Origin of the sequence: Paenibacillus sp. FSL R7-0189 (assembly GCF_037969925.1) — a bacterium.
GTDB classification, from domain to species: domain Bacteria; phylum Bacillota; class Bacilli; order Paenibacillales; family Paenibacillaceae; genus Paenibacillus_AQ; species Paenibacillus_AQ odorifer.
Genome location: NZ_CP150223.1, coordinates 4,844,406 through 4,902,076, shown reverse-complemented (window position 1 = coordinate 4,902,076; position 57,671 = coordinate 4,844,406). Strand labels below are relative to the sequence as shown.

The 57,671-nt window shown below is 43.1% G+C and carries 47 protein-coding genes (2 of these 47 cut by a window edge); 11 read left to right on the top strand and 36 right to left on the bottom strand.

The features are described 5' to 3' along the window. The 5 genes from MKY63_RS21320 to MKY63_RS21300 form a co-directional block, all read right to left on the bottom strand. Window positions 1-818, bottom strand: partial view of a glutathione ABC transporter substrate-binding protein gene (locus MKY63_RS21320; RefSeq protein WP_076141089.1) — the 5' portion only. 787 nt of this gene lie to the left of the window's left edge; 818 of the gene's 1,605 nt are visible here — the first part of the coding sequence; it begins with the start codon at window positions 816-818; its stop codon lies beyond the left edge, outside the window. A gap of 89 nt (window positions 819-907) precedes the next feature. Next, complete coding sequence (locus MKY63_RS21315) at window positions 908-1,912, bottom strand: asparaginase (RefSeq protein ID WP_036689028.1); 1,005 nt, start codon at window positions 1,910-1,912, stop codon at window positions 908-910. Between the two features lie 28 nt (window positions 1,913-1,940). After that, window positions 1,941-3,104, bottom strand: a complete 1,164-nt coding sequence (locus MKY63_RS21310) for an ROK family transcriptional regulator (RefSeq protein ID WP_256717884.1) — start codon at window positions 3,102-3,104, stop codon at window positions 1,941-1,943. A 524-nt stretch (window positions 3,105-3,628) separates the two neighbouring features. Further along, the gene (locus tag MKY63_RS21305) at window positions 3,629-4,291 is read right to left on the bottom strand and encodes an MgtC/SapB family protein (protein ID WP_094903188.1); all 663 of its coding nucleotides are present in this window, start codon (window positions 4,289-4,291) and stop codon (window positions 3,629-3,631) included. A 146-nt stretch (window positions 4,292-4,437) separates the two neighbouring features. After that, entirely contained in the window at window positions 4,438-4,992 is a 555-nt protein-coding gene (locus MKY63_RS21300; protein ID WP_076147493.1) for a GNAT family protein, read from the bottom strand. 185 nt (window positions 4,993-5,177) lie between these two features. Between MKY63_RS21300 and MKY63_RS21295 the strand changes: the two genes are divergently transcribed. Next, window positions 5,178-5,573: a DUF2871 domain-containing protein gene (locus MKY63_RS21295; RefSeq protein ID WP_036689034.1), complete on the top strand. Its 396-nt coding sequence runs from the start codon at window positions 5,178-5,180 to the stop codon at window positions 5,571-5,573. A gap of 58 nt (window positions 5,574-5,631) precedes the next feature. Here the strand turns inward: MKY63_RS21295 and MKY63_RS21290 are convergent, their stop codons facing one another. Continuing rightward, window positions 5,632-8,001: a glycoside hydrolase family 6 protein gene (locus MKY63_RS21290; RefSeq protein WP_339813586.1), complete on the bottom strand. Its 2,370-nt coding sequence runs from the start codon at window positions 7,999-8,001 to the stop codon at window positions 5,632-5,634. Window positions 8,002-8,458: 457 nt separating this feature from the next. Here MKY63_RS21290 and MKY63_RS21285 point away from each other — a divergent pair, with 457 nt between their 5' ends. Then, window positions 8,459-8,887, top strand: coding sequence for a VOC family protein (locus tag MKY63_RS21285; RefSeq protein WP_036685812.1), 429 nt, complete (start codon window positions 8,459-8,461; stop codon window positions 8,885-8,887). Between the two features lie 57 nt (window positions 8,888-8,944). Here the strand turns inward: MKY63_RS21285 and MKY63_RS21280 are convergent, their stop codons facing one another. The 4 genes from MKY63_RS21280 to MKY63_RS21265 all read right to left on the bottom strand — a co-directional run bounded on the left by MKY63_RS21280 (window position 8,945) and on the right by MKY63_RS21265 (window position 14,184). Beyond that, on the bottom strand, window positions 8,945-11,287 hold the full coding sequence (locus MKY63_RS21280) for an ABC transporter permease (RefSeq protein ID WP_339809774.1): 2,343 nt from the start codon (window positions 11,285-11,287) through the stop codon (window positions 8,945-8,947). 2 nt (window positions 11,288-11,289) lie between these two features. Further along, entirely contained in the window at window positions 11,290-12,063 is a 774-nt protein-coding gene (locus tag MKY63_RS21275) for an ABC transporter ATP-binding protein (RefSeq protein ID WP_339809773.1), read from the bottom strand. Between the two features lie 160 nt (window positions 12,064-12,223). Next, window positions 12,224-13,498, bottom strand: coding sequence for a HAMP domain-containing sensor histidine kinase (locus tag MKY63_RS21270; RefSeq protein ID WP_038572352.1), 1,275 nt, complete (start codon window positions 13,496-13,498; stop codon window positions 12,224-12,226). A gap of 2 nt (window positions 13,499-13,500) precedes the next feature. Further along, window positions 13,501-14,184 carry a response regulator transcription factor gene (locus tag MKY63_RS21265; protein WP_038572354.1) on the bottom strand — a complete coding sequence of 228 codons (684 nt, stop codon included), beginning with the start codon at window positions 14,182-14,184 and terminating at the stop codon, window positions 13,501-13,503. Window positions 14,185-14,250: 66 nt separating this feature from the next. On the opposite strand from MKY63_RS21265, the gene MKY63_RS21260 reads away from it, so the two are divergent. After that, window positions 14,251-15,522 (top strand): serine hydrolase domain-containing protein, encoded by a 1,272-nt coding sequence (locus MKY63_RS21260; protein WP_051491413.1) that lies wholly within the window; start codon window positions 14,251-14,253, stop codon window positions 15,520-15,522. Window positions 15,523-15,562: 40 nt separating this feature from the next. Here MKY63_RS21260 and MKY63_RS21255 read toward each other — a convergent pair whose 3' ends face one another. Further along, window positions 15,563-15,922 carry a hypothetical protein gene (locus MKY63_RS21255; RefSeq protein ID WP_036685802.1) on the bottom strand — a complete coding sequence of 120 codons (360 nt, stop codon included), beginning with the start codon at window positions 15,920-15,922 and terminating at the stop codon, window positions 15,563-15,565. A gap of 280 nt (window positions 15,923-16,202) precedes the next feature. Between MKY63_RS21255 and MKY63_RS21250 the strand changes: the two genes are divergently transcribed. Beyond that, window positions 16,203-16,412 carry a hypothetical protein gene (locus MKY63_RS21250; RefSeq protein ID WP_036685800.1) on the top strand — a complete coding sequence of 70 codons (210 nt, stop codon included), beginning with the start codon at window positions 16,203-16,205 and terminating at the stop codon, window positions 16,410-16,412. Here the strand turns inward: MKY63_RS21250 and MKY63_RS21245 are convergent. From MKY63_RS21245 to MKY63_RS21220, 6 genes are all read right to left on the bottom strand, one after another. After that, entirely contained in the window at window positions 16,409-16,891 is a 483-nt protein-coding gene (locus MKY63_RS21245; protein ID WP_052097152.1) for a DinB family protein, read from the bottom strand. The two genes, MKY63_RS21250 and MKY63_RS21245, sit on opposite strands and share 4 nt — an antisense overlap. 37 nt (window positions 16,892-16,928) lie before the next feature. Beyond that, entirely contained in the window at window positions 16,929-18,032 is a 1,104-nt protein-coding gene (locus tag MKY63_RS21240) for an LCP family protein (protein WP_052097155.1), read from the bottom strand. An 8-nt stretch (window positions 18,033-18,040) separates the two neighbouring features. Continuing rightward, the gene (locus MKY63_RS21235; RefSeq protein WP_038572355.1) at window positions 18,041-18,850 is read right to left on the bottom strand and encodes a GNAT family N-acetyltransferase; all 810 of its coding nucleotides are present in this window, start codon (window positions 18,848-18,850) and stop codon (window positions 18,041-18,043) included. A gap of 208 nt (window positions 18,851-19,058) precedes the next feature. Then, window positions 19,059-19,286 (bottom strand): hypothetical protein, encoded by a 228-nt coding sequence (locus MKY63_RS21230; protein ID WP_038572358.1) that lies wholly within the window; start codon window positions 19,284-19,286, stop codon window positions 19,059-19,061. A 64-nt stretch (window positions 19,287-19,350) separates the two neighbouring features. Continuing rightward, a complete protein-coding gene (locus tag MKY63_RS21225; protein ID WP_036685790.1) occupies window positions 19,351-19,551 on the bottom strand; it encodes a cold-shock protein in 201 nt (66 codons plus the stop codon). Between the two features lie 684 nt (window positions 19,552-20,235). After that, window positions 20,236-22,344 carry a methyl-accepting chemotaxis protein gene (locus MKY63_RS21220; protein ID WP_076215665.1) on the bottom strand — a complete coding sequence of 703 codons (2,109 nt, stop codon included), beginning with the start codon at window positions 22,342-22,344 and terminating at the stop codon, window positions 20,236-20,238. Between the two features lie 176 nt (window positions 22,345-22,520). Here MKY63_RS21220 and MKY63_RS21215 point away from each other — a divergent pair, with 176 nt between their 5' ends. Next, window positions 22,521-22,925 carry a CBS domain-containing protein gene (locus MKY63_RS21215; protein WP_038572361.1) on the top strand — a complete coding sequence of 135 codons (405 nt, stop codon included), beginning with the start codon at window positions 22,521-22,523 and terminating at the stop codon, window positions 22,923-22,925. A gap of 54 nt (window positions 22,926-22,979) precedes the next feature. Here MKY63_RS21215 and map read toward each other — a convergent pair whose 3' ends face one another. Next, window positions 22,980-23,726 carry a type I methionyl aminopeptidase gene (gene map / locus MKY63_RS21210; RefSeq protein WP_076215670.1) on the bottom strand — a complete coding sequence of 249 codons (747 nt, stop codon included), beginning with the start codon at window positions 23,724-23,726 and terminating at the stop codon, window positions 22,980-22,982. A gap of 399 nt (window positions 23,727-24,125) precedes the next feature. On the opposite strand from map, the gene MKY63_RS21205 reads away from it, so the two are divergent. After that, a complete protein-coding gene (locus tag MKY63_RS21205) occupies window positions 24,126-25,817 on the top strand; it encodes a cellulase family glycosylhydrolase (RefSeq protein ID WP_076215674.1) in 1,692 nt (563 codons plus the stop codon). Window positions 25,818-26,683: 866 nt separating this feature from the next. On the opposite strand, the gene cysI is transcribed toward MKY63_RS21205, so the two are convergent. The 5 genes from cysI to MKY63_RS21180 all read right to left on the bottom strand — a co-directional run bounded on the left by cysI (window position 26,684) and on the right by MKY63_RS21180 (window position 35,857). Next, on the bottom strand, window positions 26,684-28,408 hold the full coding sequence (gene cysI / locus MKY63_RS21200; RefSeq protein WP_076130761.1) for an assimilatory sulfite reductase (NADPH) hemoprotein subunit: 1,725 nt from the start codon (window positions 28,406-28,408) through the stop codon (window positions 26,684-26,686). A 46-nt stretch (window positions 28,409-28,454) separates the two neighbouring features. Next, on the bottom strand, window positions 28,455-30,311 hold the full coding sequence (locus MKY63_RS21195; RefSeq protein WP_076215710.1) for an assimilatory sulfite reductase (NADPH) flavoprotein subunit: 1,857 nt from the start codon (window positions 30,309-30,311) through the stop codon (window positions 28,455-28,457). A gap of 234 nt (window positions 30,312-30,545) precedes the next feature. Beyond that, the gene (locus MKY63_RS21190) at window positions 30,546-33,806 is read right to left on the bottom strand and encodes an ATP-binding protein (protein ID WP_076190518.1); all 3,261 of its coding nucleotides are present in this window, start codon (window positions 33,804-33,806) and stop codon (window positions 30,546-30,548) included. After that, entirely contained in the window at window positions 33,793-34,164 is a 372-nt protein-coding gene (locus tag MKY63_RS21185) for a response regulator (protein ID WP_076215683.1), read from the bottom strand. Before MKY63_RS21185 ends, MKY63_RS21190 begins: the two co-directional genes overlap by 14 nt. 61 nt (window positions 34,165-34,225) lie before the next feature. Beyond that, entirely contained in the window at window positions 34,226-35,857 is a 1,632-nt protein-coding gene (locus tag MKY63_RS21180) for a diguanylate cyclase (protein WP_076130764.1), read from the bottom strand. A gap of 217 nt (window positions 35,858-36,074) precedes the next feature. Here MKY63_RS21180 and MKY63_RS21175 point away from each other — a divergent pair, with 217 nt between their 5' ends. Together MKY63_RS21175 and MKY63_RS21170 are read left to right on the top strand one after the other, a co-directional pair. Further along, the gene (locus MKY63_RS21175) at window positions 36,075-36,344 is read left to right on the top strand and encodes an ACT domain-containing protein (protein WP_036685776.1); all 270 of its coding nucleotides are present in this window, start codon (window positions 36,075-36,077) and stop codon (window positions 36,342-36,344) included. A gap of 17 nt (window positions 36,345-36,361) precedes the next feature. Further along, window positions 36,362-37,717 (top strand): PFL family protein, encoded by a 1,356-nt coding sequence (locus MKY63_RS21170; RefSeq protein WP_248548616.1) that lies wholly within the window; start codon window positions 36,362-36,364, stop codon window positions 37,715-37,717. A gap of 89 nt (window positions 37,718-37,806) precedes the next feature. On the opposite strand, the gene MKY63_RS21165 is transcribed toward MKY63_RS21170, so the two are convergent. Continuing rightward, a complete protein-coding gene (locus MKY63_RS21165) occupies window positions 37,807-38,217 on the bottom strand; it encodes a hypothetical protein (protein WP_248548519.1) in 411 nt (136 codons plus the stop codon). A gap of 207 nt (window positions 38,218-38,424) precedes the next feature. Here MKY63_RS21165 and MKY63_RS21160 point away from each other — a divergent pair, with 207 nt between their 5' ends. Further along, the gene (locus MKY63_RS21160; protein WP_076215686.1) at window positions 38,425-39,462 is read left to right on the top strand and encodes a glycosyltransferase; all 1,038 of its coding nucleotides are present in this window, start codon (window positions 38,425-38,427) and stop codon (window positions 39,460-39,462) included. Between the two features lie 13 nt (window positions 39,463-39,475). Then, window positions 39,476-40,543: a glycoside hydrolase family 99-like domain-containing protein gene (locus MKY63_RS21155; RefSeq protein WP_076190512.1), complete on the top strand. Its 1,068-nt coding sequence runs from the start codon at window positions 39,476-39,478 to the stop codon at window positions 40,541-40,543. Window positions 40,544-40,576: 33 nt separating this feature from the next. Here MKY63_RS21155 and MKY63_RS21150 read toward each other — a convergent pair whose 3' ends face one another. Then, complete coding sequence (locus tag MKY63_RS21150; RefSeq protein ID WP_076215690.1) at window positions 40,577-42,037, bottom strand: MFS transporter; 1,461 nt, start codon at window positions 42,035-42,037, stop codon at window positions 40,577-40,579. Between the two features lie 164 nt (window positions 42,038-42,201). Here MKY63_RS21150 and MKY63_RS21145 point away from each other — a divergent pair, with 164 nt between their 5' ends. Next, window positions 42,202-42,621, top strand: a complete 420-nt coding sequence (locus MKY63_RS21145; RefSeq protein WP_076130769.1) for a MarR family winged helix-turn-helix transcriptional regulator — start codon at window positions 42,202-42,204, stop codon at window positions 42,619-42,621. Window positions 42,622-42,674: 53 nt separating this feature from the next. Here the strand turns inward: MKY63_RS21145 and MKY63_RS21140 are convergent, their stop codons facing one another. From MKY63_RS21140 to MKY63_RS21090, 11 genes are all read right to left on the bottom strand, one after another. Next, complete coding sequence (locus MKY63_RS21140; protein WP_076130770.1) at window positions 42,675-44,342, bottom strand: extracellular solute-binding protein; 1,668 nt, start codon at window positions 44,340-44,342, stop codon at window positions 42,675-42,677. Continuing rightward, window positions 44,339-45,745, bottom strand: coding sequence for a response regulator (locus MKY63_RS21135; protein WP_076215694.1), 1,407 nt, complete (start codon window positions 45,743-45,745; stop codon window positions 44,339-44,341). Before MKY63_RS21135 ends, MKY63_RS21140 begins: the two co-directional genes overlap by 4 nt. Beyond that, complete coding sequence (locus tag MKY63_RS21130; protein WP_076215698.1) at window positions 45,738-47,483, bottom strand: histidine kinase; 1,746 nt, start codon at window positions 47,481-47,483, stop codon at window positions 45,738-45,740. Before MKY63_RS21130 ends, MKY63_RS21135 begins: the two co-directional genes overlap by 8 nt. A 134-nt stretch (window positions 47,484-47,617) precedes the next feature. Continuing rightward, on the bottom strand, window positions 47,618-49,453 hold the full coding sequence (locus MKY63_RS21125; RefSeq protein WP_076215702.1) for an ABC transporter substrate-binding protein: 1,836 nt from the start codon (window positions 49,451-49,453) through the stop codon (window positions 47,618-47,620). Window positions 49,454-49,544: 91 nt separating this feature from the next. Then, the gene (locus MKY63_RS21120) at window positions 49,545-50,441 is read right to left on the bottom strand and encodes a carbohydrate ABC transporter permease (RefSeq protein ID WP_036685756.1); all 897 of its coding nucleotides are present in this window, start codon (window positions 50,439-50,441) and stop codon (window positions 49,545-49,547) included. Between the two features lie 17 nt (window positions 50,442-50,458). After that, window positions 50,459-51,418, bottom strand: coding sequence for an ABC transporter permease subunit (locus MKY63_RS21115; protein WP_076215705.1), 960 nt, complete (start codon window positions 51,416-51,418; stop codon window positions 50,459-50,461). Window positions 51,419-53,132: 1,714 nt separating this feature from the next. Beyond that, on the bottom strand, window positions 53,133-54,689 hold the full coding sequence (locus MKY63_RS21110; RefSeq protein WP_076275426.1) for an MDR family MFS transporter: 1,557 nt from the start codon (window positions 54,687-54,689) through the stop codon (window positions 53,133-53,135). A 40-nt stretch (window positions 54,690-54,729) separates the two neighbouring features. Next, the gene (locus MKY63_RS21105; RefSeq protein ID WP_038572381.1) at window positions 54,730-55,401 is read right to left on the bottom strand and encodes a hypothetical protein; all 672 of its coding nucleotides are present in this window, start codon (window positions 55,399-55,401) and stop codon (window positions 54,730-54,732) included. Then, the gene (locus tag MKY63_RS21100) at window positions 55,394-56,080 is read right to left on the bottom strand and encodes a hypothetical protein (RefSeq protein WP_036685749.1); all 687 of its coding nucleotides are present in this window, start codon (window positions 56,078-56,080) and stop codon (window positions 55,394-55,396) included. Before MKY63_RS21100 ends, MKY63_RS21105 begins: the two co-directional genes overlap by 8 nt. Before the next feature lie 12 nt (window positions 56,081-56,092). After that, window positions 56,093-56,737 carry a YhbD family protein gene (locus MKY63_RS21095; RefSeq protein ID WP_038572382.1) on the bottom strand — a complete coding sequence of 215 codons (645 nt, stop codon included), beginning with the start codon at window positions 56,735-56,737 and terminating at the stop codon, window positions 56,093-56,095. Window positions 56,738-57,008: 271 nt separating this feature from the next. Continuing rightward, window positions 57,009-57,671: the 3' portion of a fibronectin type III domain-containing protein gene (locus MKY63_RS21090; protein WP_076275427.1), read on the bottom strand. 1,185 nt of this gene lie beyond the right edge of the window; only the last 663 of its 1,848 coding nucleotides appear in the window; its start codon lies beyond the right edge, outside the window; the stop codon is at window positions 57,009-57,011.

Genomic DNA, 57,671 nt, shown 5'->3' with positions numbered 1-57,671 from the left:
TCAGATACTTGCTCCGTTGGCATTGGATAAATGAAATCTGCCTCGCCGGTTTTTAGCATGGCTATCCGTGATCCATTCTCTGGAACAGGTCTAAAGGTCACACTATCCACTTTTGGCAACCCAGCTTGCCAGTAGTCAGGGTTCTTAACGACAACCAAGCGGTCGCCTTGCACCCATTCTTTGAACTTAAATGGTCCCGTTCCTACAGGATTTTTCGAAATATCGGTGCCATTTTCTTCTAAAGCTTTCGGACTAATAATAGGTGCCATAGCTACTTTATTTAAAAATGCATTGTACGGCTCGCTGAGTGTAATAACCACGGTTTTAGCATCAGGAGTCTCCACTTTCGCTACCTTTGCGAAGCTTTTGCGCAGTCTTAGATTGTTCTTCTCATCTTGAATACGGGCGATGTTTACTTTAACCGCTTCAGCATTAAAGTCAGTACCGTCTTGGAATTTAACATTCTCTTGCAGTGTGAACGTGTAGACCAACCCGTCTTCACTTATGGAATGGCTTGCGGCAAGAACAGGAACTACGTTCATATTCTCGTCAAAACCCATCAGACCTTCGTACATCGTTCTGGCAGCGCTGATTGAATGCGTATCGCTTGCGTTATGAGGGTCCAGCGTAATAAAGTTAGAATTGATGGCAATTACAATGTCTTTATCATTCTTTGTAGTTGGGGTGCTAGTTTCAGTTCCACCAGCAGTATTGCCGTTTTGTCCCTCGTTGCTCGCTTTGTTGCCGCACCCTGCAGTCACTACTACTGTAATAAGCAGCAGCATGAACATTGACCATACTTTTCCTTTTGCTTTCATTTTTTACACTCCCCTATTCAAACGATGTATTAGAAAAGCTTCTAGTCCGATTAATCACCAAACTTGAAGATTATTCTTGACCTTATGCTCTAGATCTCCCATTGAAATACAGCACGGCGTTCGCCGACCACAGTACCGCCATCATTAACAATCGTGTTAGGCACGAGTGCATATAAGCGATCAATTGTGTCTTGATTGCTGTAACCAATACGTTCTAGAATCGATGCGATAATACATGGCCAGACTTGTTCTGATCCGTCGGATACCTTCAGCGATATCCCCATTCGTTCTTTACGGAGTCCGATACCGTATACCCCTTTTGCTCCACCTTTAGCTGTCAGATTGTCATCCTTCAGGAGCTCTGAGCATACAAATTTCGTGTCAGCAATCATAACTGGGTTATCGTTCATAAGTTTTGCAATGGCAGCGGCTGCCTTACGTATATCCGTATCCTCTATCAAATCGGGACACGCTAGCTTTAGATAGGAATAAGCGATTTTATGAAGCGGAAGTGCGAAGATAGGAAGTCCACAGCCATCAATACCTTGCGGGATGGACGCTTTGGGAACTTCAGCGATATAAGCCATCATCTCAAGAATCTCCTGTTGTACAGGATGGTTAGGATCGTAATAAGTGTCTATATCCCAACCCATATATTTGCTAAGGCCCATTAATCCTGCATGTTTGCCTGAGCAGTTATGAAAGATTTTACGAGTTGGCTCATTTGCCCGGTGACGTTCTGCTTTGGCTTCCTCATTCAGGGGGTATGTAGAGCAGCAATGAAGTGACTCTTCTTTTAATCCCATTTTCTGAAAAAGAGCTTCAAGCGCTTCAATATGGAAGGCTTCTCCCCGGTGTGAAGCGGTAAACAGCGATGCTTCTTTACTTGTCAAACCATATACTTCATCGATCCGGCGTTTCATTACCGGCAAAGCTTGGAATGGCTTAGCAGCAGAGCGAAGATAAGTCATATGCTCCGGATCACCTGCTTTGTACAAAATGCTGCCCTTCTCATCAACTACACTTACTGCACCATAATGCACATTCTCCAGCAGGCCTCCACGATATTCTTCTACCAATGTTGTAAATCCCATCTGTACACCCTCCCTAGCAGTAGTTAATTTAATCTAAGGCGAAAAATCGGTTCTGCGATAAAAGTCCCGATCCGATAATTACACCCTTCTCATTCAGCAACGAACGATGAATCGTAAAGGAACCACGAAGCGGCTCCCATGTAAAGCGCGAGAGGTACAGCTGCTCAACTTCTTCGTATATATCCGGGAATTTGTCCACGAGTTCTCCACTTAAAATCACGCTGTCGGGGTTATACATGCATACGACATTATTAATGGTGATGGCCATATACATGAGTGCACGGTCGATCAAGTGAATCGCCCATTGTTCTCCTGCATGTTTTGCTGCGAATAACTCCTCAATCGTACGGATCGGGCGAATCCGATTAGCTTCAGATAATAAAGAACTGATATTTATATAGGTCTGTAAACAGCCCGCTTTGCCGCACTCACACATCATTCCGTTAGGATCCACTGTCGTATGCCCAATTTCACCCGCACTGTTCATCACCCCTCGATAAATCTCTCCCTCAAGAATCATCGCAGAACCCACGCCTTGACCGAAACCCAATAATGCTGTACGGCGGGAGCCGACTGCGGCTCCTTTAAGATGTTCAGCAAGAGCCCTTACTTTCAGCTCATTGTCCACAGCGATTTCAAAACCTGTCAGTTCCTTCAAGCGTTTGGCTAACGGCACATTTTTCCATCCTAGCTGAACAGAGAAGACAACAATTCCTTCTTCGTTATTCACAATGCCGGGAAGTCCAACGCCAATACCCACGATACGTGTTCTGTCAATCACATGCTGCTGGAACAATTGATCGATGGCATCCTTAATTCGTTCCAGCGTTCGATCTGGACTTTCGTCTGGTGTACGGGGAAATTGACTACTGCAGATAAGCTGTCCTTGTAAGTCCACAATTCCAATAGACATAAGACTGCGATCCAGTTCAACGCCAACCGATAATACAGAAGTGTCAATCATACCTATTAACGTTGATTTCCGACCTAATCCTGATGATACTTGCTCAGAGTCGAGTAAATATCCTTCCTCCGTCAACTCTCCGACGATTCGACTTACAGTCGTAGGACTCATACCAGTCTGTTTAGCAATAGAAGCGCGAGAAATCGGTTGTTGATTTTTTATAATTTCGAAAACCGTTAAACGATTTTGTCGCTTCATGAAATCCTGATCGTGCTTTTTCACGGGCATTCTCCTAATTATTTTCTCCAGTGCATTAATTGGATTAATAAACCACAAAAACAAGAAAATATTTGCAAATAAAGCGCTGATAATGTATTGTTTGATTTAAATTTTAATTTAGTTTCTCCAGTGATGGGATTAATAATAAAGGGTCATGGTTTATGTGTCAATATAAATGACATATTTTTTATTTAAAAATAAATGTAAGCGGTTAACGAAAGATAACCGACACAAAAACCGTTAAATATATAACACAGACATAACACACATACCCATGAATTAGCATTTAATTTGAATCTTGAACCTATTAATTGGGATAGAAAGACTGAAAGAAGTATTTTGTTTGGATTAATGTGAGGGGGTTGAATGAAAGATTGATAATGGGAGCTGGAGCAATCTGTAGATTGAAAATATACAAAACGATGTGTGAATCGAAAATACAATGGAGGTAACACTCGCATCAAAAGGAAGCTCTCTAAAGGGAGGTAACCTTTGATGCGAAGTGAGTTAGTTACATCGAGGGTGCTAAAAAATCATTGAAACTCAACGGTCTTAACGGCTGCGTCCTCTTGGATCATCGATAACAATTGCACTGGATTAAATGATTCAGGCAATCTTACAACGATTTCTACGTTTAATTCGGATTCTACACTGTTATTTTCAGCATGAAAACTTAGAACAGCAATTTTGTGTTCTTTAAGTAACTCTTGAATTCGGCCCATAGCGCCTTCTGTGTTAGCTAGACTTATAACGAGCTGTTGGGTTTTTGGTGCGGCCAGCCAGCTGTTACGACTGTGTAAGATCTTTTGCCCAAGTAAAATGATTATCGTTGCTCCTACGCCAAGAATATAAAGACCAGACCCTATAGCCATGCCCACTCCGGCTGTTGCCCAAATCCCTGCAGCAGTAGTGAGCCCTTTGACTGTGTGTCTTTGCATAAAAATCATCCCTGCTCCCAAAAAACCTACTCCGCTTACTACCTGAGCAGCTATCCGAGCGGGATCAAGAGAAAGATTAGGCCAATCCGCTTGGTCCTGAAACCCATATTTGGAGATGACCATCATGAGTGCAGCACCTAAGGCTACAACAAAATGTGTTCTAACTCCAGCTTCTTTCATCCGGCTTTTGCGTTCATATCCAACTAATACGCCACAAATTCCCGCGCCAATTACACGAAGCAAATACTCAAACTCCATACCTTCACCTTCTTTCATCATGATATGTATGTTGGATTAGTACCACGTAGGATAAATTCGATAATCTATTTATTGTATCACAAACAAAAAACCATAATACGTCCTCTCGCATTATGGTTAACTTGCTTTTATTAATTTTACACTTCTTAGTTCGTATCGGAAGCTAACAAAGAGCAAATCTCCGCATCTACAAATCTACCTTTTTCAAAAAAAGATTCGCGTAACAACCCCTCATACTTAAAGCCCGCTTTCAAAAGCGACTTCTTGGAGGCAATATTAGCCGGATCATAAAACGCCTCAATTCGATGGAGCTTCATATGCTCAAAGCCATACGCAATAATAGCTGTCAGAACTTCCGTCATCACACCCTGCCGCCAATAAAGTGGAGATAATTCATAGCCAATCTCTGCTTTGAAATTTCTGTGCGCCCAGTTATGATATCCGCATGAACCAATCATTATATTATCCTCACGCCTGGCTATTCCCCAGCGAATGCTTTGTTTGCCTTTGAAACGTTCATCCCATCTTTCGATAAGGTTGATCGCTTGCTGTATATCGGTGAAGCTATCCAGATCATAATACTGGGTCACTTCATCTTTTGAAAAATAATCATATATTTCTTTAGCATCATCCAGTGTAATTCTTCTCAAAATAAAGCGGTCAGTTTCGAGCACCGGAAATACTTCAACGTTATCATTCATATTTTCCTTAAGTCTCCTCTCATTTCTCTAGTAGTACAGTTCGTCGTGGAAAGTGAAACTTCCTTTAGGATATAATGTATTTATAAACTAGTGATTTATTTCACCTTGTAATCATTTGTTCATATTGCGTTCTTAATTGCTTGATACACTTCAATCATAACGATAACTACAAAGGAGATATTCTTATGAAAAAATTGTATTACACGTCTTTTTTCTATGCAATTCTTGGTTTGATAGCCGGAGTGGCCTATCGCGAAATTACTAAAATGAATGATTTCACAGGAGATACTATATTAGTTGCGCTTCACACCCACATTCTAATCTTAGGATTCTTTTTCTTTATTATTGCTATGATCTTAGATAAGTTATTTAATATCCATGAGGCTAAATCTTTTGGTGCATGGTACATTGTCTATAACATTGGTCTTCTAATCACGATTGGTGCAATGGCTACACGTGGAATGCTGCAAATTAACGGCAGTGATATTAGCTTCCTGCCCCATATTGCGGGGCTTGGTCACGCCATTGTTGGGGCTGGAATCATCTGGCTGCTTGTGCTACTCGGTAAACGAATTAAATAATACAGAAAGAGCCGCCAGGATCACTCCAGCGGCTCTTTTAAATATCCCCTGCTTTCCGTTACGGAGCAATCCCCCATACGAGAGCATCACTTTGATAAAGCGTCACTTTATCCCAGTTAGTATAAGCAGTTTTAGTAGCATCAAAGGAGTAGTCATTGGCTTCGTTAAAATTAGTCCAATCGGATTTATATATTCTGAGCTGAATATCTCCGGACTGGCCTCCAGCTGGAATGGAACCAGCTGCAGAAGTAAACGAAAGCTCAACGTAAGTGTCTGCATTCGTGCCTGTGTAGTCTGCAAAGGCGACTTGAATATTATTGTTGCCAACTTGTGCCCAGTCAATTGCGCTGTTTAACGTCTGATTACTATCTTTAGTGAAATAATAACGGATTTTAAGATCGCTTAAGTTCACTGCGGCTGTGCCGTTATTTTTAATATTAAAATAAGGTTTGATCTGATTGTCTGTCGCATTAGTATCTCCCGCCCGATACTGCAACGTCAGACTAGTTGCTGCCGGAACTTGTGGAACAGCACTCGCTTGTGCCGAATTCACACTCTCTCCCGCACTATTGGTTGCGCTTACAACATAGTAATAGGTTGTTCCGTTCGTTAAGCCCGTGTTGATGTAGCTCGTTGCCGTTAGCCCTGTTGCTACAGTGGTGTACGGTCCTCCGCTTGTGGTCGCACTTTTCACAGTGTAACTCGTCGCACCACTGGATGCGCTCCAGCTCAGGCTCACTTTCGCATCTCCTGCTGTCGCTACCAAGTTAGTTGGTGCCACTGGAACAGTTGCCACCGCTGCTGGGGTCGCACTCGCTTGTGCCGAATTCACACTCTCTCCCGCACTATTGGTTGCGCTTATAACATAGTAATAGGTTGTTCCGTTCGTTAGGCCCGTGTTGGTGTAGCTCGTTGCCGTTAGCCCTGTCGCTACAGTAGTGTACGGTCCTCCGCTTGTGGTCGCTCGTTTTACCGTGTAACTAGTCGCACCACTGGATGCGCTCCAGCTCAGGCTTACCTTTGCATCTCCCGCTGTCGCTACCAAGTTAGTGGGTGCCTCTGGAACTACAGTGCCCCCTCCGTTGCTCAGAGGAATTACAGGGTAAGCATTCTGTACCAGCTGAACAAATTGATCATGGAACCAGTGACCTGATACAGGCGCATTAGGTAATGCACCGGTCAGTGTGCCGCTTGAGCTGGTATAAGTCGGATCACACATTCTGTCAAAGCCCTTGCCTTCATTATTTGGAATGGCACTGCTGGAACCATCAGATTCTCCCGGAGGTTTCACCCAGACAAATGCGTCCAAATGTGAGGCTGCATAACCTGCAGGGGCTGCTTGTGGAACTTCTCCAATTCCAGCGCCGCTGGCATTACACCAATTGCCGCGATGGAGACGTTTATCAATCCGACCGGAATCTGCATAAGCGTTAACGGTTGTTCCGCTTGCACTAGTCGGGCGATTAGGTCCACCCCACCCGTTACGGGAGGTATCAATAAGGAAGCCGATCGTGGAAGGCCAACCTTTTGCTACAAAACCTGAATACAAAGCTGCTGTGAAATCGGCTTCATCAAAATACGGATTCCATTCATAATAACTTGCGGAGCGAAGCTGCTGGCTGCCTATCGTAAGATTCGGATCTGGAAGATTAGGTTCTACTAGTGGAGTGGTATTGGCTGTATTCGTAATAAATCCATCGACACTAGCAAGTCCAGCTGTAGTGCCTGACACAACCGAAGTAAAGAGGTCGATAGCGGGGCCACGGTTAGTATCCCATCCGAGCCAGCCGGAGTGGCCAATATCCATGTAAGTATATACATTCGGAATGGCATGGAGAGCATTTAAAGTGTAACGCGTAGCATCACGGTAAATATTCGTGGAGTTAGCTTGAGCACACTGTGGTGTGCTGAGATTGGTGACTAGATTCGGAAGCGAGTCCGGCTCTACGATAGTCACTATACGAATGTCACTATATTTGGGCTTTGCAAAAATACTGGCGATTACGTCAACATAATCTGACTTATAGGTTGTAAGACCCGCAGCTGTCAGTGGCAGCTCGCCATTGGAGGCAAGAGCGTGGCAATCCCGCCCAGGCATGTCATAAATTACGAACGTGGCTGTGATCGGCGTATTGGGTTGCTTTTGCGCGAGTACGGCATCTAAAGTCTGTTCCAGACTTTTTCTACCTCCATTGTCCTCTCCGCCATAAATTGCAGCAATTCGATCCAGCCATACGGCTGTCGGATATTTTTTAATGGTCTCCATCTTGGAAACTAAAGTACTATCGGTAACCTGAGCAATAGAGGTATCAATCAGTGCGGCATAATCAGGATTCACATATGCTGTAGCTCCTACAAACGGATTGTCAACATGTGCCTCACTGGCATACGTGGTAGAAGGAGCATATCCGGTGATAACTAAAGCCATGATCGTAAGCAATAACAACATTTGCTTCCTTAGTGCTTTTGTCATTTATTATTCTCCTTTCGACAATTAAATAAATTCGTAAATAATTTATTAATAGCCACGCGATGCTACAATTGCAGTATTCACTCCTTTAAAGAATTGTCACCTCCTCTATGCCTTACCCGCACTCACCATCACCTCCTCTCAGTGGTAAAGATCAAACACGAGCCCAAATCCACACCCCAACTATTTAACATAAATATAATTTTATTTAATTTATAGAAAATTATCCCTTTTCTTGAATACTACCATATCCTATTTTTAATTAGAAGATAGTAGATGAAATAAAAGTTTAATAATGAGACTAAAAGTATATTTGTTTATAAACTGGTAAATGATACAATGTGGATGTGATAAGGTATTTTGAATTTTAAGAATTTTTGATGTGCCGCTAACAAACCTTTAAGGAGTGAAAAAAATGTCTATCGATGTTTATCTTAATTTCAACGGGAATTGTCGTGACGCAGCAGAGTTTTACGCAGAGGTGTTTGGCACTGAACGTCCACAAATCATGACCTTTGGTGAAACACCACCCGATCCCAATTTCACTCTTCCTGAGGAAGCTAAAGATTTGGTTATGCACACCCGCTTGAATATCGAAGGCAGTAATGTAATGTTTTCTGATGTTTTTCCAGGCATGCCTTTTATCGAAGGAAACAATATTAGTCTTTCCGTAGTTAGTAAGGATTTAGATAACATAAAGAAATATTTCAATAAACTTCAAGAGGGCGGTAAAGTAGTTATGGAACTGCAAGAAACCTTCTGGAGCTCTTGTTATGGTAGTCTAAAAGATAAATTCGGCATTGATTGGCAATTCAATTATGATGACGGACGAATGAATATGTAAAAAAAACAACGAGTATGGAGTAACAAACCTCCTGCTCGTTGTTTTTTTGTCTTTTGCTTAGTCCATAATCAAATCGTAAACACTAACCTTCCGAATTCGCCGGGCAACAAGCATAGACACCGCATAAGCGACTACTAGAATGGCTGCACACAATAGCAATACTTGTGGCAAACTAACCGCCAGTTGGACGTTATAAATCCCTAAACTCGAGAGCAATAGTACAAACGCAGAGTCCGAGAAAAAATAACCGCCTATACTCCCCAAAGCTACTCCCACCACAATCACCGGAAACAGACTAAAGGTAATCTGCGTCATCAGATTAAAAGTGGTATAACCCATTCCTTTAAGAATGCCGAACTCACGCTTCCGCTTCAGAATCAAAGTCTTAATCACTAAATATAAAATCAGGCTTACTACTATAATCGTCACCACAGTGATGACTGCTGTCATAGAAGATACTGCGGCAGTGAATGTACTGAGCGTACTATCAACCGTTTCTCGAATGTTAGTAATATTCCATTTTCCGGGGAAATGTGCTTCCAGATCCTTCACAAAAGCTTGCGCATCTCCCCCCTCTTTCAGATACACATTGATGGACAGAGGGGTGTACTCCGGTTGAAGTCTTCTCATTCCATCACCGGTCATACTCGCCACCATTCCAAGTTGGCTAATCTGCTGGCTTAAGCCAGTGACCAAATAATTCTCCGTCACACCATTAAAAGTGATAGGTACCTCGTCCCCTATTTCTGTATTTTTCAACTTTGCAATAACACCGGAAATCACAATTTCATTATCATAAATAGGCTCTCGCCCTTTGTATATGGTTTGTGTCTCCAGCTTGCTATAATCGTCAGATACCCGGAGCATAAAGCTGGTATTTTTAATCGAAGCGACCATGCTATCCAATACAGTCAACTTTTCAACCCCTGGCATGGCTTCTAATTCTGTAAACTTCCCCTGCTGTAGGTCACCGTTTTTCGGCAACAACAAAAAGTCGCTGCGTTCTATACCTACCAGTTTTATAACTGCTGAGGTGTCTCCCTTAAAGTTGAAATTCAATATAGAGCAAAAAATACTAGAAAAGGTTAATCCGGCAACGATCAATACGATCATCATATTCTGCTTCATTTGCCTTACTAAAGCTTTAAGGCTTAAGCTGAATTGCAGATTCATTCGGGATGTTTCGAGTGGAATTGGGTTCCGCTTAAAATTGTGAGTGAGGATTCCGCTCTGCAGAGCTGTAATCGGAGTAATGTTCCGAATTCGCCGGCTCGACAGATAGGTAACAAGTAGCACTAGTCCAGAGACAATAACCAAACTAAGTACTGCACTGACCCCTTCAAAGGATATTGGCCACAGAAGTCCGATTGAAGACGAAATCATATTCCCTACCAACGGCATAACCAGCCCAGATAACCCACCTCCCGGTATAGCTGCGATGATTGACACTGAGGTGAACTGTAGCAGAAGCGCGTTTTTAATCTGCCATGAAGTATAACCGTTGGCTTTTAAAATACCGATATTCGTCAAATTGTCTTCAATATGTCCCAATATTTGAAACCTGATGACAATAAGCGAGATCAGAACCATAATCAGGGCAAATACGATCAGAATGGCCGCTAAAAGATTAACAAAAACACGGTTCCCTTGGAGACCAACCTCTGCCCGCATGACTTGAAATTGATCCGTACTTCCTGAGGCAAAAATCCGCTCACTTAGCATTTGTTCCAGCTTTACATCCTTTAAAGGATCGGTTAAATCTGCTGATAGAAAGCTGTACTGAGCTTCTATTCCAAGACGTTTCTCCAACTGCTTATAACCTTCATCATTCAAAAATACTTTTAAAGCTCCATTAGTTAACGTCCCTAGCAACGGCTCCTCAATAAAGCCACCTATGGTATAAGAGAATGGCTTATTATCGTATACAAAAGAAAAGGTATCGCCAAGGTTATACCCCGATCCAACATGGAACAAATAAGGCAAATAGATCATATCCGCATCCTTAGATCCTAGCGGAGTCGTTGTCTTGAATAGTCCCTTGGTCCGCGGTGTATCCATGTTAAGAATTATAAAAGCTACCGTAGTGTCCGTTTGTCCGTACTTCATTTTAGCGTCTGCTAACAGAATTGCTGCTTCATTCTCCCAGGTTTCTGTATATGAATAACTATCCACAAGCTCCTCATACTCTTCTAGATGATCATCTTTTGGGAAAAATGCACTTATTTCTGGAGTCCTTAATTCAGTCATTTTTTCTTGCTGAAAAGAATTTAGCTTTAAACTGACCGTAAGGCCAATGTTCAGCAGCAGCACAGCTATCATGATCAAAATGAAGAGTGTAAGCGTGGCGCTTTTTCTTTTACGAATATTTGACCAAGCTAGTTTTCCTATTAGGCTGCTCATCCCTACCACCCCAATTCGGTTAGAAAGGACTGTACTTGCTGCTGCCGTTCAGGTCCGTTATCTTCGCTATAAGGGGTAAGACGCAAATCACCAACGATGACTCCGTCCCGCAGATACAATATCCGATTACCACGCAACGCGGTTTTAAGATCATGTGTAACCATAATTATGCTTTGCCCTTGCCTATTCACCTCAGTGAGGACGCGCAATACACCTATTCCTGCTGAACTGTTTAACGCACCTGTCGGCTCATCAGCGAAAACCGCTTTTGGACTGTTGATCAATGCCCGGATAATACCCGCCCGCTGAGCTTCGCCACCTGAGATTTGCGCCGGAAACTTGCCCCAGACAGAGTCATCCAGACCTACATCTGAGAGTAGCTTTTTGGCTTTTTTCACAGCCCCTGCTCTATCCTTTTGTACAAGAAAAGCACTAGATAATACATTGTCGAGGACACTCATCGTATCCAGCAGATGAATCTGCTGAAACACGAACCCACAATTCTTCCGCCGGAATACCGCAAGCTGATCATTACTCATGGCTGTGATATCCTGACCTTCAAATAGAACCTCTCCAAGCGTTGGCTTATCCATACCCGAAATGGCATACAGCAGTGTTGATTTACCAGAACCAGAGCTGCCCATGATAATCGTGAAATCACCATGATATAAGGTCAGATCCAGATTTTTCAAAACATGCTGCTGAGTTCCTCCATGGGAGAAGGTTTTTCCAAGCTTATTAGTCTGCATCAGCACTTTATTATTCACTTCGCTCATGTTGAACACTCCATTTACATTCATGCTCATTAATTGCGCTAAAAGAAAATCATTGCTCTACGCGAAATATAATGGCTGCAATCACAAGCTCATTCGTAATTGCAACCTTATCGTACGTTAAATGTTCTTAACATGTCTTTGTGCAATCCTTAGCTAATTCTTAATTCTGTCCTGCTAAAGGAATTAGCAGTTTGACTGTAAATCCATCCTCCCGATTGGAGCACACAATGTCGCCTTGCATTTTTTGCATCATATAACGGGAAATGTACAGGCCTAGACCCGCACCATTCTGGCTCACGGCCAGACTGCCCCGAAAAAATTTATTAAATACTAAAGGCAGCTCCTCCTCCGGAACCCCGGGGCCATAATCCAGAATATCTACCTCCAGATAATGATCCGTAATCTCGAACCTAATATCAATAGGTGTGTCTATGTAGGCATATTTGTAGGAATTATTCACAACATTATCAATCACCTGCTGCAGCCGCAAGGAGTCCACCGTAATGATACAGTCAGGCACTGCTGCTGCTGAAATCCGTTCATAGAAATTTACATTATTTATAATTTGGATCAGCAGGTGGCTTTGCTCCTCCGTTAAGCTGACTTTAAGTTCATTTAGTTCCTCTAAGGTCGAATGGAACATATCGGTCACCAGACGATCAATCTGATCCGCCTTGGAATACAAAGTGTTAAGCTGTCTGCTGGTCTTCTCATCCCTTGCGCTTAATAACATCAGTTCCGTAATCGCCTTTAACGAAGCAACTGGTGTTTTAATATCATGACTGAGACTAGCAACCAGTTCCTTTTTACTTTTATTCGCCAAATATTCGCTGTGTCTAGCCGCTGCAAGCTCTTCCCGCATCATATCAAAGCTTTCGGTAAAAGCACCAAACAGATGATTACGATCCATCTCCAGCGGAACTTCCAGATCACCTCTCGCGATATGCTTCGCGAATAGCTGCATTTTGCGAAACGGACGGAGAACCGATCGATTCAGGAACCAAATATAGAGAATGCCTAGAACCGTAAGCAGTAGCAGCATCACAATAGAAACTTGTATAAATTGTTTTTTCATATGTATAAAAATCGCATGGTAATCATTATTAATAATCACCTTACCCACCATCTTATCCTGAACAAAAACGTCCACTAGAGTATCCCGATTGTTGATGGCTTCGTTAACGGTAACGGAAATCGCATTTCCCGTCTGATATTTAAGTACTCCCGCGGTATCGATAATGGCAAATTCATAAGGACCTTCCTTGTACAGGTTCGGATCAAGCTTGTCCCAGTTCTGTTCCGTGAGCTTCACAATGGTATTGATAGCCACTCTATCTGTTCCTGTCTCCTCCTGCAAATTAAGAATTAGGAATGTGAGCGTTAAACTTGCGGCAAATATAGTAAGTAGAAGAGCCAACAGCAGTTTTTTAGTCATAACTATTTGTCCTCAAAAGCATAACCGATGCCCCATACTGTACGGATGTACTGAGGATCATTAGGATTCTGCTCAATCTTCTCGCGTAGATGGCGAATATGTACATTTAAGGTGCCATCCCCCGCAAAAACATCTCCCCATACCTCTGTAAATAACTCCTCTTTGGGGATTACCCTATTTTTATGCTGAATCAAATAGCTGAGCAGTTTATATTCCATCGTTTTCAGCTTGAGAGCTACGCCATTAAGGCTTGCCCTCCTAAGTTCAGGGTCTATCTGGATAGATCCGGCTTGAAGGACCGCTGCCTCAGCTATAACTTCGTTATTGTGGCGTTTAAGCACTGCCTTCACTTTTGCGAGCAGCACTCTCAGGGTATACGGCTTATGAATATAGTCATCTCCTCCGATATCAAGAGCAATCAATACATCATCTTCACTGGAGCGGGCACTAATAAACAAGATAGGAATCCCCATCGTCTGACGCAGCTCTTTGCATAACTGGAAGCCGGATTCACCGCCTAAATTAATATCAAGCAGTAACATTGAGACTTGATGCTCACGCAAAAAGCTCCGGCAGGCAGCAGCGCTTGTAACAAACGCGGTTTGAACATCAAACAAATTAAAATATTCGCAGGTGCTCTCCGCAAGTTCAGTTTCATCATCAATAATTAAACAATCATATCTCATGGATTTCTCTCCGCTTCAACAGAATTTAGTATTATGTTAGAATATGCCTTTAAGGAGGGGTTACCTGTGGATAAACAATCCCAGCGTCTGGAGCAATATTTAGAAAAATACGAACAAAGCTGGCCACTGAGCGGCACAGTCTTAATAGCTCAGCATGGAGAAATCAAGCTACAAAAAGCATACGGATATGCGAATCTTGAACATCAGGTTCCGAACACTATAGATACCAAATTCCGGATCTGGTCATTAACCAAGTCATTCACTGGCATGGCAATTCTGATGCTAAAAGAACAAAAACGTCTGCGACTGGAAGATCCGATCCTTAAGTATCTTCCTGAACAGCATGCATTCGAGGGGATTACCGTCCTTCATCTGCTGGGACATACCTCGGGTATAGCCAACTACACTTCTCTACCCGAATATAATCAAAAATTAAATAAGCTGAAGCTGACTCCACTGGAGATGTTACAGCTATTTGTGAGTCAACCGCCTGCATTTATGCCTGGCACATCGTTTTCCTATAATAATTCAGGTTATTATTTATTAGGAATGATTATTGAGAAGATTACAGGCATGACATTTGAAGATTATATCACTACTTTTATATTACAGCCTCTTGGCATGGTAAATACAGGAGTTTATAACAATCAGCAAATCATTTCAAAATTAGCCTCACCTTATCATTCCTCATGGGGTGAGTATACTCAGGGTGAATACATAAATATGAGCTCTATCCTATCAGCGGGTGCTATGTATTCGACGGCTGCTGATCTTTTCCTGTGGGATCAAGCGTTATACTCCGATCAATTAGTATCCCACGATACTTTGGAGATGGCTTTTCATTCAAGTAATCTCAAATATCGTTTTGGTTGGTTTTTGGACGAACGTTATGATCGCAAAAGAATGTATCACGGCGGCGCTTATCGCGGCTTCCGAAGTGAAATGCACAGATATCCAGAAGAGCAGACGACCGTCATCATGTTGACCAATTATGATTGTGTCCCCATTACCAAGTTAACGGAATCTCTATCTGGATTAGTATTCGGTGAGCCTGCCGAGATGCCGATATTCCCGCAAGCCTTCCCACTTGATGATAGCATGTATGCTGAATATATGGGGACCTATGAGGGATTTGGCTGCAAAGCGAGCGTAGAGCGTAGGGGCCAGGACTATTATTTTGTCTGGAATGATGAAGAGGTTACACCGTTCTATCCTATCTCAGAAACAAGATTCCATCATACCAAGCATGACAGTGAATTTGAATTTAAACGGAATGAACAGGGTGAGCTTTCATTTCTGGGGATGAAAAAAAACAAACGAGTGCCGCATAAGCCATGAAATGGCTGCTGGGGCACCCGCCTTTTTTTTCAGCTAAAGCCTAAGCCTTGGCCAAAATAATAAATTGTGTGAGCATCACGATTACCGCTGAAGACACCCCCAGCGAATTAATGATTGTTAAAGCATTTGGATAACTTTCTTTCCGAAACTGTGAGAACAAAGATACCGTCCATAACACGCTGAAAAATAACGACGACAACCCAGATACAGCTTCACTATCAATTCGTCTGCTCCGGAGAAACAATCCGGCAAGGGTGGCGACAGTATAAACAATATATATTACTAGCTCTATCGATGTGATAACGATCGCCTCGCCGGCAGAGAACAAACGCATTAACAAGTATTGAAAACCTAAACAGATAAACACAAGCTGGTTAAAAGATAGTCTCTTCACTCTCATAGCTTAGCTCCTTTAGGATATATTTTCACAAAAAGATAACGCTTACATTGTACTAGTGATTGAATATATCTTCTGTGACTTTCCATACCCTGCCAAATATTAGTCAGATAATATCCTCACATACAAAAAAGGAAGTACACTTTGCGAAAAAGATCCGCAAGGCATACTTCCTTTTTTTACGATTCGATTGTAGATTTAGACGGAATGGGACATCTTAGTTCCAAAATAGAATGAACAGTGGATTTATAAGATGTTTTCTTAAAATTAGGAGGTCATTGCTGTGAGAAACAAACAATCCATTGTCTTCGTGACCATTCCATTATCCGAGATCAAGAAGTTCATCCTTATTGATATTGTTGCTGGATGGGTCTTTTATTTTGCTATAAAATTCCCCTTCCATTCCTTAATTGCCGCCTCTGCCGGAAGCATGTTTGGTCCTATCCTCATACGCCAATCCATGAAGTTAGTTCAAAATCGCGCCAAGGTTTAAGGTTTTAAGAACTGCTCAATCTGTTTTTTATGATGCTTATCATGTGGGATAAAACTTCTCAAGTACTTGCGAACGCTGAATTTTTTGCGATCTCCATCCTTATATTCCTGATTGAATTCATCTTCCGTTAAGCCTGCAGCTGCATCTAAGATTTTAGTTCTATAACGTACAAATTGTTCAATTAATGTTTGTTCAGATAATAATTTAGCATATTCTACAGCATTAGCATTAAACTCGTTAAAATCCAAATGCTTAGTTGTGATCGGTTCCCGGAGAATTATTTTCTTAATCGCACCTTCATAAAAATATTTATCCCATAACATGAGATGACAGATGATATCCTTTACAGTCCATTTACCAGCTGCAATAGGCTGATTCCAATGTTTGTCTGATACTTCCCCTAAAGATTCTACGAACGGGATGAGGGACTTAAATTCGAGTAACATTTGCTCATTTGTTTTTGCAGCCAGAGAGATCAACCTCCACATGAAAAATAAAATAATTCAGTCACAACATCTATGCTGCGTCATCCGCAGAAGCTGCGGCCAGATCCATATCGGTAGAGTCAGGATTCAGCCAAATCTCAATCAACTCATGGGTACGCTTCACATCATTTTCGTCAAGCATATAATACCATTGATCCTTCCGTCTGCCTTCACCCTGCAACATATGGCTTGTGATCTCAGGAGTACCCCCCTCGAGAATTACTCTTTTCGCCAAATCAAGAATAAAGTCTGACTTCATATTGGTTTGGAAATTACTGCCTGCTATTTCGATGATTTTCTGTATATTAAGGATATTATCTACTCTCTTCATCCGTTCAAGCGCAGATTTCAAAAAGATCCGCTGCCGCTCCGTTCGTTTAAAATCAGAATCCTCACGGTATCTTACATACATTAATGCTTCAGCGCCAGAATAAATCGGTTTGTTCGGTTCAATTCTTAATTTCTCATGATCCGGGCTCTTGTTCTCAATCACCTTGGTAATCGGAAGTTCAACACCCCCTAGAGCATCTGTAACGCCCACAAGACCGTTGAAATTAATAGTAGCGTAATATTCGATAGGCGCGTTTAATAAATTTTTAACGGTGTCTACACTCATCTGAGGACCGCCATAGGAATGTGCTGCATTAATCTTGGTTTCTTTCCTAGCTCCTTTAACATTTTCCGCTCCGATAATTTCTGCATAGGAATCACGAGGGATCGACACGAACAATACTTTATGATCAACTGGCCGAATCACAGTATATATAATCGAATCAGAAAGCCCGTTCTCTTTTCCCCGCTGATCAGTACCCAATAGGAGGATAGAAAATGGACGATCCTTATTATCCGTCGTGGGTTGGAATCCAGGAGCTTCAGCATTTTCATTATTTTTTAAAGGAACGTATGACCCATCAAGCGTGTGTTCAATAGTCGGAGCCACAACATTATTAAATCCGAAAATCAGCAGTTCTTTACGAAAAACATAAGATCCTAGCCCAGCAATAAGTACGATAGCAAGCGTAAATAGCCAGATCTTTTTTTTCTTGCTGGTCTTAGTTTTCTTCTTCACCTTTTTTTTCTCAATTCTACTTAAAGAAAATGAAGAAGCTGAATGGGTAATCTGTTTATTTTTCATTCGGATCCTTAACCCTTCCTGATGACGGATTCTACCAGCCGGTAATAGGGAATCATGTAGGTTGTCTCAAAGCCTAATCTATGCGCTAAGTTGAAAGAACCTTCGTTATCCAGACGACACGCCCACACCGGCTCAAGCTGATGTTCTAGACAGTATTCGATTAAGGCTGAACAGACAGCGTAGGCATAGCCCTTCCCCCGATGTGCTTCTGAGGTTTCTATGCCAATTTCCAGTTGATGCTCATTAACAAAACCCGAAAATGCCGTAGAGGCAATTTCCCCAGCATCAAGAATATTGAAGCCCAGCCCCTCAGCAAGAAATTGCTCTTCATTCCTCCAAAAATCCTTAGGATTGACACCTCCTGTTGCCGCCATAAACCGTTCTTTGTTCATTCGCACCACTTCAAGGTCTTGGTTAAGATAAGAAGCTTTCTGGTTCAGATATCTCTCGCGGTTAAAGCTGAAGTTGACCCTTGTATTTCTATGGAGCATTTCCTGTTCACTCCAATGAGCGATAACTTCCGGCCAACCTCCCGCTGGATCAGCCTGCAGCAACTCTTGATGATGCCGAATCATATTTTTATTGGTTATGTAATCAAAAAGGTCGCGCTTAAACTCTTCATTATCCGACTCTCCAATTAATAAAGACATTCCACAAGGGTGTGCAATGTAAAAAGCACGCGGGTTAACGATATCGTCAACATATACGCTGCCAGCAATGACTTGCTTCACCACTGACTCAGCAAACATCGTATTTATTTTCACATTTTCTAAAGGCTCAATTGCTTTGTAATAATCTTTACACTCTAGTCGTTTCATAATTTTCTCCTTAGATATCACGTAATGTTTTGATAGATAACCACCAGCTTGTGAGAATATTTTTTTACTGGATGACACCGTTACCTAAAATATCCCATTATTATAGACGATCTTCGGGTCGATAAGTTTCTATTTATAAGAAATTTGTGAGACAAAAAAAGACCATATCCTATCAAGGATTGGTCTACCCTATTTATTAATGATGATCTTAGGTTTTTTTCACAATCATATCGATCTCGCTCTTCAGTAAAAGATATCTGACGACACTTCTCATGATCGGAACTTTAGTCAACTTATGCTGATCTACATAACTTTTCATTTGATCTTTAGACAGCCCAAGCAAGCTTCCCGCTTCAGATACCGTCAATACTTCCTTGTTACTTGTAGCGTTAAAGGTTTTCTTAACTTTTAAATTCCAGTCTTCAAACACCTGCATTTACATCCGCCACCTTTCTATAAAAAAATCCCCAAACGATACGTTTGGGGATTCATTTTACTACTTACAGTTTTACAACATTCTCAGCTTGTTGACCACGATTGCCTTGAACTACGTTAAATTCTACACGTTGTCCTTCATCCAGGGACTTGAATCCGTCACCAGTAATTGCGCTGAAATGTACGAATACATCTTCTCCACCTTCAACCTCGATAAAACCAAAACCTTTGTCTGCGTTAAACCATTTCACTGTTCCTGTTTGCATAATATAATTACCACCTTATTTTTATTTACATGTTATTCTTATCCTCAAAAAATCTCTTACAAAATCTCTAAAAAAATAAAAATTCACATATGGTACAAGGTTATTAACGTCTAAAGAATAACCCTCTACGCTATGTGAATTCGCCAGGTAAATACTTTCGATAGATTGATTATAGCACAGCTAACACCAAATAGATACTCTTCTGCATTATGAACAAAATGGGAAGAAAGAAGGAGCTGTGTCATAAGTGATTCTACGAGTGGAGACTGACCTCCTCACTTTCAAAATCTTAAAATCAACAAAACAGCGATTCTTCTGTTCTCGAAGAATCGCTGTTCGGCGTTTTTTGGTCATTCGCGGTCTGCTTCAACTACACTTTCATTATCCTGCGGGGCTTTCGGACTCAGTTGACGTTATTTACATGTTTTTATCCTTTACAGCTAGAATTCGGACACCAGCGACGTTATTCCTTGGAAAGAGGCTCATATTAAGCATTTTTTGGGCCAATAGCTGCACTGGAGTCCGATAACATTCCAAATATCGGATAATCCTACGTTTAAGGACCACTGTGTCCCTTAGCAGGTTACTAAGCGTATTTTCCAGTGACTAAGCATGTGCTTTCGACACAGCAGTCATTTTCATAGCTTAGGGGATAGCCCTTTTTCTAAAATTTGAAAAGGGAATTTAAATTTTAAAATAGGACAATTTATCCAACAGGTCTTGCACCATTGAGCTAAGTGACTCCGACGAAGCTGAGATCTCTTCCATAGAAGCAAGCTGCTCCTCTGAGGCTGCTGCCACACTTTGGGAGTCAGATGAAGCTTCCGAAGCAAGATCGGCTAATTGTTTAACTGTAACTGAAATTTGCTCCGTACCCGCGGTCATCTGCTGTGCAGCTGCTGACACCTCTTGGATTTGATCAGTCACCTGCGTCATCTCTGTCAGAATCGAAGTAAATAAAAGATCACTATCAGATACACTTTGCACACCAAGAATTACTTTTTCATTGCCGACAGCCATTGCTTGTGAAGCTTGATTAGTATCTTGCACCACATCTTCAACCAAAGCAGTAACTTGTTCGGCAGCTTTTTTAGTCTGATCTGCCAGCATACGAATTTCTGAGGCCACTACAGCAAAACCTCGGCCATGTTCACCCACTCTGGACGCCTCAATAGCCGCATTTAGTGCCAACAGATTGGTCTGTTTACTTATGTTCGAAATCAGGCCTATAATCCCGCTGATCTGAGCAGATCGTTCGCCTAAACGTTCGATTGCCAGACTCGTCTCATCCACAGACAGCTTTAACTCTGACATTTGGTTCACTGCCATTTGAAGCTGCGCACTGCCCTTTTTCGTCTGATCGGTAACTTCATCTGCAGACGCAGACACCGATGACGAAGAGTCAGCGATCCGTTGCACTCCAACATTCAGCTCGCTCATCGCCATTGAAGAATCACCCGCATAATCACTCTGCAGCTGCGCTCCTTCGGCTACTCGTCCAATTGCCACAGCAATTTGTTCAGCAGCTTTCCCAGTCTGCTCAGCGTTAGCTGTCAGCTCTTCAGAGGTAGCTCCCACAGACATTGATAAATCAGCAACAAGTCCAAACATTTCTCGAAGCTTATGGGTCATATGATTAAAATGTGTAGCCATCTTGCCGAATTCATCATCATTTCGAACCTGCAGGGTTTGAGTCAAATCACCCTGAGACATCAGCTGCAATTTATCAGATAACAAGCGAAGCGGTTTAACTACCATCAACCATAGCTGAAGACCAACAATAACAGCTAAAATCAAAATACCAATAATCATAATGATAAAAAATTCTGTTTTGGCTTGTTCATAATCAGCCATGATAACATCCTTAGAAATCGCTGTCTGTGTGTACCAGACCTGGTCACTTCCAGGCATTGGTATCGGAACAAAAGTCCGCAGCACGTCTTCTCCCTTGGAATTTATCGTGTATCCCAGTGTGGCCTCCCCATTCTTCACACGCTTCCACAGTAATGTTTTATCTTCTGTATCACCGAACTCTTTGAGTACACTTTGAGGATCATTTGGATTGGCTGCATATTTGCCATTACCAGTGATTAAAGAAACATAACCTCCCAGAGGTTTATAGTTAACAGCTTCTTCCTGCAATTGGGTTAACGAAACATCGAACCCTACAGTCCCAAGAAATGCACCCGTTTTATCCAAAATCGGCAGCATGACCGAAATCATCTCTATTGCTCCACCAGTCGTCTCATAGGAATAGGGTTCAATATAGACCGGTTTTTTCTCTTTTTTAGGTAAAAGGTAATAATCACCCGCACCTTCTACATCGTAATTTTTTAAGGGATCAACCTTAATTGCACCTTGATTTCTAAAGACATAAGGAATAAAACGCCCCGTACCGTCATCATATGGCATCTTATTTATATTAGCCTGATCGTTCTGATCAAAAGCATTGGGTTCCCATAATATGCTCATCCCAAAAATTTCTGGTCTGTGCTCAAGCATAGTTTTCATTGTAGAAACAACATCTTCACGGTCCAAGGTTTGACGTTCTCTTGATTCTATCAGTACCTCAGCGAGCGCTTCACCCGTCGACTGAATGTCTATCATTCTATTCTGAATGGTCTCCGCATAACTTTTCCCTGCGATCTCTGCCTGAAGTTCACCGTTGGATATGCTCACACTACGCAGATTAGCCAGGTTTGCGACTAAACTAAAGAAAAAGATCACAATAATTACTAAACTTACCACCATAACAAACTTAAACGTTAAAGAAAGCCTTCGATACAATGCCATCTGAACAACTCCACTCTAGGATAATATATCTTTAATCGACAAAATACGACCTCTATTCAATAGGACTTATTACCTATAATTTAAGGGATGAAAATTTAAAATTCTATCCATTCCAAAAGTATGTTTAAATAAAAGTAGCCTAATCAAAAAAACATAATACAAAGGAGTTCATGCCGATGGAAATATCCTCTTTTTTGTTGCCAAAAGATCAAGTTGCCTATATCACTAACTCACTATCCATGCTGGAAGCCTTAGAACAATTAGAACAGCACCATTACACGGCTATCCCTATTATTGATAATGAAGGAAAATATGTAGGAACACTTTCGGAGGGTGATCTATTGTGGAAGCTGAAAAACACAGCAGATTTAACCTTTGACAATATAGGGGAAGTTCCAGTAAGCGACATCCAAAAGCATGTTCATAACGAAAGTGTTCTCATTAATGCAGAAATGGAGGATATGCTGACGCTTGCTGCGGATCAGAATTTCGTTCCTGTGATTGATAATGAGGGTGTATTTGTTGGAATTATTAGGAGAAAAGATATCATTGAATATTACACTCGCAACATTACAGATTAATAAAAAATGACCAATCTCCATTACGGAGACTGGTCATTTTATTTTTCATCAAAATTACAGTTCAGTCAGGATAATCGTTCCTTGTGGGGTAATCGCTAAAGTATGCTCATATTGTGCTGACAATCCGCCGTCAATGGTACGCGCAGTCCAACCATCCGCATCAATTTTTGTTCTGTAACTGCCTGTGTTCAGCATGGGCTCAATGGTAAATACCATCCCCTCTTTAAGACGAGGCCCTCTCCCTGCTGGACCATAGTGAGGCACTTCCGGAGCTTCATGCATTTCTGAACCGATCCCGTGGCCAATAAAATCACGTACTACAGAAAATCCGTTAGACTCTGCATAAACTTGGATGGCATGCGCAACATCCCCGATACGGTTGCCTGCAACCGCCTGCTCGATTCCACGGAATAACGATTCCTTAGTAGTGTCTAGAAGTTTGGTCGCCTGTTCACTAATATTGCCAATGCCGTAAGACCAGGCCGAATCTGCCAACCAGCCGTTTAAGTTAACAACCATGTCAATGGTTACGATATCCCCGTCTTTTAGCGGCTCTTTTTTCGGGAATCCGTGGCATATTACATCATTTACAGATGCACAGGTTGCGTACGGGTACCCATTATATCCTTTTTGCTCAGGAGTAGCTCCTTGAGACAATATAAATTTTTCTGCAAATTCATCAATTTCCCAGGTCGTAATACCAGGCTGCAAAATTCGCGCAATTTGACGATGACATTCAGCGAGAATTTTTCCCGCCGCACGCATTTTTTCGATCTCTTCCATCGTTTTCATGATAATCATAATATCGCCTCTTCTGTACAGAACTCATCGCTCTCGGGCAACGGTTCTTCTTTTGTATTTAGTTTACCCTTTATATTATGAAAGAAAATCGCGAGAAATCCAAATCATTAGTCAAAAAAAATTATATTTTCCTTCCTGAATCTAAAAATAACATCATTTTTTTATGATAATGTTAGATGAAAGACGAGTGCCTGATCAGCACTTCGTCTTATTTTCTAATAAAACATAAAATTATTGTTATCGTTATATTATTTATTATTCCTAAAAATTCCTTTATATGTTATATTCAAAATAACTGAGGAGGTGATACATGCCTGTAATTGAGTGCATTTACTGCAACCACCTGAAGGATACGCATAATCTAAGAAGCAACCCTATTTGATTAAGGAGGAAATGTTGATGAAATTCAGTAAGCATTTTTCGTTCCGGAAAATCAGTTTGTTAGTATTAATTAGTATCCTTACTCTTTCTATTTCTTTACCTCAACAGCAGGCAGCGGCAGCAAACACTTCTGTTAAGGGCTTTTATGTAAGCGGTACCACTTTGTATGATGCCACCGGCAGTCCTTTTGTAATGCGTGGGGTTAATCATGCACACACTTGGTACAAAAACGATCTGGCTACTGCAATACCGGCCATTGCAGCCACTGGCTCCAATACCGTCAGAATTGTACTTTCTAATGGCAGCAAGTGGTCTCTCGATACCTTGGCGGATGTCCAAAATATTCTTAAGCTTTGTGATCAGTATAAATTGATTGCCATGCTGGAAGTGCATGATGCTACTGGCTCAGACAACACATCTGATCTTAACGCTGCAGTCAACTATTGGATCAGCATCAAGGATGCTTTGATTGGTAAAGAAGATCGTGTCATTGTGAATATTGCTAATGAATGGTACGGTTCTTGGAACACTGCAACATGGGCCAGTGGTTACCAAGCGGCAATTCCTGCGTTAAGAAATGCGGGCATTAAGAACACTTTAGTTGTAGATGCAGCGGGATGGGGTCAATACCCACAATCCATTTTCACTAGTGGTCAGGCTGTATATAATTCAGATACCTTAAAAAATACTATTTTCTCGATTCATATGTACGAATATGCCGGAGGTAATGCTGCTACCGTTAAGAGCAATATCGATAGTGCCTTGGCCATTGGAGCCCCCGTGATTATCGGCGAATTCGGTGACAAGCACACGGGTGGAGATGTCGATGAAGCCACCATTATGAGCTACACTAAGGAAAAAAAGGTAGGATGGCTCGCCTGGTCCTGGTATGGTAATGGCGGAGGCGTCGAATATCTGGATCTAGCCAGCGGTCCAGCAGGAACACTCAGCAACTGGGGAAATACAGTCGTTAATGGAGCAAACGGAACCTTAGCAACCTCCGTGCTTAATAAAATTTATACAACGCCTGGTTACCAACCTGTGCCGGATGGTGGCACAACTCCTACACCTACACCTACACCTACACCTACACCTACACCTACACCTACAGTAACACCTACACCTACACCAACACCAACGCCAACACCAACGCCAACACCAACAGTAACACCTACACCTACGCCAACACCAACGCCAACGCCAACACCAACGCCAACAGCAACAGTAACACCTACAGCCACTCCTACCGGCTCGCCATCCAGTAATCTGGCACTTTACTACCGTGCAGCAGATACCAATGCTACAGATAACTCAATCAAACCTTACTTCAACATTTATAACAACGGAACAACGGCAGTCAATCTAAATGGACTGAAAATTCGTTATTACTTTACTAAAGATGGAAGCGCCTCCCTCAATGGTGTGATCGATTGGGCGCAGATCGGTGCTTCTAATATATCGGTTGCCCTTGGGTCCACTAGTGGAACGAACGCCGACTCTTATGTTGAGCTTACTTTCAACGCTAGCGCGGGCTCCATACCTGCCGGTGGACAGTCAGGAGAAATCCAATTACGAGTGCATAAAAGCGACTGGTCTAACTTCAATGAAGCAAATGACTATTCGTTCGACCCAACCAAAGTTTCCTTCAGCACTTGGAACAAAGTAACCTTGTATCAAAACGATGTACTGATCTCCGGCATCGCTCCTTAAAAACATAAACCAGCGAGCCTCCCAAGATTGGAGACTTGCTGGTTTTTAAAATTAGATCTGTTGTAGCGCAGATGTTAGGATAATGCTTACTTATTGTAGCTCAAAAGATGACTGTTGTTAGATTTGTCAGTCAACAGTGATTTACTGCTGTTAGTCTGCTCCCGGACTGTTGTTACTTTGATGTTAGTCTACTGCCGGACTGTTACTACTTTGATGTTAGTTTACTATTGCTCGTCTATTGTTCCGCTAGTCGGTTGCTGCTCTTTTGTTTGGCTATTCTGCGTACTACTCTACTGTTGCTCCTACTGATCTGATTTCACTCTTTCACACTATCTAATTCGACTCTTTCATTACTCTGACGTTAATCTACTATCGCTCATCTGCCGCTCATCTGCCGCTCATCTGCTGCTCATCTGCCGTTCTTTACTTTTTGAACACTCGGTTGTGGTTTTCGGACTCAGATGACGCTATTTGTGCAATTTAAGCCGTTTTGAGCAACTTTCGGACTGGAGGGACGCTATTCCTCTGAAAAAGGCCTATTTCGGCCTCTTTTCATCCCCATAACAGCGCTGGTGTCCGAACACTCGGCAAATTGGCAAGATTTCAGGAAATAAGGGCTCCTGAGTCCGTCACCTTGTTAGTCTACTGCCGCTCGTCGCGCTCATCTACTGCTCTACTATCGCTCATCTGCTGCTCATCTGCTACTCATCTACTACTCGTCTGCGCTCGTCTGCGCTCACCTACCATTCTTTACCTTTGGAGCATTATGTTTACGACACGACACCTCTCGCACCTAACTACGCCCAAACCACAAAAATCCCGGCAGCCATCAACTGGCCCCGGGACATTTTTAAATCTACTTTCATTTAGTCATGGAAATTAAGTCCAGAGGTAACGGCTTTAACATAGTCTGCACGGATCACGAAATCTCCAAAATGCTCGCCTTGTTGACGTTCTTTGGCATATCGGTGAAGAATAGGTTCAAGCGTCTCTAGGATCTCCTTCTCATCTATGTTTTCTTTATACATTTTATTGAGGCGATCACCCGTAAAGCCTGCTCCTAAATACATATTGTATCTGCCAGGAGCCTTGCCGATAAACGAGATTTCACCCAACGCCGGTCTAGCACAGCCATTAGGGCAGCCGGTCATTCGGATCACAATTTCCTCGTCACGCAAACCAGCCTTATCTATAACAAGCTCCAGCTTATCTATCAACGAAGGCAGATAGCGTTCCGCTTCAGCCATCGCAAGTCCGCAGGTTGGCAGTGCTACACAGGACATGGAGCTGCGTCGCAATGCAGAAAGATGTGCTCCATCTGTTAGTCCATGCTGTTTAGCCAGCTCAGCTACTTTTCGTTTTTTGGCAGTAGTGACGTTGGCAATCGTTAGATTCTGATTCGGCGTTAGCCGGAAATCTCCAGTATGAATCTTAGCAATCTCCCGCAAGCCAGTCATCAAGGTGTATCCTTCTTGGTCATGAATCCGTCCGCTTTGGATATAAAGTGTCAGATTCCATTTTCCGTTGGTACCCTTCACCCAGCCGTAACGGTCTCCGTTGTGATCAAAATGATAATCACGTGCTGCTTCAAGCTGCCATCCGAGTCTTTCATGCAGTTCGTCTACGAACCATTCCAGACCATGGCGGTCAATTGTATATTTGAACCGTGCATTTTTGCGGACAGAGCGATTGCCATAATCCCGCTGGATTGTTACGGTCTTTTCTGCCACATCAATCAACTGTTCCGGACGGCAAAAACCAATTATACGTCCCAACTGAGGATAAGTACTGGTATCGCCATGAGTCATCCCCATACCGCCGCCTACAGAAACGTTGAAGCCGACTAGTTTCTCATTTTCCAGAATAGCGATAAAACCCAGATCTTGCGAGAATACATCCACATCATTAGAAGGAGGCACCGCTAGACCAATCTTGAATTTACGCGGTAAATATACCGGTCCATAGATCGGTTCTACTTCCGCACGTTCGCCTAAGCTATCTACTACCTTCTCACCGTCCAACCAGATTTCATGGTAAGCAGGCGTACGTGGTGATAAGTGATCACTTACTTTGCGCGCCCATTCGTAGACCTCTGCATGCACCTCTGACTGGTAAGGATTCGGATTACTCATTACGTTACGGTTAACATCGCCGCAAGCTGCCAGCGTCGTCATCAGCGTATCATTAATGCTGCGGATGGTTTTCTTAAGATTCCATTTGAGTACCCCATGCATTTGAAACGCCTGTCTGGTAGTCAGACGTAAGGTTCCATTGCCGTATTTTTGTGCCAGATCATCCATCACTAGCCACTGCTCTGGTGTCGCTACCCCGCCTGGGGCAACTACACGAAGCATGAACTGGAATGCAGGCTCCAGCTTTTGCCGTTCGCGCTCGTTGCGTAAATCCCGATCGTCCTGCATATAGCTTCCGTGAAATTTCAGCAGCCGATTATCATCTTCCGGCAAGCCTCCGGTAATCGGATTGCTTAATGTCTCAACAAGCGCGCCCCGCAGATAGTTACTCTCTTGCTTAATGTGCTCAACATCGCTTGGAGGCCCGCCGATCGGCTTAACCTTTTCATTGTTTGCCATTGTTGTTATCTCCCCCCGAAGTCATTCGATAACTTTCCTCTATCCATTAGTAAACATCACGTTGGTAGCGCTGCGCCTGCTGCATATTATCCAAATAAGCTGCCGCTTCTTCAGGACTCAAACCACCCTCATGCTGGATGACAGTAATCAGAGCAGAATGAACATCATGTGCCATATGCTTCTCGTCTCCGCAAATGTAAATATGAGCTCCCGCTTGCAGCCATTCGTAGACCTCGCGGCTCTTTTCCAGAATGCGATGCTGAACATATACTTTCTCTTCGGTATCACGGGAGAAAGCAACATCCAGCTTAGTTAACAAGCCGTCTTTAAGCATTCTCTGCCAGTCCGTCTGATAGAGGAAGTCCGTCACAAAATGCCGATCTCCGTAGAACAGCCATGATTTACCTTCCGCCCCAAGCTCGCCACGTTCCTCCAGGAAAGAGCGGAAGGGTGCTACACCTGTGCCCGGTCCAATCATAATGATCGGTGCATCAGGATTCGTCGGAAGCTTAAAGTTCGGATTATGTTGAATGTAGATGGGCAACGTATCTCCCGGCTGGACTCTTTCAGCACAATGTACCGAGCAGACCCCATAACGCTCACGGCCATGTGCCTCATAACGTACAGCTCTAACCGTTAAATGAACCTCATCTGGATTAGCTTTATAGCTGCTGGCAATTGAATAGAGTCGTGCCGGAAGCTTGCGCAAAATAGTCACAAAGCTACTGGCCGAACCCTCCCATGGAGAGAAGTCCTGAACTAAATCGAGCAGATCGCGGCCTTGAATATATTCCTTAAGCTGTTGCGCACGTTCTGGCGACAATAGATCCCTTAATTGGTTAGAAGAAGATAACTTCGCCGCTTGTTCAAGTAACGGTTTGGTCAATACAGTGATTTCATAGTGGTGAAGAAGGGCCTCACGTAAGGTGCCGTCTTCCCCTTTTTTATTAAAAGGAACAATATCATTAGGATTCCAGCCCATAGTATGAATAATAGCGTCTACCAATTCAGGATGATTCTCCGGATAGACACCCAGCGCATCCCCTGGCTCAAATTGTATGTTAGAACCTTCTAGGGATAGCTCCAAATGGCGGGTCTCACGGTCAGAACCACGTCCGTTCAGATTTAGATTCTCCAATACTTCCGCTTTAAAAGGATTGTTGCGGGTATACAAAGGCTCCTGAGAATCTGCGTCTTCCGCAGCTTGAACCGCTTTTGCCGCAATGGCCGGAGCATTTAAATGTGCATTTAAGGCACTAATGACGCCTTCAAACCACTCGGTAACCGAATCATCATAATCAAGATCACAATCCACACGTGGACTTAACCGCTTGCCGCCAAGTTCCTCAAGCCGCTGATCGAAGTCCTTGCCGGTCTGACAAAAGAATTCATAGGAGGTATCCCCCAGTGCCAGCACTGAGAACTTCAGATTCTCTAATTGAGGAGCTCTTTTGCTATAGAGAAATTCATGGAACATCCGTGCATTATCTGGCGGCTCGCCTTCACCATGTGTACTGACCAGCAATAGGAGGTTCTCAACCTTCTTAAGCGCATTGGGCTTAAAGCTGTTCATCGCAGCGAGTGTGACCTGAAATCCTTGCTCCTCCAGCTTGCGGGACAAGCTCCCAGCCAGCCGTTGGCAATTCCCTGTCTGGGACCCAAACAACACGGTCACTTCACGTGAAACTGCAGGTTGACTAACGGTACTACCTTCCACATTTCCTATCGTATTTGATTGTACTGCTTGAACCCCGGCACTTGCCGATGGTGCAGTAGTAAAGCCCATGGCTGACAAATAACCGCTAAGCCATATTTGCTGTGTCTCCGTTAAGGATGGTAGAAGACGATTGAGTAGCTCGACTTGGCTCTCGTTAAAAGGACTGTTCGTTACCTGTAGTTGCAACAATATCCACCTCTCCTAAACATGAAATCTTCTGATGATCCGTACCTCATGAAATCAGGCTATCACAATAATTGTAAACGATCAATGATGTCGATTTACCCTAATAATTGTAATTTATTGAAAAAGTATCTATAAAGTACGTAAAAACCGATCAAAACAGTATGATTTAACCTGTTTTGATCGGTTTCATTATAAAAAGTGATACTATTTATAAAATATTGTGATAAATAAAAGCTATAATTTTTGCTGACTTTCGGGAAATAACACCTCGCCGATCCCCGTCTTAATCTTCACTATCTCCTCAAGCGTATTCGACAGCTCGCCGGGCGGATAAGGTTTAGTTAAATATTTTTGAATTACATCGTTTAATTGGTTCTTATCCGATTGATCCAGAGCAGAAGAAATAACGATAGGTATATTTTCAGTTCTTGGATCTTCTTTAAGCATTCGGATCAAATCCCAGCCATCCAGTTCTTCACCCAACATCAAATCTACCACAATCGCCACAAATGGTGTTTTCAAGGCCTGATCAAAAGCTTGCTGTGGATGGTAATGATGGGTAACACGGAACCCCTTCCCTTTAAGCTCTTCTGATAAAAGCAACGAAAGACTGTAATCATCTTCAACGATCATTACATTAGGCTTGAGCTCTTTTTCGGTGCTCCATTTATTAAGCTCATCCCGTTGCCGGCTCGCTTCCGCATGGAGGATAGGGAGGCTAAACCAGACGGTAGTGCCCTCTCCTTCAACGGAATCTATACCGATATTTCCCTTTTGTTTCTCAATGATCTCCTTACAGATAGCAAGTCCGAGTCCTGTTCCTCCAATTCTTTTAGAGGCGCTATTATCCACTCTTCTGAATTTTTGGAATAGCTGTCCTATTTGATCCTTAGGAATGCCAAGACCATTATCCTGGATACGTACAATAATTCTATCCGACTCGTTATGCAGCAGTACTTTAACTTCATTGTTATCAGGTGAGAATTTAATCGCATTACTTAACAGATTCGTCAGAACTTGGACAATCTTATCCTTGTCCACATCAACATCCGCATTTAAAGCCTCATCCACTAGGAGCACATGATGGGTACTGCTCAGTTTATATTGATCAATTACACCTAATACAATTTCACTGAGATTCAAATGCTCCGTGATATATTGCTGCTTACCTGACTCCATTCTCTGCAAATCAAGAAAATCATTAATGAGCTCCGTCAGTCGTTTAGCTTCTTTATGAATCGTCTCCAGATATTTAAGCTGCTTCTCAGGCTTCATGGTCTTAGACAATAACAGTTCTGTGAAACCAAGTACACTCGATAGCGGTGTTCTTAGCTCATGACTTACCGTACTGACAAGATCAGATTTCATAAGGTCCAGCTCATATTCTCTAGTGATATCTCTGTAGACAAACAATGTACCAATACGCAGCTCGCGACGGAATACAGGGATCGCATACACGTCAATATGCTTCTTCGATTCAGTTCCAATGGAGTATTGCATGCTGCTGGATTCCAGAGCATCCTCAGCAATCGCTTTTTCAAAAAACATCCGAAGTTCATGATTCTCATTCGAGTGCTCAATGAAATAATCCATCCATTTCTGACGGGGAATCAAAGCTCCTTCTGTCCACTCATAATTAAAAATGTTGCTCAACGCTTTATTCATCTGCAGGAGCATACCTTCTGTATTCACAAATTGTATGCCCTCGTTCACATTATTTACGATGTCCCGATTCAGCTTTCGTCCATGTTCAATCTCTTCATACATGAATAAACGTTCAATCGCCAGCGCTACGCGGTTCATCATCCCCTGAACCTCATTAATCTCTTCTTTGCTGAAGGAATGACCAATCCGGCTGCCACAGAACACTGCAAGAATCTCATCCTCTGCGTTCACAACAGTAGTGTAGAAGTCGTAAACATAGACCTCACTCGCAGAAATCCCTTGCTCTGATTGTGTTGCCAGGCGCTTGATTAGGTACGTTTTTTCCGCTTGCAAGCGATATAACATCTCATTATTCTCATGATCAAGATAACGCTCCACATTCTCCTGTGGAATGCCTTTCACAGCCGCAATATTATCTTTCACAAGCAGGAAGAAACTCGAATCAAAGGCATACAGGCGATGCATAAACTCAATAAACTTATCGGCAAATTCATGTTTATCCAAAGTATAAGTAATATCATGATTCAGCTGATTATTAAGTTCAAGCATCATCTTGGTCTGTTCTGTGTTTTTTAACGTTTCGGCTAGCTCCTGCTGCACGCTTTTCATTGAGGTGATATCGTTCGCAATAAGGATGTATTGATAAATCACACCCTCTTCATTCAGGTACGGCACAATCGTCAGATGCAGCCAGATGGGCAATCCGTCTTTGGCTAGAATCTGCAGCTCATTGTTCCACACTCCGCCTGTATTTAATTTGTTAAAGATTTTCTGATAACCCTCATCAGAGAGATTATAAAGTTCAAATAACTTATAGGTGTAACCGATAATCTCAGACTTCTTATAGCGGGTATATCCACTTAAATTATCATTCGCGTAGGTAAAGACACCTTTAGCAGTAAGGATCCCCACCGCAGACGATTGATCCAAGGCTTTCATCATACTCTCAATTTCACTAAGCGAGCGCTGCAGCCTATATTGCTGATCCTGAAGTTCATCCTGCTGCGCATGCAGCTCTTCATTCTGCATCATCAATTCTTCTTCTTTATCTTGAATACTTCTAGCCATATTTAGAAAAGCATCATAAAGTCGGCCAATTTCATCTTGATTCTTAAGCTTGCCCAGAAGAATTTCTTCTCCTGCAGCCAGGGAATGGGTTGCCCCTTCCAGCTTCAGAATAGGATCTATTAGGTTCTTCAGAATCCGCCAGATCATAAAGGTGAAGATTAGCAGAATAATCGTGCTGAAAAAGAATGCGATAAAGGTAAATTCATTGGCACGTTTGATGTAATCCATAGCCATAGTATTTAATGCGGCATCGGATCGTTGCTTGTACTCTTTTGTATACATTAAAAAATCATTTACTGATTTCGTGTTGCCATCTGCGGATAGAGCTCTCAAAGACACATAATCGTCTGCCTCGACAAACCGAATCGCTTCCGGCAAAACTTTAGTTTTGTACTGAACATAAAATGCTTTCAAACCATCTCTAAACAAGGCTTCTTCCGGAGATAAATTGAGATTAGAATAGGTATCCAGAATCTTATCAAAGTTAACAAGTCCTAAGTTTAAGAGCTCTAATTCATTGTCACTCTTAAGTGCGCTGAATCCCCTCGCTCGGAAAAAAACCTCATTTAACGCAGTCGCCAATTCGTTAATCGTGTCCGCCTTATTTTGCAGAACTTCACGGTCTCTACTTAATTTGTTCTGCTCATTGTTTATGAAAAACAAAAATACAGATCCCATAAGAATGATTAACGAAAAAACCAAGGCAATGATACGAAAATATCTATTTTTAATACTGTGATTAGAGCTGCTACCCTTTGTCACTTAGGATCCCCTCCACAATCTGCAAGAGTTCCATCGGACTAAAAGGTTTTGGCATAAAATAACGTGCGCCTGCATCTACCGCTCGAAGACGGTCTACATCTTGGGCTTTGGCTGTTAACATTAAAATAGCTGTAGCCTTCTTTTTCTCATCATCCAGTTGGCCTAGGACTTCAATCCCTGTCATTTCAGGCATCATATAATCCAATATCACCAAATCATAATGATTCTGTGACAATTTTGAAAGCGCCTCTAATCCGTTCTCGGCAGTGTGGATCTCCACGTCTTCCAAATCTTCTAAGGTGTCTACGATTAACATTCGTAATACTTCTTCATCATCCACTACCATTACCTTTTGCATAGCTGCCTAGTTCCCTCCGCTTTAGATCTCTCCTGGTGCTCACAACATATTCAGAACCCAATTAGAACAAAAATCTATGAGCCAACCGCTCTATCCTCGACAATAACTCAGGCATATGGACCGGTTTGACTACATAATCATCGGCACCCATCTGCAGGGCATGTACAATATCCGCCTGATTGTTTCTTCCCGTCAACATGATCACTAATATATTTACTTCCGGATACGTTTTGCGGATTCTTTCCAGAACTTCTACCCCATCCAGATCAGGCATCACACCATCCAGCAAAATAATATACTTCTCATCCACGGCATACCAATCCGATTGCAGGAAATCAAGCCCATTCGCATAGCTGCTAACCTTCACCTCAGCAATATTCTCCGGCTCCCAAATGGCGAACTGACTGGTCACAATTCTCCGAATTAGCGTATCGTCATCCACAACAATCACATTCAGAACCGAATGCTTTTTAGTAGTGGATAAATGGTCCGAATAAAGCGTTGTCTGATTCCTTCCAGCATGCTTACTAGCATAAAGAGCCTGATCTGCTTCCTCAATCAATTTATCGGCTATATTCTCGGCATCTGTTACCTCAGAAATCCCGCTAGAGATAGTCACATGAAAGATTTCATTTTTCGCAAAAAAGTCAGTCGCCGCAAACCGCTCTTGAATACGTTGTATAACCAACATTGCAGATTCCGCATCCGTGTGAGGTAAGAACACTGCAAACTCTTCTCCCCCATAACGGCAAAAGGTATCCTCCAGACGGATGGAATTCTTCACAAGCTCGGAAAAGCCCTGCAGAACTTCGTCTCCGATTAGGTGACCATATGTATCATTAACGTTTTTAAAATAATCCAAATCAATCAGCGCTAACGAAAATACGCGGTTGGTCCGCTTAAAATCACCAATCAGCTGCTTCATGACTTGATTGAAGTGTTTGCGATTAAATGCGCCGGTCAAATCATCGACGATGATGGACTCCTGCCATTCTCTTTTGAGCTGAAAGCGATTTTTGATCAATACCAGAAATAAATCAATATCTACAGGCTTCGGTAAAAAATCCATCACCCCCAGCGAATACGCCTGCATTTGCGTCGCTTTGGAGTACTCCCCGCTTATAATGATAATGGGAATTCGTTCTTTTTTAGCCTTGCCGATAATTTGGTTCAACACCTCAATCCCGCTTTTATCCGGTAAAAGAATATCCAGCAGAATGAGATCTGGTTTCGTTTCATAAAAGATTTTGAGTCCCCGTTCAGCAGATAAGGCAATGCTTACATAGTAATTCTGCCTCTCCAACGACTCTTTCAGATAAGCAACTAGCTCTACATCATCGTCGATAAGAAGAATATCATTCTGTGTGAGCGTCTCAGCAGGTCCCTTTTTATCCAATGCTTTAACAGAGCTTGAAGCTGCCAATGAATGGACATTAAACAATGGAATCAGTGGATATAAATAATCCCCCCATTCCTCGACTGACCAACTCTTAAGACTGCTTTCCATGAAATAGGGCAGCGTATCCTCGGCAAATTGTTCGACATCCGGTAATCCGACAGTACCAGCAGTGCCTTTTAAATTATGCAAAAAACGATAAATGTCCTTTTCCTTCACTTCCGCCTGTTCCGTCCATTCCTGGAGGGTCATCTTCGTTCTTTGCTCAACCATATCTTTATATTTTTGTGTAGTCATATTTACTCCTTCAGACTAGCATATCAAACTCTCAGTTCATCACATTTTTTATAGGCTGTCAAATGAATTTTCTATAATTTCAGCTGCCAAAATAAATATTTAATCAAACTGACAAAAAACCTTTGGTTGAAGCTTGTTTCATCATTTGCAATAATAGTTGGAATGGTTCATTCCGTATACACGGTGAAATCAACAAATACAAAGGGAGGCTGTATTCATGAAGGGGATTATTACTGTATTGGGAAAAGATAAAGTAGGGATTATTGCTAAAGTATGTACATATCTAGCCGAACACAATTTGAACATTCTGGATATTTCGCAGACGATTGTTCAAGATTATTTTAACATGATGATGATTGTAGACATTTCTAGCTCAACTAAAGCTTTTGAGAATATTGTAGAGGAATTACATTTGCTTGGCGAATCGATTGGCGTGGAAATCAAGCTTCAGCATGAGGATATTTTTAATATTATGCACCGAATCTAGGAGGATGGCTGACCATGATATCACTAGTGGAAGTACAAGAAACGAATAAGATGATTCGTGAAATGAATCTGGATGTGCGTACCATAACGATGGGGATCAGCCTCATGGATTGTGCCCACACGGATATGCGCACCTTTAATCAAAATGTATATGACAAAATCACCAGATCCGCTGAAAAGCTCGTAAAGACGGGTGAAGATCTGGAAAGACAATTTGGGGTTCCTATCGTTAACAAACGGATCTCTGTCACACCCATCGCTATTGCCGCTGGTGCGGTGAAGACAGATACCTATGTACCTGTTGCTGAAATCCTGGACAAGGCTGCAAAAGAGGTAGGCGTTAACTTTATCGGCGGCTTCTCTGCACTTGTACAAAAAGGCTGCACCAAAGGCGATCGTATTCTGATCGACAGTATTCCAGAAGCATTGGCAGTCACTGAAAGAGTCTGCTCCTCGGTCAATGTCGGTTCCTCCAGAAGTGGAATCAACATGGATGCTGTGAAATTAATGGGCGATATCATTATCCAAACTGCGGAACGCACCAAGGATCGGGATTCCATCGGCTGCGCCAAGCTGGTAGTCTTCTGTAATGCCGTTGAGGACAACCCTTTTATGGCCGGAGCATTTCACGGGGTTGGAGAGCGGGAATGTGTCATCAACGTTGGCGTCAGCGGTCCTGGTGTCATCAAACGTGCGCTTGAAGAGGTTCGAGGACAGGATTTTGAAACCTTATGTGAAACCATTAAACGGACAGCCTTCAAAGTCACACGTGTCGGTCAGCTAGTTGCTCAAGAGGCTTCCAAACGGATGAATGTTCCTTTTGGGATTATCGATCTATCCTTAGCTCCTACTCCAGAAATCGGAGATTCCATTGCCGAAATCTTTCAAGTCATGGGTCTGGAGGAAGCTGGGGCTCCGGGAACAACCGCTGCTCTGGCGATCCTAAATGACAATGTTAAAAAAGGTGGCGTGATGGCCTCCTCCTATGTAGGTGGACTTAGTGGAGCCTTTATTCCAGTCAGTGAAGATCACGGCATGATTCAAGCGGTTCAGCGGGGTGCCCTTACACTAGAGAAGCTGGAAGCTATGACCTGTGTGTGTTCCGTGGGACTGGATATGATCGCTATCCCCGGAAGCACCACCAAGGAGACCATTTCCGGCATCATCGCGGATGAAGCTGCAATCGGCATGGTGAATAACAAAACCACTGCGGTTCGCGTGATTCCAGTAATCGGCAAGGACGTTGGTGAAATGGTCGAATTTGGCGGCCTGCTCGGATATGCACCAGTTATGGCAGTGAATGGCTTCAACTGCGCGAATTTCGTTAATCGTGGCGGACGAATCCCTGCACCAATTCATAGCTTTAAGAATTAATAGAAACCTCTAACAGCAAGTCCCTATTTGTACTTAGGAGACTTGCTGTTTTTTTATATTCTAAAGCTGAGAATATTAGTTTATCTTGATTAAGCCCGTTGAATGCCGATATTAGGCGTTCCGCCAGTCAAATCGATAAATAATACATAATCATTTCCATCTGTGCCCTTCAGCACGAGACCCGTCTGACCTACAGCACCTACAGAAAAGTATCGAACCTGTTGCAGGCTGGTAGGAGCGCCTGGTGGCAATGTTGCTTGGTTCGTAGCGATCAACCGGGTTGCAGCTCTGATGGTGCCTGCCCCGCTAATTTCACCGGTTACCCCCAGATGACCGAGTATGGATTCACTGCCGTTCACATTTAGGCTTCCCATTATAGTCTGACTACCATTCAAATGCAGATTCGAATCGATAGTCTCATTTCCATTAACGTGCAGATCATTTTGAATGGTCTGACTTCCTGTAACTAGAACGCTATCGAAGGTTGGCAAGGCGATCATCCCTTTCAGGTTTTATAGTATATCTTATGTTAAACAAGCCAGCCCTGTCATAGATAGATATACAGCTTTCACTAAATCCGCTTTTTATCTTCGAGACTCTGATTAATGGTCTTATACCTAAAGTCAAAATAACCCCCTACACATATAATGATTAGCAAGACTCGGTGCTAGAGCGGACGACTGGCTCCACAGAATACAGGAGGAATTATGAAGAAGACAGCTAATAGGCTCACTCCTGAAAGGCCTTCAAGTCACGAAGTCACCATCAGCCAAGTTAATCCATCGCAACACCATAACCTCATCCTAGAGATGAACTCTTATAGAGCAGAGCCTTTGCAACGGGAACTCAAGCAATTAAGAATATTGCTGCTGGTTCCTACAGTGGCAAGTGATAAAATGCCTAATGTACGACTTTTTAAGGATCAACTAAGGCATTTGGTCAAAGAAGTACTTGCTATTAAATTCCAGCATAATCTGGAGGAATATTTAGCTCATTTTCAACCTGATCTAATATTAGCTCTAGGATCGGAGACCCTATTTCCGGAGGAGAACCTCCCTGCTCTGAAAGCTTCCAACGTTCCCAAAGCGGTATGGATGGCAGATGCCGCTTGTCTTACTCCAACAGAACGTAATCTGGCATTGTTGTTCGATTATATTTTCACACAGAACATAGCTAATCTGATCTATTATCAGGGTTTATGGGGCAAACATTCCAGCTTTCTCCCATATGCTGCGGATACGGATCTCTATTATCCAAGACGTGTGGAGGACTGTTATCAGAGTGACGTACTCATTCTTGGCGATTTTCAAATCGATAGTGTGCTTTACACGTTGGCGTATTCAGACCTACTTCAAGGCCTTAAGGTAATGATCGACGGGCGTGGTTGGGAACCCCCCAGAAATTTCATTGATATCACCCATGGTAAAGATATGTCCAGCTATTATAATGGAGCAAAAATCGTCATCAATTGCACTGGTTCTGTGCAGCAGATTATGGAGGTCACCGCTTGCGGTGTATTTCAGTTAGTGGAGGATCATCCCCATCTTCATAATTACCGAATTGCAGAAGAAGATCTCATTCGTTTCCAGAACTTCAAAGAGCTCTCCGATAGCTTTAAGCACTATTTTTCACATAGTGAAGAAAGAAGAATTTCTGCCTCTCGTGCCCTAAAGGAACTTAAATATAACCATTCTTATATCCAGCAAGGAAAGTTACTGCTGAGAAAAATATTCAAGGAACCATAGGGGGTGACCTGACTTGAAATGCATTGCTTTTGTATTGCCTCAGTTTCATCAGATCTCAGAGAACGATTCCTGGTGGGGTGAGGGTTTTACAGAATGGACAAATGTCAGGAAGGCTGCAGCCCTTTATCCTGAACATGATCAGCCCAAGAAGCCATTAAATAATTACTACTATGATTTAACGGATCCTAAAGTGAAACAATGGCAGGCAGAGACGGCAAGGGCTCATGGCATTTACGGTTTTTGTTATTATCACTATTGGTTTAATGGCAGGCGGCTACTGGAACAACCGGTTCAGCAGATTCTTGCGAGCAAAGAGCCTGACTTCCCCTTTTGCCTTTCTTGGGCTAACGAACCCTGGACACGTAGCTGGGATGGTACCGAAGAGGATGTCCTGATGCCACAGGAATACGGAGAAGAACGGGATTGGCGAATGCACTTTTTTGCTTTGCTGGAAGCCTTCAAAGATGATCGTTATATCCGGGTGGAGGATAAGCCTGTCTTTATCATTTATCGATCTGCTAGTATCCCGCACTGTGAAGAAATGCTTCAATATTGGCGCGAATTGGCTCTGCAGAACGGACTTAAAGGACTTCATCTAGTCCGGACACTGGGCGGTTTCCCCCTAAAGAAAGAGCAAGGATTCGATGCCAGTCTGGAATTTGAGCCGCATTACACATTCGCACATGGCGGAGTTAAGCATTTATGGAGCTCAAAGCAGGTGGAGGATCAGAGGCATATCGTAATTGATTATGATGAGTTATGGGAATCCATGTTGGAGCGGACACCCCATAGAGACGGAGAAATCATATATCCGGGAGCCTTTGTCAACTGGGATAACACACCACGTAAAGGTCCTGCCGGACAAAGCACCTTAGGCGCTAATCCTCAAAAATTCGGCCAATACCTTTCACGACAAATTGAGCGCGCCAAAAAAATGTTCAAAAGTGAATATATTTATATCAACGCCTGGAATGAATGGGCTGAAGGGGCCTACCTAGAACCGGATGTACGTTATCAATATCAATACTTGCAAGCCGTTAAGGAAGCCTTACAGTTTCATCACAAAGAAGATCCTTCTTAGCCGTAGCGCCAGAAGGATCTTTTTCATGGTATGTTATCTTTCCGATGACTGCACTCTGGCGCTTCTTGCACTCACCAATCTCCAGCCAGTTAATAAAGCAGCCACTAGACATATCGATGCCGAGGTTACAAACACTACATGCATGCCCTCGATAAATAACTCTGGCCGACCAGGAACTAGCCCTGTCACCCTATAGCCGGCTTTTCTGCTCATCACTTGAAAAAGAATTGTAGTAGCAATTGTTATGCCGACAACCATACCCACATTACGAACTAACGAATTGACACTACCCGCAGAACCAAGCTGTGTTCTTGGTACCTTAGACATGACAAGCGAATTGTTCGGCGATTGAAATAAACCACTTCCTATCCCCAGCATAGCGATCCACACACCTACCAGCACAACAGAGCTTCCTACATGAAGCTGTGCTAATCCGAACTGCGCAATAACCATGACCACCAGCCCTGCAAAAGTCAAAAATTCCGAGCCTATTTTATCCGATAGCGCTCCACTCATTGGAGCCACGACTACCATACATATCGGCAACAGCATTAACAAAAAGCCTGCATAGAATGGCGATAAATTAAGCATGTTCTGTGCATAAAACGGCGCGATAATATTGAAGCAGAAATTCGCTGTAAATACGAGAAAACCACATAAGATACTTAAAGAAAACAACGGATTCTTAAATAATGACAGCTGCAACAGCGGTTCTTTTCTGCGAAGCTCCATCCATATGAAAGCAACGAAGCTGACTACAGCAACAATTATTGATGTAACAATTAAGCTGTTACCATATCCAAGCTGTTGACCTAGTAATAATCCTGCGAACAAAGTAATGATAAAGACAGCGAACAGTAAACTGCCCGGCACATCAATCGAAGATTTCACTCTCGTTAAATCCTTAGGCAATACCTTCCAGCCAAAAAATATAGCGATCAGGCCAATAGGGACGTTTACCCAAAAGATATACTCCCAGCCTAAGGTGGAAACCATAATCCCGCCTAAACTTGGGCCAGCTATACTTCCCAGAGACACGAATGTACCAATGAAACCAAGGGCTTTGCCACGCTCCGTGGCAGGAAAGATATCCGTAACAATTCCCTGACTGTTCGCCATGGTCATCGAAGCACCTAAGGCTTGAACAACGCGTGAAGCAATTAAGGCTGGTAAGCTTACACTAAGCCCACACAGCATAGATCCAATAATAAATACAATCGTGCCAATCTTAAAAATTCGAATCTTTCCTAGGATATCTCCAAGCTTGCCGAAGAAAAGGATCGCCGCACAGATCGCCATTAAATATCCTGTTGTTACCCATTCGATTTGCGCCATGGGCAGCTTCAGTTGTTTGGATAGCTCAGGCAGAGCAATATTGACAATACTACCATCAAGGGTGGACATAAACGTAAAAATATTCAGAACAATTAAGATCATCCAGCGCTTCTTCTGAATTTCTTTATCCTCCTGATAGGTTGCACTTACAGAACTCATAACTAACACCTCATTAAATATTAATAATCACTGTTTAGTTGCGCACGCAACCAAACTCGCCATACCCAGTGTACAACAATTTAGTTGCGTGCGCAACGACTTTATTGTACACTTTATTTCAAGGCAACAAATGAACGAACATATAACCCAAAGAGGTGTCTATATTGGCAAGAGAGCCTATCGGGAAGCTAATTTCCCATCTTCACCGTCAAAATCAAAAGAAACTGGTTAAGCAATTTGTCCCCTATGGAATCGGTAGTGGTGGACAGCATAGCTTTCTTAAATTGATTCTCTCTCGGCCAGGCATTACTCAGGATCAGTTAACTGCCGAATTGAAGTTCGATAAAGCAACTACAGCACGTTCTGTGAAGCAATTAGAGAACTCGGGATATATCGAGCGCAAAGACGATCCTAATGATCGACGCTCTCACCTTCTATATCCTACCCCGAAAGCCATCGATTTCTTCCCAGTTTTACAGTCCATCTTAGATGAATTTAATAAAAGCCTTGTGGGCCATTTAACCGATGAAGAAGTAGAGCAACTACATTTCCTGCTGCAAAAAATCAGCAAAAACGAAGAATAGAACATAAGAAAAAGGATGTCCCACAGCCATTAGGCTGTTGAGGCATCCCACGTTTACTTTTGCTTTACGAGCTCAGTAACTTCTTCCGTAATCTCTTCTCCGCCCATACTCTTCCATTTAGCTACAAACGCATCAAAATCACTAAGCGGTGAATCACCCACAATGATATTTAAGAACGTCTCATTCTCCAGATTCTGCAGTTCCGGCCATTTAGTCTTCATAAGCCGGGTGTTCCCATAAAAGACCCCACGCACTCCCTCTATAGCAGTTGAGGTTAACACAGCTACTCCGTATTTATACGCATTTGCTGCTTTCCAGCCTTCAAGATCTTTTTTGGGCTGCTCTGTTTCTGCTACCCATTGATCATAAATGAGCCGGGTATCAGAATTTAATGTATCCGGGTCTATCTTTCCGTGCAAAGCCTGCTGGATATCAGCATAATGTTTCTCAATCGCATCCCTATAATCTATCAGAAGATCGAACGGATAATATGCACGCAGCTGAATGCCTGTCTGCGCAGAGAAATCACCCAGCTTTTTTACCTCCTCTTGATTAGGATCCTGTCTTCTTTCGAGTCTTGTAAACACGTTTAATTGCTTGATTACAGCCTCAGGATGTTCAAACCCTTTACGCACAACAAGATATCGATCTGTTACCGGCGCTAAATGAGCGACAAACTTACCGGAATCGTCAACTGGAGCTGCATATGCTCTCCATTCTGCCTTCGTATCCAAAGCCACTGCCTCTGATAAAGGATAATAAGGCATCCACCAAGGACCAAAAAACATCCCGGATTTACCTGTAATAATAGGCTCCTGAGTTTCCTTATATAGTGCAAAGTCCGGATCCAGCAACCCGCGTTTATACCAATCAGCAAGTTTAGCAAGCGCTTGTTTGGTCTCTGGTGTAATGGAGCCATACACGATATTGCCGTTGTTATCCTTAATCCAATTCGTGGGGAAAGCGTGAAATGCACTAAACACAGCATCCAGACCATTAACTAATGGTTTAGTTCCATATACGATATTTTTGTAGCCGCTTAGACCGACGGTATCTCTTTTTCCATTTCCATCAGGGTCTTTTTCAATAAAAGCTTTGGCAATTTTCTCGATGTCTTCAAAAGTTTGAGGAGGCCGCAGCTCCAGCTTCTCCAGCCAATCCTGACGAACCCAGAGCAGCACGGGAGAGTCAGCATCAATAGCTACATTCGGTAATCCATATAGTTTACCATCGCGGGAAGCGTCCTCTAATGCCTCACCCTTTGTAGAATTGTACATATCCTTGATAAGTTCAGATCCATATATTTTATAAGTCTCTGTCAAATCTTCAATCATATCATTATCAATTAATTTCTTCAGTTGATCCCGATCCACAACCATGGCATCAGGCAAATCGTTGCTATCAATGGCAAGCTGTACCTTTTGCGTAAAAGCATCCTCACCCTTCGCTTCCCAGGAGTGAACCACTTTGATATTCGTAATGCTCTCTAAATAACGGGTGATTGGATTGTTATCGTTACTGTCACCTGTATTAAGCCGCGAGTCGGGAACCTTAAACCCTACTCGGATCACAATCGGATCCTCATATTTGCTATAAGCGATAGAAGTAGCCTCATCCCCTGCCTGAGGGCTTGCAACCGAATCTACAATACCAATATTGTCACGACATGATGTCATTCCAATGACCATAAACACTAGGAGGATAGATTTCCAAAATTTCATATTTGGTTTTTCCCCTCCGCACGGAATTCACTTGGTAATTTACCAATACGTTCTCTGAACAATCTGCTGAAATAACGATCATCCTCAAAACCGGACCGCGAAGCAATCTCACAGACGGGAAGAGTAGTCTCCAGCAGCAGTGATTTGGCGAGCTCCAGCCGCATTCCCCGTAAACATTCACCAAATGTCTCTCCGGCAAAACGAGCGAAACATTGGCTGAAATAACCACGGCTCATATTAATGACGGCTGCTACATCGCTCTGATTGATTTTGTCACCTGCATGGCTCTGCATATAACGAACTGCACGAATAAGACAGGACATAACCTCTTTAGTTAATCCAAGTTCCAGCATTCTTCGTCCCACATGATCAGAAAATCGCCGCAGCCAGTTCTTCCAATGGCACCAGTTCAGATTATGGGAGATGTCCCTTTCCAGTTGAGCAGCATCTTCAGGCTTTAAAAGTAAAGAACTCCAGCTTTGTATTAGAGAGTGTGCAAACGCCAGAAACTGATCAGAACGGGGTTTCTGCTGAAGTATGTTTGCTACAAATTTCTCCCACTCATTTCCATCAATTGTCCACTTCAAATTCTGTGCTTGCTCCAGCAGATTATCCGACTCTTGTTTTGAGTAGGGAGCCGCTGGTTCCTTCTTTATGTCTTCATATTTCAATGAGGTCAAATCCTCAGGTTCAGGATGATAAAATAGAATACGGTGTAATTTCGCAGTGAGCTGTTCCTCCAGTTCCTGCAAGGGTTGATCTCTCAATCCACTGATCAGCGCGGTCTGCCATCGTCCGGATAGCTGGATCTTAAGCTCACGTTTGCTCTCATCTATTGAGAAACGATGTAATAAGGGCGACATCCACATCTCATGAAAAGTAATGAGCGGATTATTTTTCACGCTGGACAGCTGAAATAATTCTTCTTCATTGCACTGATGATATAGGGGCAAATACAGCAGAGCCTTATCAGCAGCCATACGTTTACTTTCCCCACGAACCAGAGCATCCCGTGTATTGTCCTCCCATTTAATACGATCGACAAGACGTCTGATGGTTTCATCCGCATTTTCCATCTCAAGCAGTGTTTTTACAATATAGTCAACGGCTCCTAAACGCATAGCCTCCTGAACATAGTCAAATTCATGATGACAAGTAAGGACAACACAGCGAATGCCTGCGAACCGTTGTCTAACCATTTTAATGAGCTCGAAGCCTGAAATGCCTGGCATGGTCAAATCCACAAATAATAAATCTACTTCCTGCTGTTGAAGCAGCTCCAAAGCAGATTTACCATCACCTGCCTCCCCAACTATAACAATCCCTAAGGATGACCAGTCGATCAGGGATATGAAGCCTTTTCGCACGAGTCTCTCGTCATCGACAACTACAGCCTTAATCATCGAAGTCCTCCTTACCTTTCCTCGGAATCACAATGGATACAACCGTACCTTCTCCTGGATTACTGAACATCTCTAGCTTCATTTGTTCTCCATAATAGGTTCTAAGCATCCGGTTCACATATGAAAAACCAATTCCAAGTCCCCTTTTTTTCGCTCCATCATCAGACAACAGCTGATCTAATGTATCTGCATCCATCCCAGCGCCATTGTCTCTCACACATAGCTGAACCTCTCCTTCACCATGTTTCGTTATCTCAACATCTACCTTGCCATTATCGCTTAATCCATGATAAATCGAGTTCTCCACCAGAGGCTGAAGCAAAAATCTCGGGACAGCCACAGACAATACATCCTCATCAGCTTCAACGTTAAATTCAAATTCATAATCATAACGAATACGCTGCAGCTCCATATAATTTCGAATCGCTTCAATTTCCTCGCCAATGGTAACAATGATGCTTTGCTTGCCCAGATTATAATGCAGCACCTTTACAAGAAGAGTGACCAGCTTGTCGATCTCCTTCTGGCCGTTTAACCGGGCCATCCACTGTACCGTATTTAAGGTATTATGCAAAAAATGAGGATTGATCTGGCTGAGCAACTTCTCAATCTCAAATTGGCTTTTCTGTTTCTCATTATGGGCAACCGCAACAATCAGCTCATTCACCTGTTTTTTCATCTGCTGAAAGTTGGTAAGCACGAAATCAAATTCTTCCACATTCGTATAGGCTACCGGAGCGGTAACATTTTCCGCCATTCGGTTGATTTCAAGGTTGACCTTACGCAACGGACCATAAATTTTCCTCCAGATGATCCAAGCCAGAAATCCGGCAAAAAGAAGGGTGGAGAAGGCAAGTAAGATCATTTTATAAAACCAAGAATAAATTTCACTGTTGAATTCTGATTTTTTCACAACAGCAATAAGTTTCCAGCCCTGAGGACTCGCGTAACGAAACAGATGATATCCGCTTAGCGTTTCATGGGTGAGATTGGAGTTGCTTCCCGCAGCTTTAATAATACTTAGCGGAAGTTTGCCGTCGATCACTTTTGTACTATTACCTTGCTGATTGACCAGCAGATGATTTACTTTCATCCCGTAGGACTCCTGATTGAAGATTTTGCGAAACAAACTATAATTCGTCTCCAAATAAATATAAAGCTTATGCTGGCCCGGCACACGGACAATCCGCTGCTCCGAGAATACGAGATTATCACCAACAGCGTACATAGTGGGATGTGGTCCATAATAGTCAGCCCCGTTATATCGCATAAAAGACGGCAATGTACTGATATCAAAATTTCTGCGTGCGCTCATGTTGGTGAACAGAACGGGATCATCGCTGTCCGGCATAATGTAGGCTGTAAGTCCAATATAAGGGTTCGTAAAATTGACTAGATTGATCTTCTGGTTGATGGAATTCATCATTTGCGATTTGCGAAAAATTTGTTTTTCCTGAATAAATGAGGACATCTCCTGCACAATCTGACCGTCCAGAGCAAACTGCTTGGAGGCAAAATCCATATTGTCGATGGCATTCTCCAGGCTTGAGGCTTCCTGTCTCAGACTAGCGCTGATCCCGTTGCCAATTTTACCTGAAAGGATGGAGTAAATAGAGGTGTAGGTTACGAATCCTACTAAGAGAAGCGGAAGTAATGTTCCGATTACTAGATAGATAAATAAGGTATTGCGTAAGGATTTGACAGCTGGAGTATGACTCCGCAGGGGTACTCTTACCATCTGGATTATCCTCTTCTTTCTATTTGAAAGCGTTTTATATTAATGTGAGAATACCACATTTATCCTTAATTGAATAGAATAAGGCAGAACAGCCTCCACGCCGCCCCGCCTTATTTTATAGTTACTAGCCGTGTTTATTTAACGCTTTTACGGGCCTCGAACAATTCCTCAGCCTTTTTAATCGAGAATTCCATAACTTCGGAATACCCAAGACCATTTACCTTATCATGCATTTCTTTATTCAACTTATCGTATTCCGCTTGATCTTTAGCAAAGACCATTTTCCAGGAAATCTGTTGAATAACCGTACCGATTTGTTTATTCTTTTGTTCCACTGTTTTATCCATGGTTAATGGCTCTTTGCCAGTGAAGCCTTGTGGTGCTACAGCCAATAGATTGTTTTTCTCAAAATACTCCTTAGGAGTCAGAACGCCCATTTTCGCTCTCCAGTCACTATCAAGCTTGGAAGGGTTACGCTCTAGGGTTGTTGTCCACAGATTATGATCGAATGGCTCACTATTCTCTGGATTCACCATCGCCGGAACCACAAACGAGAAGTTCATTTGATTGGAGCCATAGTAGTAGTCACCCCCGCCGTATTCAGCAGGAACTTGAGTATTCTGTTGATCAGTATAAGCTTTCCAACCAAAATCAGTCACTGCAGGTTTGCCGTTTGCATCAATATCCCAGGTCAGACCTTGAGGTCCGTTAGGTACTGCTGTACCACTTCCTGCAGAAATCATTGCACCTTCCGGTGTGTACATCCAGTTAATGAATTCCATAATTCTAGCAGGTTCCTTAGCTTTTGCGCCGATTGCAATAATACCGTTACCACCGTAAACATTGAAACCTGTGGAATACATCAATTCATCTTTGAACGGAACCAGCGCAAAACCTTTACCTTCGGCTGTTCTTTCTGGTGTATTGTAGTTAGCAGCTCCAAGCCATGGGAACCAAGAGAACAATAGACGACCATCTTTGTATTTCGCTACAACATCGTCAAATTTTTGCGTCATAGAGTCCGGATCAACCAGCCCCATCTGGTTAGCTTCAAAATACAGTTTGAGCGACTTCATGTACCAGCTATCTTCGGATAAAAAGTCATAATACTTTTCTTCATCTGCCTTAACATACACAGCAGTATCAGGAATTTCGTCATAGCCCATCATGTTAGCGAACTGTTTAGCCAATGTCATTTTATAGTTGCCATCCCAATCAGACCACATCGAGAAAGCATAGGTTTTTTTGCCTTGTTCATTCTTAGGCTCGAGCTCTTGCATTTTTTTCAGCACAGGCAGATAATCTTCAATCTTTGTAATTTCTGGCGCTCCAATTTGTTGGTAAAGATCAAAGCGCAGGTCTGGACCCCAAGTCATATCTTTTCCTTCAGAAGGTCCGGATGGGTTAGAAGCTACGCTGTTCCCCATACCAAAGACTGATGATCCACCGCCAAAAGCTACCTTTGCTTTCTCAATAGCTTTTGGAAAAGTGCTGGAAATGTCTTTTCCGTATTTGTCCAAAAGACCGTCCTGTGTCCAGTCCAAGAGCAGCTTTCCTTTGATGGCGTTTGGATAGTGGTTCTTGTCGTCACCGAAAATGATGATATCTCCAAGATCTCCGGAAGCCATCATTGCAGAGATTTTGGTATCTCCACCAGTCAGGTTTGAAGCTACAATGTCCATTTCGATGTTGAACTTATCCTTGATGATTTTTGCAAACCATCCGGTCTGTGGACCGGCATAGTTAGCGGTTGTTGAGAATACAGTCAGCTTCAGCGGCTTGGAATGATCAAGCGCTCCGTCATCCGGTGCTGCTGTCTCTTCCGCCGGAGCATTCGTGGCAGCCGACGTAGGTTTCTCTGTGCTCGTGTTTTTGCCCGAGTTAGCCGTATTATTCCCCCCGCCACATGCTGCAAGAACGAAGACCAGGATTACGGATAGCATGACAAGCGATGCTCTTCTTAATCTCATTGCTTTATACCCTCCCTTTCATCTCTTCACTTATAGTTCAACTCTGCTTATAACAGAGGAAAACCCAGTTCTGGTCCAGAGCGGCCACCCATCAGCCTTTAACCGCACCGATCATAATTCCTTTGACGAAAAAGCGTTGGAAGAACGGATACACGATCAAAATCGGCAATACAACGATCATCGTTACAGTCATCCGCACAGAGGTTGGAGTCTGCATATTCGCTGCACTAGCGGCCATATCTGGCGAATTACGAATTAAGGCTGCGAGCGAGCTGGATTCGTTCAAATAACGCCATAATAAGAACTGGAGCGTAAAGTATTTCGTATCTGTCATCAGAAATGCCGTATCAATAAAGGCATTCCACTGATTCACCGCTGAGAAAATCGTAATCGTAGCCAAGATAGGTGTTGTAAGAGGAACAATGATACTCCAGAACACCCGGAAGTACCCTGCTCCATCCATTGACGCCGACTCCTCAAGTGAGGGCGGAATAGCCTCGACGAAAGTTTTGACCAAAATGATATTAAAAGGAGTAATAATGGTTGGCAAAATATAAGCCAGGTAATTATTAGTCAGATGCAAGTTATGCATGGTGATATACCATGGGATCAGCCCTGCGCTGAAATACATCGTAACTACAACACTGCGGTACCAAATACTCCGGCCCCACATTTCCTTTTTGGTGAACAAGTACCCAAGAAATGCCGAAGATCCAACGGTGAGCAAAGTACCAACAACTGTTCTATAAATAGAGACTGTAGCCGCATGACCTAAACCACTGATTCTTAGAACCTTACTATAGTTATCAAAATGGATCTGCCTTGGATAAAATTTGATATACCCTGCTGCGCTAAGATCATTCGAACTGATTGTATTAATGAACAAATAGTAGAATGGATAAATGCATGACAGGGTGAACAATCCAAAGAGTGTGTAGATAATAATTTGAAAGATTAATTCTCCAGAAGTTAGTTTTTTCTTTCTCAAATGGGATCACCCCTGCCTTAAATGATAGATTCGTCACGCACCATCTTGGATAAGGTGTTTGCCGCGAACAGTAGAATTACACTGACGACCGACTTCAGCATACTGACAGCTGTGGCAAACGGAAAGTTGTTAGCGAACGCAATATTGTATACATAAAGATCCAGCACTTCTATGGAATCTTTATTCATCGCATTTTGAAAGGCAAAGTACTGCTCCATCCCGTTATTGACTAAGTTACCTATGGAGAGCAGCAGTAGGACAAAGAAGGTTGGGATAAGACCCGGAATGGTAATATGCCAGATTTTACGGAACCGGCTTGCACCATCCACCTCTACGGCTTCATACAACTCCTGATCAATGCCTGCGATTGCAGCAAGATAGAGAATGGCACCCCAGCCTAACGATTTCCACCAATACCAAATGATCATCGTGACCCAAATATTCGAGCTGGAGGCTAAAAAGTTATAACCCTCATCAACGATTCCAAGCTGCACTAAAATATGTGTGATGACCCCGTTATCAACGGAGAACAACGAGAAGGCCAATGCATATACCAGAATCCAGCTGATAAAGTTCGGAATCGTGGTTAGCGTCTGCACCATCTTGCGATACCAGCCTGACTTAATCTCGGTCAGAAAAATCGCAAAGATCACTGGAAATATCGAGGTAATTAGTCCAAGTGAACTCATGGCAAGAGTGTTCTTCAGCACGCGCACAACCTCTGCGGTCTGTGTTGGATTGGATACAATCGTCTTGAACCATTTCAACCCGACATATGGCGTGTCAGACAACGGTATTCCGGGAATGAAATCATAAAATGCATAAATCCATCCGCTGATCGGCAGATAATAGAAAATAAAGGTGACAATAAGAAACGGAAAAGCCATGAAGAACAATTTATGTTTGTTCTTCATCTTCCAGCGGGATCGATGAACCGGATCGACGCTGGGAAGTAATTCACCAGAAGGTACCCCCATGTCGGAATCTCCTATACCCAGATTTTGATTACGTTTTCATAGTATCAGAACCTTTATGTATGGCGAGATAGAACACAGAACGGCCTCACTGGAGAACCGTCTGATGCTTGTGAACCAAATTCGCATATATTTCGACCATTTTCTACCTAATCACTGTGGGTCTAGTGATGGAGAGCCTACATGCCTTTTGGCTTATAAAAAGCGGCAGGATGACGGGAATTCCCCTCATCCTGCCGCTGAAAGAGATGGTTTCTAAGGAGCGCTTGGGAGCTATGGGCAACTAGCCCCTCCTCGTTCCCTACATCAACTATGGTACGTTTTTCCTCTTCATCTGCTACATCAACTATGGTGCGCTTTGTCCTCTTCGTCCGCTACATCAACTACGGTGCGCTTTGTCCTCTTCGTCCGCTCCATCAACTATGGTGCGCTTTGTCCTCTTCGTCCGCTCCATCAACTATGGTGTGCTTTGTCCTCTTCGTCCGCTCCATCAACTATGGCTCGCTTTGTCCTCTTCGTCCGATACATCAACTATGGTGCGCTTTGTCCTCTTCGTCCGTTATGGTCTTTCACACTTCATAGATCTTGCATCGGACCCAGATGCACTTATTTCCGGGATTCAACACATTTTCTCGTACTATCGGACTCAGGTGCAGCTATTCACACAAATATAGTCCAAATATCAGCAAATTCATGCCCATAAGAGCAATACAGTCCGAAACTACCGCAAAGTAGCTTAAAAATCAGCAATAGCGACTATACTGTCCGAAACACACTTCATGCTGCGAAATCAGGCACACGTCTATCGAGAATTCATCGCATTCACTCATACAGTCTGACTCATTCTTGGATCCACCGCATTCCCTCATGCTATCGGACCCAGATGCACTTATTTCCGGGATTCAACACATTTTCTCGTACTATCGGACTCAGGTGCAGCTATTCACACAAATATAGTCCAAATATCAGCAAATTCATGCCCATAAGAGCAATACAGTCCGAAACTACCGCAAAGTAGCTTAAAAATCAGCAATAGCGACTATACTGTCCGAAACACACTTCATGCTGCGAAATCAGGCACACGTCTATCGAGAATTCATCGCATTCACTCATACAGTCTGACTCATTCTTGGATCCACCGCATTCCCTCATGCTATCGGACCCAGATGCACTTATTTCCGGGATTCAGCGTTTTTCCTCGTGCTATCGGACTCAGGTGCAGCTATCCACACAAATATAGTCCAAATATGAGCAAATTCATGCCGATAAGAGCTATACAGTCCGAAACTACGGCAAAGTAGCTAAAAAATCAGCAATAGCGACTATACGGTCCGCAACACTCCACGCATCATTCTTAGGCGCACTTCTATCAAGAATCCATCACATTTGCTCAAGCTATCGGACTCATTCTTGAATCCATGACATTCCCTCATGCTATCGGACTCATTCTTGGATTCATCGCATTCCCTCATGCCGTCGGATCCAGATGCTCTTATTTCCAGGATTCATCGCATTTACTCATCCTTCAACGCAGCTCCCTTACTTCGTGGGTTCATGCTCATTTGTACTCCCAACCACACATAAAAAAGCAGCCTCTCAAATGAGAAGCTGCTCCATCACTTTACAACCATAGTTTGTTTACACCAATCACTGCATTCCGTATAATACGCACTAATTTCCGCTCATTATTCGAATGCCCAACGTCTTCCGCCACAGCCTAATGCCCGGGCGTCTTAACTTCCCCCTCCGCGGAGGCATCCATTTTCTGACGCCCCATAAAAAAGGAAGCCAGCAAAGCTAATGCAGCTGGAATAACCGCCCAAGCGAAGGTGTTCGCAATGGAAGAGGAAAGTCCCTCTGTAATTTTGCTCAAAATTTCCGGTGGAATGAGTGCTCTAGTCTCAGGCGACAGCAGGGAATGCGGATCTTTAAAATCCATAGCCCCCACAGCCCCCACAGCCCCCGCAGAAGCAGCTCCTCCTCCATTTGCTGTGAGCAACTTAGTTAGACTGCCCGAGAAATAATGGCTTTGAATAATGCCAAATGTGGTAATTCCGATGGTCATGCCAAGCGAACGAATGAAATTTAGTGTTGCGCTGGCGGAGCCGCGTTGCTGCGCTGTCAGACCATGAATAGCTGCTGTGCTTAACACAGAGAAGGAAGCGCCGATGCCCAATCCGATTAAAATCATGTACAAGGTAACCAAGAGACGTGAAGCTTCCGGAGTAAGCGTTGCTACCAGTCCTGTGCCGATCACCAAAAGTACAAACGTAGGTATCAGCAGATTGCGGTAACTGGTTTTTGCCATCAGGAATCCTCCCGTTGTGGCGGTAATTACTGAGCCGACCATCATCGGCAGCAGGACAAGTCCTGAATTGGTAGCCGAACCCCCCAATACACCTTGAATAAAAATAGGAATGTATACGGAGGCCACAATAAATGCAGCACCGCTAAATAGCGCACACAAAATGCTGACGGCGTACAGTCTTTTTTTGAATAAAGCAAAGGAAATGATCGGCTCTTTCGCTCTCGTCTCTACAAAAAGGAACACTGCCGCCAATATAGCAAAAGCTGCAAATAAGCCGAGGATCATCGATGAGCCCCAAGCGTACTCTTTTCCACCCAGCTCCAACGCAAACATTAAGCAGATGACAGAGCCCAGCAGTGTGCCCGCACCCAGCCAATCAATAGGTTGTTTAGAATGCTCGTGTGATTCTTTATAAAAGAATACGACCATCACAAAAGCCAACAGTCCAAGCGGCAAGTTAATATAAAATATCCACTGCCAAGCAATATGATCGGTGATATACGCGCCTAGCAATGGACCAAAAATACTTGATAATCCAAACACCGCACCAAATGCACCGCCCAGCTTTCCCCGTGTCTCCAGTGGTACGGCGTCGAACATTATGGCAAAAGCAATCGGCACTAGCGCGCCGCCTCCAATTCCCTGAACCGCCCGATAAGCAGCCAACTGAGTAATTGTATCTGCCGTCCCGCAAAGCGCCGAACCTGCCATAAATACAATAATCCCAAAAATAAAAAACTTTTTACGCCCATACATATCAGACAGCTTGCCAAAGATAGGCATCCCCGCCATCTCAGCTACGAGATAAGCTGATGTTACCCAGACAAATTTGTCCATACCGCCTAGTTCCCCAACAATATTGCCCATTGCTGTAGCAACGATGGTGCTGTCCATGGAGGCCATCAGTATTCCTAACAGCAGACCTGCGATAACAATGCCCAGATTGGGCGCTTTGGCAGCACTCATTTATTCCACTCCCCATTGTCAAAAGATCTATAACTATGTGTTACAACTTCACTTGATGCCTCACTATTGCATTCTTGTGAATCTCCAAAACACTACGGTATTCCACAGTATCAATCTCACAGTCCACACCGATGATTACCCGATCTCCTCTGACAATATTTGCTTTTGTATTATTCAGCTCTATCGTATCGCCTTCAATGAGCCCAGCCTCAAAAAGCACTTTAGGATTCTGCTTCATCAAATGCAGGAATTTTCCGGTCTTGCTTTTTTTGATCGTTAAAGCACTGCCTCCAACCTCTTTCGCTCTACTTATTCCATATAAATTGATCTCCAGTTGCTCCGCACTTAGCAGTCCTGCCACATTGAGAGCGCCCGAAATACGCAGATGTTCACCTTCACAATCACCATTGACCTCCAAATTACCATTAAGATGAATATCGTCGATTTTTACGGAGGTTGCTTTAATTTCACCCTGACCCCGCAAGGAATCCCCTTCAAGATTACCCAAAAGTGTCATCTCACCGGTTATTTTCATTTTGGTCATTAGCAGGTTTCCATCTACTCTGGCATTTCCAGTCAGGCTCAGCTTCTCACAATCTACATCACCTGCAAAATGACCTTCCCCAGTAACTTTAATGTCCCGAAAGAAGCCTCCCGCTGAGGTCGTTGTGCCTATTATTTTCAAATTACTCCGAGTTGTTTCTTCACTCACCGATCTTCTCCACCTTTCCAACCTTTGCTTCTGGATGTACTGTGATCTGATCACGATACTCTATCCGTTCGATAGTACAGCCTGGCCCTACAATCACAATATTGCCCCTGATAACATCCGCTATTGTATACTCTAAATCAATAAAATCTCCTTCAATAGTCCGAGCCCGCAGCTCCGATCTTAATTTAGGGATGATTCCACTTAACATTTTGCTCCAGACTCCACTATTCGTTTGCCGGATCACTAGACTCTCCACACCAATTTCATGCGCCTTTCCCTGCCCTTGCAGTTTGAAGTCTACATGTCCTGCACTAAGTAAACCTCCGACACTAAAGCTTCCTTCCCCCGCAAAATCCTCAAGCTCACAATCACCCTTGATATTCAGCATTCCATGAAGAGTGCAACTTTCTCCCCGAAAGCTCTCACCGACAGTAATCATTCCATCCACCTTTAGGGAGTTAAAACGCAAATGTCCCAGCACTTTCATCGTCCCATTGCATTCCGCTTCTTCCGCCGAGAGATCATTCTTCAAATTCATATGCCCATTTCCTTTAAAAATTCGCGTCACGATGGGTCCCGTTACTTTGCCTACACCATCGATTTGCACACTGTTATAAGTACCTCCTGCCCCCCCGCTGACTCCGTTTATAATCAGATCCGGCAGCTGTCGTTTATCCATTACAGTAACCCCCTATTCAACAAGCTTAAAAGCAAGCTTACCTTTCAATTGTTCTATTACATCTGCACTGAGTATTTTACTGACCAGCTTTACCCCTTCATCGAACCATAACTCCGCTGGTGCCTGAGCCAGAATAAAGGATGACACCCCCATTTTGCGGATAAAAAACAACTCCCAGCTTTCACTCTCAAGATTGGAGGCTTTATTCATTAAGGTTCGAAACAGGAGCTCTGCTTCCTCCATATTCATCTCCCCTGCACTAAGCAGGCGGTCTACAGCCAATAAATAAGTGAGCTGATCGAAGCTATATCCATTCTTGACACCAAGCCTCTCTCCAAATTTCCCCAGTGTCACTGACGAAACAATGTTACGTTCTATAATTTCCGCAGCAGATACACTTACTCTGTCAAAAGAAGCCTTATCTGACAGCTTATCAGCCATTTCATCCAAAGAAAGTCCATCTTTCATATTCACAATATTATCGATACGGGACAAGATCATGTCTTTTGGAAAAAAAGTCTCCTGTCCAGTAAACGTAGATTTACGGATAAACCATTCCTCTGGAATCAACTGCTTCCGCTTCCAGCGGTACAATTGCCCATAGGATATACCGGTTAATTCCAATAGCTGCTTCTTCGAGATCAAATCCTCTTCCATGCTTATCACTCCTTGAAGCCATCGTAACATAACACTGTTACGTTGTAAAACCAATAAAATAAACTCACCTCATACCTACCTACGCTAGTGACCATCGAGTCCTAACGTCTCCCCCAAAGATTTTAAAGCATACCTTAAGAGCAGACCTCCGTCTTGAGAAGGATTTAACGGTTATTCACTATTTTTCCCACAAAAAAAGACTGCCCCCGCCGCTTATAAATGGCAGCATGGAACAGCCTTCTCTTAGAATGATTTTTACGAACTGCTAATCTTACTGAACAAAAGTATAATGTGCTGAATCATATTGCGGGCCGGATTTCTCATAAGTGAACCAGTACTCAATACTGCTGCCAGCGCTTAATCCACTCACCGTCTGCTTCCATGTTCCTGAGTTATTAGTCATCCGGTAATTAAGCTGGGAACCACCGCTAATCTTGTAATGTACATCTACATAAAGAGCACTGGTTACAGGTGTAATATACACACTCGCCTCTGTAGCAGAAAGTCTCGTTACCCCTGCTGTAAAGTCAGCCGTCACATGATCACCGCCTCCGCTGCCTCCAGTGGAATTAGTAGTAACTGTTGCGGTATTACTAGCGGAGGATAAATTACCTGCTGCATCCGTAGCTTTTACTGTAAACGTATAGGCTGTGCTTGGAGTAAGTCCACTAACAGTAGCTGTAGTTCCCCCCACAGTGGACACCTGCTGTGTTCCGCGATAAACAATATAACCTGTAACGCCAACATTATCGGTAGAAGCGGACCAGGTTAAGCTAACTCCTGTATCCGTCTTACTGGTTACCGTTAGATTAGCGGGAGCGGTTGGCGCGGCTGCATCCCCAGTATTACCACCACCCGTCAAATATTGACCTGTGAATGGATTAAACCGGTGCAGGGACATTATTAACCAGCCTGTGCTGGAAACACAGTTTTG

Coding starts and splice junctions, on each gene's coding strand:
- MKY63_RS21315 (WP_036689028.1), bottom strand. CDS start 1,912: ATGGGATTTACAACATTGGTAGAAGAATATCGTGGAGGCCTGCTGGAG.
- MKY63_RS21310 (WP_256717884.1), bottom strand. CDS start 3,104: ATGCCCGTGAAAAAGCACGATCAGGATTTCATGAAGCGACAAAATCGT.
- MKY63_RS21305 (WP_094903188.1), bottom strand. CDS start 4,291: ATGGAGTTTGAGTATTTGCTTCGTGTAATTGGCGCGGGAATTTGTGGC.
- MKY63_RS21300 (WP_076147493.1), bottom strand. CDS start 4,992: ATGAATGATAACGTTGAAGTATTTCCGGTGCTCGAAACTGACCGCTTT.
- MKY63_RS21295 (WP_036689034.1), top strand. CDS start 5,178: ATGAAAAAATTGTATTACACGTCTTTTTTCTATGCAATTCTTGGTTTG.
- MKY63_RS21290 (WP_339813586.1), bottom strand. CDS start 8,001: ATGGCTTTAGTTATCACCGGATATGCTCCTTCTACCACGTATGCCAGT.
- MKY63_RS21285 (WP_036685812.1), top strand. CDS start 8,459: ATGTCTATCGATGTTTATCTTAATTTCAACGGGAATTGTCGTGACGCA.
- MKY63_RS21280 (WP_339809774.1), bottom strand. CDS start 11,287: ATGAGCAGCCTAATAGGAAAACTAGCTTGGTCAAATATTCGTAAAAGA.
- MKY63_RS21275 (WP_339809773.1), bottom strand. CDS start 12,063: ATGAGCGAAGTGAATAATAAAGTGCTGATGCAGACTAATAAGCTTGGA.
- MKY63_RS21270 (WP_038572352.1), bottom strand. CDS start 13,498: ATGACTAAAAAACTGCTGTTGGCTCTTCTACTTACTATATTTGCCGCA.
- MKY63_RS21265 (WP_038572354.1), bottom strand. CDS start 14,184: ATGAGATATGATTGTTTAATTATTGATGATGAAACTGAACTTGCGGAG.
- MKY63_RS21255 (WP_036685802.1), bottom strand. CDS start 15,922: ATGAGAGTGAAGAGACTATCTTTTAACCAGCTTGTGTTTATCTGTTTA.
- MKY63_RS21240 (WP_052097155.1), bottom strand. CDS start 18,032: ATGAAAAATAAACAGATTACCCATTCAGCTTCTTCATTTTCTTTAAGT.
- MKY63_RS21235 (WP_038572355.1), bottom strand. CDS start 18,850: ATGAAACGACTAGAGTGTAAAGATTATTACAAAGCAATTGAGCCTTTA.
- MKY63_RS21230 (WP_038572358.1), bottom strand. CDS start 19,286: ATGCAGGTGTTTGAAGACTGGAATTTAAAAGTTAAGAAAACCTTTAAC.
- MKY63_RS21225 (WP_036685790.1), bottom strand. CDS start 19,551: ATGCAAACAGGAACAGTGAAATGGTTTAACGCAGACAAAGGTTTTGGT.
- MKY63_RS21220 (WP_076215665.1), bottom strand. CDS start 22,344: ATGGCATTGTATCGAAGGCTTTCTTTAACGTTTAAGTTTGTTATGGTG.
- MKY63_RS21215 (WP_038572361.1), top strand. CDS start 22,521: ATGGAAATATCCTCTTTTTTGTTGCCAAAAGATCAAGTTGCCTATATC.
- map (WP_076215670.1), bottom strand. CDS start 23,726: ATGATTATCATGAAAACGATGGAAGAGATCGAAAAAATGCGTGCGGCG.
- MKY63_RS21205 (WP_076215674.1), top strand. CDS start 24,126: ATGAAATTCAGTAAGCATTTTTCGTTCCGGAAAATCAGTTTGTTAGTA.
- cysI (WP_076130761.1), bottom strand. CDS start 28,408: ATGGCAAACAATGAAAAGGTTAAGCCGATCGGCGGGCCTCCAAGCGAT.
- MKY63_RS21185 (WP_076215683.1), bottom strand. CDS start 34,164: ATGCAAAAGGTAATGGTAGTGGATGATGAAGAAGTATTACGAATGTTA.
- MKY63_RS21180 (WP_076130764.1), bottom strand. CDS start 35,857: ATGACTACACAAAAATATAAAGATATGGTTGAGCAAAGAACGAAGATG.
- MKY63_RS21175 (WP_036685776.1), top strand. CDS start 36,075: ATGAAGGGGATTATTACTGTATTGGGAAAAGATAAAGTAGGGATTATT.
- MKY63_RS21165 (WP_248548519.1), bottom strand. CDS start 38,217: ATGATCGCCTTGCCAACCTTCGATAGCGTTCTAGTTACAGGAAGTCAG.
- MKY63_RS21160 (WP_076215686.1), top strand. CDS start 38,425: ATGAAGAAGACAGCTAATAGGCTCACTCCTGAAAGGCCTTCAAGTCAC.
- MKY63_RS21150 (WP_076215690.1), bottom strand. CDS start 42,037: ATGAGTTCTGTAAGTGCAACCTATCAGGAGGATAAAGAAATTCAGAAG.
- MKY63_RS21140 (WP_076130770.1), bottom strand. CDS start 44,342: ATGAAATTTTGGAAATCTATCCTCCTAGTGTTTATGGTCATTGGAATG.
- MKY63_RS21135 (WP_076215694.1), bottom strand. CDS start 45,745: ATGATTAAGGCTGTAGTTGTCGATGACGAGAGACTCGTGCGAAAAGGC.
- MKY63_RS21130 (WP_076215698.1), bottom strand. CDS start 47,483: ATGGTAAGAGTACCCCTGCGGAGTCATACTCCAGCTGTCAAATCCTTA.
- MKY63_RS21125 (WP_076215702.1), bottom strand. CDS start 49,453: ATGAGATTAAGAAGAGCATCGCTTGTCATGCTATCCGTAATCCTGGTC.
- MKY63_RS21115 (WP_076215705.1), bottom strand. CDS start 51,418: ATGGGGGTACCTTCTGGTGAATTACTTCCCAGCGTCGATCCGGTTCAT.
- MKY63_RS21110 (WP_076275426.1), bottom strand. CDS start 54,689: ATGAGTGCTGCCAAAGCGCCCAATCTGGGCATTGTTATCGCAGGTCTG.
- MKY63_RS21100 (WP_036685749.1), bottom strand. CDS start 56,080: ATGGATAAACGACAGCTGCCGGATCTGATTATAAACGGAGTCAGCGGG.
- MKY63_RS21095 (WP_038572382.1), bottom strand. CDS start 56,737: ATGGAAGAGGATTTGATCTCGAAGAAGCAGCTATTGGAATTAACCGGT.